The 49,662-nt window shown below is 51.8% G+C and carries 47 protein-coding genes and 1 pseudogene (1 of these 48 cut by a window edge); 32 read left to right on the forward strand and 16 right to left on the reverse strand.

Annotated elements, in window-relative coordinates; translation table 11 throughout:
* The 4 genes from B2R29_RS16650 to dcm all read right to left on the reverse strand — a co-directional run.
* Nucleotides 1-1,001: the 5' portion of a nuclease-related domain-containing DEAD/DEAH box helicase gene (locus B2R29_RS16650; RefSeq protein ID WP_301182088.1), read on the reverse strand. It extends 724 nt beyond the left edge of the window; the window shows 1,001 of its 1,725 coding nt (coding positions 1-1,001); the start codon lies at nucleotides 999-1,001; the stop codon falls past the left edge of the window.
* Nucleotides 992-2,599, reverse strand: a complete 1,608-nt coding sequence (locus B2R29_RS16655) for a hypothetical protein (RefSeq protein ID WP_301182089.1) — start codon at nucleotides 2,597-2,599, stop codon at nucleotides 992-994. Before B2R29_RS16655 ends, B2R29_RS16650 begins: the two co-directional genes overlap by 10 nt.
* Nucleotides 2,596-3,591 carry a hypothetical protein gene (locus B2R29_RS16660; RefSeq protein WP_301182090.1) on the reverse strand — a complete coding sequence of 332 codons (996 nt, stop codon included), beginning with the start codon at nucleotides 3,589-3,591 and terminating at the stop codon, nucleotides 2,596-2,598. The genes B2R29_RS16655 and B2R29_RS16660 overlap by 4 nt, the downstream gene beginning before the upstream one ends.
* A 76-nt stretch (nucleotides 3,592-3,667) precedes the next feature.
* Nucleotides 3,668-5,020 (reverse strand): DNA (cytosine-5-)-methyltransferase, encoded by a 1,353-nt coding sequence (gene dcm, locus B2R29_RS16665; protein ID WP_301182091.1) that lies wholly within the window; start codon nucleotides 5,018-5,020, stop codon nucleotides 3,668-3,670.
* Between the two features lie 60 nt (nucleotides 5,021-5,080).
* On the opposite strand from dcm, the gene B2R29_RS16670 reads away from it, so the two are divergent.
* Nucleotides 5,081-5,536, forward strand: a complete 456-nt coding sequence (locus B2R29_RS16670; RefSeq protein WP_301182092.1) for a very short patch repair endonuclease — start codon at nucleotides 5,081-5,083, stop codon at nucleotides 5,534-5,536.
* On the opposite strand, the gene B2R29_RS16675 is transcribed toward B2R29_RS16670, so the two are convergent.
* The 7 genes from B2R29_RS16675 to B2R29_RS16705 all read right to left on the reverse strand — a co-directional run bounded on the left by B2R29_RS16675 (nucleotide 5,514) and on the right by B2R29_RS16705 (nucleotide 11,419).
* Nucleotides 5,514-5,885, reverse strand: coding sequence for a hypothetical protein (locus tag B2R29_RS16675; protein ID WP_301182093.1), 372 nt, complete (start codon nucleotides 5,883-5,885; stop codon nucleotides 5,514-5,516). The genes B2R29_RS16670 and B2R29_RS16675 overlap by 23 nt on opposite strands.
* Before the next feature lie 652 nt (nucleotides 5,886-6,537).
* Nucleotides 6,538-6,780 carry a hypothetical protein gene (locus B2R29_RS16680; protein ID WP_301182094.1) on the reverse strand — a complete coding sequence of 81 codons (243 nt, stop codon included), beginning with the start codon at nucleotides 6,778-6,780 and terminating at the stop codon, nucleotides 6,538-6,540.
* Between the two features lie 9 nt (nucleotides 6,781-6,789).
* Nucleotides 6,790-7,245: a hypothetical protein gene (locus B2R29_RS16685; protein WP_301182095.1), complete on the reverse strand. Its 456-nt coding sequence runs from the start codon at nucleotides 7,243-7,245 to the stop codon at nucleotides 6,790-6,792.
* Nucleotides 7,242-8,888, reverse strand: a complete 1,647-nt coding sequence (locus B2R29_RS16690) for a hypothetical protein (RefSeq protein WP_301182096.1) — start codon at nucleotides 8,886-8,888, stop codon at nucleotides 7,242-7,244. Before B2R29_RS16690 ends, B2R29_RS16685 begins: the two co-directional genes overlap by 4 nt.
* 133 nt (nucleotides 8,889-9,021) lie before the next feature.
* Nucleotides 9,022-9,873: a metal-dependent hydrolase gene (locus B2R29_RS16695; RefSeq protein ID WP_301182097.1), complete on the reverse strand. Its 852-nt coding sequence runs from the start codon at nucleotides 9,871-9,873 to the stop codon at nucleotides 9,022-9,024.
* 4 nt (nucleotides 9,874-9,877) lie between these two features.
* Nucleotides 9,878-10,720, reverse strand: a complete 843-nt coding sequence (locus B2R29_RS16700) for a metal-dependent hydrolase (protein ID WP_301182098.1) — start codon at nucleotides 10,718-10,720, stop codon at nucleotides 9,878-9,880.
* Between the two features lie 150 nt (nucleotides 10,721-10,870).
* Nucleotides 10,871-11,419 carry a TetR/AcrR family transcriptional regulator gene (locus B2R29_RS16705; RefSeq protein ID WP_301182099.1) on the reverse strand — a complete coding sequence of 183 codons (549 nt, stop codon included), beginning with the start codon at nucleotides 11,417-11,419 and terminating at the stop codon, nucleotides 10,871-10,873.
* Between the two features lie 85 nt (nucleotides 11,420-11,504).
* Between B2R29_RS16705 and B2R29_RS16710 the strand changes: the two genes are divergently transcribed.
* From B2R29_RS16710 to B2R29_RS16725, 4 genes are all read left to right on the forward strand, one after another.
* The gene (locus tag B2R29_RS16710; RefSeq protein WP_301182100.1) at nucleotides 11,505-12,353 is read left to right on the forward strand and encodes a hypothetical protein; all 849 of its coding nucleotides are present in this window, start codon (nucleotides 11,505-11,507) and stop codon (nucleotides 12,351-12,353) included.
* A 332-nt stretch (nucleotides 12,354-12,685) separates the two neighbouring features.
* Complete coding sequence (gene mnmG / locus B2R29_RS16715; protein WP_301182101.1) at nucleotides 12,686-14,584, forward strand: tRNA uridine-5-carboxymethylaminomethyl(34) synthesis enzyme MnmG; 1,899 nt, start codon at nucleotides 12,686-12,688, stop codon at nucleotides 14,582-14,584.
* A 62-nt stretch (nucleotides 14,585-14,646) separates the two neighbouring features.
* Nucleotides 14,647-14,949: a type II toxin-antitoxin system RelE/ParE family toxin gene (locus tag B2R29_RS16720; RefSeq protein WP_297533651.1), complete on the forward strand. Its 303-nt coding sequence runs from the start codon at nucleotides 14,647-14,649 to the stop codon at nucleotides 14,947-14,949.
* Nucleotides 14,950-14,951: 2 nt separating this feature from the next.
* Nucleotides 14,952-15,257, forward strand: a complete 306-nt coding sequence (locus B2R29_RS16725; RefSeq protein ID WP_301182102.1) for a HigA family addiction module antitoxin — start codon at nucleotides 14,952-14,954, stop codon at nucleotides 15,255-15,257.
* Between the two features lie 40 nt (nucleotides 15,258-15,297).
* Here the strand turns inward: B2R29_RS16725 and B2R29_RS16730 are convergent, their stop codons facing one another.
* Nucleotides 15,298-16,170 (reverse strand): LysR family transcriptional regulator, encoded by an 873-nt coding sequence (locus B2R29_RS16730; protein WP_301182103.1) that lies wholly within the window; start codon nucleotides 16,168-16,170, stop codon nucleotides 15,298-15,300.
* A gap of 142 nt (nucleotides 16,171-16,312) precedes the next feature.
* Between B2R29_RS16730 and B2R29_RS16735 the strand changes: the two genes are divergently transcribed.
* The 6 genes and pseudogenes from B2R29_RS16735 (at nucleotide 16,313) to B2R29_RS16760 (ending at nucleotide 22,951) form a co-directional block, all read left to right on the forward strand.
* A complete protein-coding gene (locus B2R29_RS16735; RefSeq protein WP_301182104.1) occupies nucleotides 16,313-17,911 on the forward strand; it encodes an NADH-quinone oxidoreductase subunit L in 1,599 nt (532 codons plus the stop codon).
* Complete coding sequence (locus tag B2R29_RS16740) at nucleotides 17,908-20,340, forward strand: YbcC family protein (protein WP_301182105.1); 2,433 nt, start codon at nucleotides 17,908-17,910, stop codon at nucleotides 20,338-20,340. The genes B2R29_RS16735 and B2R29_RS16740 overlap by 4 nt, the downstream gene beginning before the upstream one ends.
* Nucleotide 20,341: 1 nt before the next feature.
* Nucleotides 20,342-20,836: pseudogene (gene cysD / locus B2R29_RS16745) on the forward strand (sulfate adenylyltransferase subunit CysD); the annotation flags it as partial.
* A 32-nt stretch (nucleotides 20,837-20,868) separates the two neighbouring features.
* Nucleotides 20,869-21,084 carry a hypothetical protein gene (locus tag B2R29_RS16750; RefSeq protein ID WP_301182106.1) on the forward strand — a complete coding sequence of 72 codons (216 nt, stop codon included), beginning with the start codon at nucleotides 20,869-20,871 and terminating at the stop codon, nucleotides 21,082-21,084.
* 189 nt (nucleotides 21,085-21,273) lie between these two features.
* A complete protein-coding gene (locus B2R29_RS16755; RefSeq protein ID WP_301182107.1) occupies nucleotides 21,274-22,623 on the forward strand; it encodes a type II toxin-antitoxin system HipA family toxin in 1,350 nt (449 codons plus the stop codon).
* Nucleotides 22,624-22,648: 25 nt separating this feature from the next.
* Entirely contained in the window at nucleotides 22,649-22,951 is a 303-nt protein-coding gene (locus tag B2R29_RS16760; RefSeq protein WP_301182108.1) for a helix-turn-helix domain-containing protein, read from the forward strand.
* Here the strand turns inward: B2R29_RS16760 and B2R29_RS16765 are convergent.
* On the reverse strand, nucleotides 22,883-24,064 hold the full coding sequence (locus B2R29_RS16765) for a YbfB/YjiJ family MFS transporter (protein WP_301182109.1): 1,182 nt from the start codon (nucleotides 24,062-24,064) through the stop codon (nucleotides 22,883-22,885). The genes B2R29_RS16760 and B2R29_RS16765 overlap by 69 nt on opposite strands.
* Nucleotides 24,065-24,340: 276 nt before the next feature.
* Here B2R29_RS16765 and B2R29_RS16770 point away from each other — a divergent pair, with 276 nt between their 5' ends.
* From B2R29_RS16770 to B2R29_RS16860, 19 genes are all read left to right on the forward strand, one after another.
* Entirely contained in the window at nucleotides 24,341-26,620 is a 2,280-nt protein-coding gene (locus B2R29_RS16770; RefSeq protein ID WP_301182110.1) for a c-type cytochrome, read from the forward strand.
* A 10-nt stretch (nucleotides 26,621-26,630) separates the two neighbouring features.
* On the forward strand, nucleotides 26,631-27,983 hold the full coding sequence (locus tag B2R29_RS16775) for a DUF1501 domain-containing protein (protein WP_301182111.1): 1,353 nt from the start codon (nucleotides 26,631-26,633) through the stop codon (nucleotides 27,981-27,983).
* Nucleotides 27,980-28,198 (forward strand): DUF4266 domain-containing protein, encoded by a 219-nt coding sequence (locus tag B2R29_RS16780; RefSeq protein WP_301182112.1) that lies wholly within the window; start codon nucleotides 27,980-27,982, stop codon nucleotides 28,196-28,198. Before B2R29_RS16775 ends, B2R29_RS16780 begins: the two co-directional genes overlap by 4 nt.
* 11 nt (nucleotides 28,199-28,209) lie before the next feature.
* The gene (locus B2R29_RS16785; RefSeq protein WP_301182113.1) at nucleotides 28,210-29,370 is read left to right on the forward strand and encodes a DUF3570 domain-containing protein; all 1,161 of its coding nucleotides are present in this window, start codon (nucleotides 28,210-28,212) and stop codon (nucleotides 29,368-29,370) included.
* The gene (locus tag B2R29_RS16790) at nucleotides 29,351-30,256 is read left to right on the forward strand and encodes an FAD:protein FMN transferase (RefSeq protein ID WP_301182114.1); all 906 of its coding nucleotides are present in this window, start codon (nucleotides 29,351-29,353) and stop codon (nucleotides 30,254-30,256) included. The genes B2R29_RS16785 and B2R29_RS16790 overlap by 20 nt, the downstream gene beginning before the upstream one ends.
* Before the next feature lie 46 nt (nucleotides 30,257-30,302).
* Nucleotides 30,303-30,938 (forward strand): 16S rRNA (guanine(527)-N(7))-methyltransferase RsmG, encoded by a 636-nt coding sequence (rsmG, locus tag B2R29_RS16795; protein ID WP_301182115.1) that lies wholly within the window; start codon nucleotides 30,303-30,305, stop codon nucleotides 30,936-30,938.
* A 12-nt stretch (nucleotides 30,939-30,950) separates the two neighbouring features.
* On the forward strand, nucleotides 30,951-31,724 hold the full coding sequence (locus B2R29_RS16800; protein WP_301182116.1) for a ParA family protein: 774 nt from the start codon (nucleotides 30,951-30,953) through the stop codon (nucleotides 31,722-31,724).
* 31 nt (nucleotides 31,725-31,755) lie between these two features.
* Entirely contained in the window at nucleotides 31,756-32,694 is a 939-nt protein-coding gene (locus tag B2R29_RS16805; RefSeq protein ID WP_301182117.1) for a ParB/RepB/Spo0J family partition protein, read from the forward strand.
* Nucleotides 32,695-32,792: 98 nt separating this feature from the next.
* Nucleotides 32,793-33,080: a hypothetical protein gene (locus tag B2R29_RS16810; RefSeq protein ID WP_301182118.1), complete on the forward strand. Its 288-nt coding sequence runs from the start codon at nucleotides 32,793-32,795 to the stop codon at nucleotides 33,078-33,080.
* Between the two features lie 196 nt (nucleotides 33,081-33,276).
* Nucleotides 33,277-33,645: a F0F1 ATP synthase subunit I gene (locus tag B2R29_RS16815; protein WP_273092219.1), complete on the forward strand. Its 369-nt coding sequence runs from the start codon at nucleotides 33,277-33,279 to the stop codon at nucleotides 33,643-33,645.
* A gap of 23 nt (nucleotides 33,646-33,668) precedes the next feature.
* Complete coding sequence (gene atpB / locus B2R29_RS16820; RefSeq protein WP_068435191.1) at nucleotides 33,669-34,568, forward strand: F0F1 ATP synthase subunit A; 900 nt, start codon at nucleotides 33,669-33,671, stop codon at nucleotides 34,566-34,568.
* Between the two features lie 52 nt (nucleotides 34,569-34,620).
* Nucleotides 34,621-34,848: a F0F1 ATP synthase subunit C gene (atpE, locus tag B2R29_RS16825; protein WP_015488783.1), complete on the forward strand. Its 228-nt coding sequence runs from the start codon at nucleotides 34,621-34,623 to the stop codon at nucleotides 34,846-34,848.
* Between the two features lie 51 nt (nucleotides 34,849-34,899).
* Entirely contained in the window at nucleotides 34,900-35,370 is a 471-nt protein-coding gene (locus B2R29_RS16830) for a F0F1 ATP synthase subunit B (protein WP_076514342.1), read from the forward strand.
* A gap of 12 nt (nucleotides 35,371-35,382) precedes the next feature.
* Nucleotides 35,383-35,919 carry a F0F1 ATP synthase subunit delta gene (locus B2R29_RS16835; protein WP_076514341.1) on the forward strand — a complete coding sequence of 179 codons (537 nt, stop codon included), beginning with the start codon at nucleotides 35,383-35,385 and terminating at the stop codon, nucleotides 35,917-35,919.
* A gap of 15 nt (nucleotides 35,920-35,934) precedes the next feature.
* Nucleotides 35,935-37,473, forward strand: a complete 1,539-nt coding sequence (atpA, locus tag B2R29_RS16840) for a F0F1 ATP synthase subunit alpha (RefSeq protein ID WP_076514340.1) — start codon at nucleotides 35,935-35,937, stop codon at nucleotides 37,471-37,473.
* Between the two features lie 70 nt (nucleotides 37,474-37,543).
* Nucleotides 37,544-38,404 (forward strand): F0F1 ATP synthase subunit gamma, encoded by an 861-nt coding sequence (gene atpG / locus B2R29_RS16845; protein WP_301182119.1) that lies wholly within the window; start codon nucleotides 37,544-37,546, stop codon nucleotides 38,402-38,404.
* 40 nt (nucleotides 38,405-38,444) lie between these two features.
* On the forward strand, nucleotides 38,445-39,839 hold the full coding sequence (atpD, locus tag B2R29_RS16850) for a F0F1 ATP synthase subunit beta (protein ID WP_301182120.1): 1,395 nt from the start codon (nucleotides 38,445-38,447) through the stop codon (nucleotides 39,837-39,839).
* Between the two features lie 60 nt (nucleotides 39,840-39,899).
* Nucleotides 39,900-40,328, forward strand: a complete 429-nt coding sequence (locus B2R29_RS16855) for a F0F1 ATP synthase subunit epsilon (RefSeq protein WP_076514338.1) — start codon at nucleotides 39,900-39,902, stop codon at nucleotides 40,326-40,328.
* A 261-nt stretch (nucleotides 40,329-40,589) separates the two neighbouring features.
* Nucleotides 40,590-41,168, forward strand: coding sequence for a porin family protein (locus B2R29_RS16860; protein WP_301182121.1), 579 nt, complete (start codon nucleotides 40,590-40,592; stop codon nucleotides 41,166-41,168).
* 41 nt (nucleotides 41,169-41,209) lie between these two features.
* Here B2R29_RS16860 and B2R29_RS16865 read toward each other — a convergent pair whose 3' ends face one another.
* From B2R29_RS16865 to B2R29_RS16875, 3 genes are all read right to left on the reverse strand, one after another.
* A complete protein-coding gene (locus B2R29_RS16865) occupies nucleotides 41,210-42,022 on the reverse strand; it encodes a hypothetical protein (protein WP_301182122.1) in 813 nt (270 codons plus the stop codon).
* A 75-nt stretch (nucleotides 42,023-42,097) separates the two neighbouring features.
* Entirely contained in the window at nucleotides 42,098-45,556 is a 3,459-nt protein-coding gene (locus B2R29_RS16870) for an ATP-binding protein (RefSeq protein ID WP_076514337.1), read from the reverse strand.
* A gap of 126 nt (nucleotides 45,557-45,682) precedes the next feature.
* Entirely contained in the window at nucleotides 45,683-47,308 is a 1,626-nt protein-coding gene (locus tag B2R29_RS16875; RefSeq protein ID WP_301182123.1) for an ABC transporter permease, read from the reverse strand.
* Nucleotides 47,309-47,391: 83 nt separating this feature from the next.
* On the opposite strand from B2R29_RS16875, the gene B2R29_RS16880 reads away from it, so the two are divergent.
* Both B2R29_RS16880 and B2R29_RS16885 read left to right on the forward strand, forming a co-directional pair.
* Entirely contained in the window at nucleotides 47,392-48,438 is a 1,047-nt protein-coding gene (locus B2R29_RS16880; RefSeq protein WP_068436752.1) for an ABC transporter ATP-binding protein, read from the forward strand.
* 13 nt (nucleotides 48,439-48,451) lie between these two features.
* Nucleotides 48,452-49,468, forward strand: coding sequence for a Fe(3+) ABC transporter substrate-binding protein (locus B2R29_RS16885; protein WP_068436754.1), 1,017 nt, complete (start codon nucleotides 48,452-48,454; stop codon nucleotides 49,466-49,468).
* The last annotated feature ends 194 nt before the right edge of the window (nucleotides 49,469-49,662 follow it).

Raw genomic sequence — 49,662 nt, forward strand, 5'->3', positions numbered from 1 at the left:
AACATTGCTTCCTGTTGCCGTTCAGGGTTGGTGAGTGCATCCTGGACTTCTGAAAGCATGTCATCCCAGAACGAAGTCGGCGCTTGTGCAGGGATATCAATATCGAACAGATTGAGCAGAACTGAGTTTACAGGCCCAGCGATTAGCAAAGGGTGATTACCTTGTGACACCTCGGATTGTGCCCATTTACCTACAAGATTATTGAAAGTCAGAAATGCAGTGCGTAACCCTTGCTCTGCTTTTCTGCGAGCTACCTCAAGCCCAATAAGGGTTTTACCAGTTCCGGCACCACCTTCAATGATAATTCTTGAGTTCCACTCGCTAAGCTTGAGCACCGGAGTCTGTTGTACCCGTAACTTCGCTTCCAGTTCATGGGACCGGGCTGCCAGTTCTTCTTCTTTCTCTGGCCGTCGCTTTCGGATAGGAAAGCAGTATTCAATAAACTGCTCGATCATTACAGCTGATAGAGGTGTGTCTAAGGGTTTTACCTGGGGATCTGTATCGATAAGTTTCTGGGCCATATTTTTCAACCCAGCGCAGAATTCGTCTGGGTGCTGCAGACTCCGGAAGCGAGTTCTGTCCATTACTTCGAAAGGTTGAATAGAGAGGTTTCTTGGAACAGTAAAAGGAGCGTTAGGGAATATGCAGCAATGAAGAACCGGAACATCTTTCCACATGGCAAGACCTGCGGAGATACGTCGTTGCAGGGCGTAACGACCATCCATTGCCTGCTGGAATGGAGACTTCTTCACCCTTTCCGGATACCAGGATTGTCCGTCGAAGCCTATCTCTCGGTGTGATTTAACTTCAACGCACAGAAGACCAACATCTGGAATGATAATCAGAAAGTCAATTTCGGTACGCTTCATCCGGTTAAAGGGAGCGAGATCCAGCGAATGAATCACCGTCCAGTCAGTGGTTGCTTGCTGTATTTTTTCATAGATAAGAACTTCGCCAGGTGGACTTTTATCCTGATCTATAAAGGCCGGGATTATACGCATGTCGCCTTATATTCCTTGTTCTGTATTGCTCTGTATTGTTCGGTCTGTTCCTTATCAATAAGCTTTGAGAGCATCTCTTCTGGTGCATAGAATCCTCTATCGATATTACTTACTCTTCGAAATACAACATGTCCTGTCAAACCGGTATCTTCTGGCATTGTGAATTCGTAAAAGTCTGTATTAGCGGATAATATATCGATATATGAATCCATGCATTTTCTCAGCTCATTATAAAGTTGATCTGCGACAATCCTATGGCTTAGTTGACCGTTTTCAATGCTACGGCTTTTATAATTACTCAATTCAGCCCAGGCGTTTTCTGCAATTGATAGACGAGGATCTTTTAAATCATATCCGTACCATATATCCTGCCGAAGAACCGATTCAATAAGGGCTATGAAATGTGATTTTCTTTGAGGGGCATTGATTCTATATTTATCAAAAGTAGACCAGCTTTCAGCGGCTTTATAACGATCCTGAAGTGCTATGCCTGCGAGTACCATCTTTAATGTAACAGCACCTGGTAGACGACGAAGTTGCCGATGAAGATCTGATTTCCATATCTTTGCCATAGGATAATCTTCAGGGTTGATCTCCTCTTTTCCAAGATCGACCTCGATACTTTGATCAATCCAGAAATCACCACTCCTTATTTCCTTTGCAGTTAATTGTAGAATTTCAAGACCGCAGGAATGGTTACGGAATACAAGTTCACGATGCCCCTTCCGGAATAGTGCAGCTTTGTTCTCTGAAAGTAATATACGTATGCAATTTATATCCGAACTTGCCTTAGTAGAGTAATTCTCTGCGTCGTTTAAGAATTCGTCATCAAGTGAGGAAGTGTCAGTATCACTATATTCTTCGGCGTGAGTACTATCCGAAACAGTTCTCGTTGTGAGTGGCATCAGCTGCAAATAATTAATATCTGAATTTATTGGATCCTGTGCCAACTCGATTTCATCTGAAGTACGGTCCCAACAGAAACGGATTAGTTTTCTGTATTTTGGAGCATTAAGTATCGGAGGCGCTATTTTTTGCATTCCCTCCATACGAAATGATCCGATTCGGAACAGTACATCGAATGGCTGAGCCACGCGATATTCTTTTAATCCTGTAATAAATTGGGTATCGGTCAGTTCTACATCATCATTAAGAAGTTTCTGAAAGTTGGCTATTTCTCGGCTTCGACATGCAATTCTTATACGGTCTACTCCAAACTCTGAAATTGTATTGATGACCTGTCTTCTAAATTCATCAATGAGAATCGAATTTCCTGACCGCCAATTAGTATGTAGTTCTTCGACTCGGTTTAATAACTTTCTGGTTTCTTCTCCGTATAACCGACCAACTTTTTCTTTATCTGATAGTAGAGGATGTGAAAATAGCTGAGAATCGCCATGCCACGGTGTATATCTTAGGCGAGCATACTCTATTCTTAGTTTGATTGCCGCTTCACTACCTTGGCCGTCTTCTTCTGGATCATCAAGATCGAAAGACACCTGTTTGAGTAATTTACATAAGTACGAGAATAGCTCTGATTTACATAACCATAATTCCTGACTGACATATTCTTCAGGTAGTTTTCTCATATCCGTCATATTCTCTCCATTGATCTGATCTGGATATATGGAGACTGGAAACATACTGGTGGGGGAATCTCATGATAGTAGCGCTGTCTATCCTGAAGGAAGGCCTCGAACTCCTCCAGAGCCGCACGAGAGCCGGATCTGTTAATGACTCCTACAATACTTGCGCCTGAAATATCGGAAAATATGTTCCAAGCACTAACAGTCTCTTTCGTGCCTTGTGCAATTATTACCGAAGGATCTTGATAAAAGGCATGCTCTTCAAGTTGCCGTTCTCCTATCAGGGTGACACGGCTAATGGTTGATTTACTATCGTCTCCCAGCATTAACAGGTCAGCCATTGAGATGTAGCTGCCATCAAAAGTAAAACAAGATTTTCTTAGTAGATCCATATAGTTTGAATTGTCACCTGCTGAAGCGGAGACAAGAATATGCTCAAGAAAGGAGGAGGTCAGGTTCTCTTTTTTGATTAATTTTAACCCGACTGGTAGTGATTCCATTACTCCGACTAGGGAAGGATCAGGTTGCAATGAACTTTGAGGAACCGGTAGTCCATTTATTTGCCAGTCAGATGCATAGGCAGACATTATCCATGATTTTAGCGATTCATTTTTCTTCTTGCCTCTGGACCTTTTCTGTCCAGTAACAATAATACCGGTACTATCTACCTCCTCTGAAAAATAATATTGCTTTTCTGGATCGGTATGCTTCCGGACATGCCATGCCTCTAGCGAGCTATTCCGGGAAGTAAGTACTTTCTCTCGAGCTGATAGCAAAAAGGAGAAATAGTTATTACACAGATTGTCATCTGCTCGTTCGAGAGAAGCTCGCAGTGCTCCTAAAGCTATAAGAGGCGCGATAGAGGATTCAAAAGGTGATGAAATCAGATGGATCTTCTTTGAAGAGACCTTTTTATCATTTACCAAGGTGTAACCAAGGCGTATAGATTTTACCACCCAGTCGGGCAGGTCCTCAAATAAACATCCTTGTTCGTAATATTTCATATTTCCTACCGGGCTAAAGCACTACTTATCCATTTGACTTTACCTGGTGCATTACTTCAAGTACCTGTATCAGCATTTACTCTATAAGGCGCTTGGTTACGAGTTTGGCTACTGCTCGGAATACAGGAACCACGACAGAGTTACCAAACTGTTTGTATGCCTGCGTATCTGATACAGGGATGACAAAGTCATCCTGATCGGGGCGACTGAACCCCATCAGCTTTGCACACTCATAGGGAGTAAGCCGTCTGGGGCGATTCTCCAGGTTCTTTCTGTTATCAAAGCCCTTTTTGAAGTCCCAGCCTCGATCAACGAGTATCTCTGATCCGTCTTTGTAATAACGTGCAGACAAGGTACGCGCGACATCATTGGGGCCGACAAGGCCGAAACCGAAGCCATTACCCTTTTCCTTATGCTTTATCGCATAATTGTGGAGGTACTCCCAAAGCTTTGGAGTCAGTGTGTATTTAGCGTCTACATCCTGATCAAAGATGTCACCAAGGGTGATCTTCTTTTTAGGGTAGTATTTGCGAATATCTTTCAGTGTGAAGCCTTCATGGATGTTCAGGTCTTTGCGGAATCCCACAAGAACAATCCGCTCACGGTGCTGAGGAACCCAGTTTTTTGCATCAATCACTTTAGGGTCTTTGGGACCTTCGTGATCTGCATCAGCAACCCAGTAGCCAAGCTCATCAAGGGTTTGCATGATGATCTTGAAGGTTTTGCCTTTATCGTGGCTCTTAAGATTTTTTACGTTCTCAAGAATGAACGCCTTCGGTTGCTTTGCCTTAATGATACGTGCGACGTCGAAGAAAAGGGTGCCTTGTGTATTGCACTCAAAGCCATGAGCACGCCCGAGAGAATTTTTCTTTGAAACTCCAGCGATAGAAAATGGCTGACATGGGAACCCGGCTAACAGAATGTCGTGGTCTGGAATCATTCTGTCGATATTCTGATAGGCCTCTTCTTCGGAGACGGTCTCGTCAGAGGACAGCGTTACGTCTCTGATGTCCTCATTGAAGGTATGGTAGTCGCCATGACTGTAATAATTTGCCTTGTAGGTGCGCGCAGCAAACTTATTCCATTCGCTGGTGAATACGCAAAGACCATTCTCATCTTCAAATCCTTTACGGATTCCACCAATACCCGCAAACAGGTCGATGAACCTGAAACTCTCTTTCCCGGGGATAACTTTTTCTTTCGGAAGAAGGCCTTTAAGAGCTTTGAATTCCTTAGCGCTGAGGCGAGGTTCGGATTTACCTTTGCTCCATCTATTGATGGTTTCTCTGCACCAGTGCCCAGGAGTCACAGAGTTGAGAAAGTCTGCGATTGCTTTCTGGTCATAAATTTCGAGAAGTTGACCCAAAAGAGTGGTATCAGATATGTCATCATAGCCTTCTGTGATGAATGCGAGTTGTTCAGTGGCCATTTTTATCTCCAGGTCAATTGTGTGACATCATATCACTGATTCATTCCATTCGGGAGCAATATGTCAGACGTCCACTCCCCAGCTACCCGCAGTCGCAATATGTCGGCTATCCGGGGTAAAGATACAAAGCCGGAAATGCTGATCCGGCGGGCCTTGCATGCTCGTGGCTTCCGGTTCCGTCTGCATAACCGGGCACTGCCGGGGTCGCCAGATCTGGTGCTACCTAAGTACCGTGCTGCAGTCTTTGTTCATGGCTGCTTCTGGCATCGTCATAACTGTCCTATGTTTCACTGGCCATCATCCCGCGAAGAGTTCTGGCGGGAAAAGCTGAATGCCAACTACGAGCGCGATGAGCGTAATATCAACTTACTACTGAATGCAGGCTGGCGCGTTGCTGTGGTGTGGGAGTGCAGTCTTCGCGGTAGACAAAAGAAAAAACTGAATACTGTAATCAATCAACTCTCCACATGGCTCAGGTCTGACCAGCACTATTTCAGTATGTCGGGTGATTCCTGACGTAATACCGGGTTTCGAGCCAGTCGTTGATGATATTCATCACTCGTATAAATTGGTCGCACACTCCCTGTACGTCCAATTCTTCCCAATCGTAGAAATTACCTGCTTTCGGTATCGGATGGTCTTCATCAAGTAGGTATATGTTGGCATCTACAACGTCGTGTAGCTCAGAAAAAGTTTTAACATTTTCTGGCTGTACGCCTCTACGCAGATCTTCTTTGATCCATTCGATAGCAATAGCGGCGCGGTAGCGGATTACGCTTTCCAGTGTGAGTTCACCTCTGAGGCCGATGCCGTGGTGGAATGTGCGGGTTTCTTCAAGAACGGAAATTGCCTGGTTCGTTTCCATGATTTCAGGTCTCTTTCAAATACTGGTTAAATAAACAGTATATGCAGGTTGCAGATAAGTAAAGTTTTTTCTGTTTATTTATACATGTGACTCATAGTCCGTGGAGTCTCCGGTGTTCAACTGACACACTTAAACTCTTCAAAAGGAGGGTTTTTCAATGCGCTATTTCTATTTGGTTGTAGACGGTTTTGGCCCAATCGCTGGCCATATGGAGGAGGTCGCTAAGGGGCTGCTTTGCGACTACATATATGATCAGGGTTATGAGGTATCCGATTGTTTTATCGCGTTCGAGGCAGGTACTAATGAGACAGCTGCGAAGATATACCTTGAGGCTTTTCGGCACATGAGAACATGTCTTTACGGCGAGTTTCAGGACAGTGAGTACTTTGATGTCGTAAGAGTAGTCAGTTCTATTACCGTACTTAACCTTAAAGTTTCCTTTAAGGATAGGTCATTTCATCTACCAGGCCCTAGGTAAGCTAAATGATCTTATTCACCGAATTTAAGTTGCTAAAGGGAAGAGTTATTCCTAACGGTATTGCGCAGATACTTTTGAAGTCCATCGGCGGAAGATTGTACGGAAGCATAGAGAGCCTGGTGATGCTTTGAAGTCATAGAAATTTACTACATAAGATGCAGAAAGCTAATTTCATTAGGATTGTGGGGGGAAGTATTGCCCGCCTTTTTCCGTGACTAAGAGGATGCCAATGCTTTCAGGCGTCATTTTCCTAAGTTCACTAAAACCTATTTTAAAAATATGGAAATTTTTAAAACTTACTCTACCGGGTTCAGTAGAAGCAGTGATACAGAATTCTTTCTTCCCTTCCGCTTTGGTTAGAACCGGAGAAAATTCATGTTCATCTTGATTCACTACGTATACGATATTTTGGGTCATACCTTTTCCCTACAATTTTATTTGTTCTGATAATTTTAAACATCCGATCTCTATAATTCTATCTTTATAAATATTCAAGTCATCGATTTCTGGTTGAGAAAGGTTGAGGGAACTAAAATATCGTTCTATTGAGGAATAGAGTATTGACACTGATGATTTATTTAGTGATGAAAAATAAATAGGATTTCTAGAAAATAGTACGGCTAAAGCAAGTATATTTTCGATTACAGATTCAATGTTTTCTTGCGATTCTTCTGTTCCTAAGAACTCACTAAGTTTATTAATAAAAACCGTTAAATTTTTATCAGGGTCCTCTTCAATGTATTTCTTGACCCATCCTTTCGTTTGTGCAAAGTAAGCGTGTTCGTGGGTTTCTCGGTTACGAGAAAAATACTCGTCTTTACCTAGAAAAAACTTAACGGTTTCATTATTTTGAACTGCAGTTTTAAATAAATTATTACTCACTGTAATTTTTCCACATAAATATTATCGACTTTGGACAAATTATCGATATTGTTATTGTGTACAATATGTTCACCACCTGACATAGTGGCTTCAGATGTGCCGGCTTTTGTGTACCCTCCAGGTATCCACTCGCCTTCGTAAGCTCCGCCTTCATTGCCTGTTGGAATTTTGTATTCGAAACGAGGATCCTTTGGCATAGTTTTTACGTAAGCGATCCTGGAATCTTCGAGCGTTACGTTTTCACCAAGGTTTAATCCATCTCTGAGTACTTTCCAATCGCCTCCACTGGCTTTATATTTCTCAATCAGTAAATCCATTTCGGAGCCTAGGCCAACGAACTTGCCGTCAGGAGAAAGAGTTTTATATTTAGGGTTGTTTATCCAATCTTCAATGACAATAATTCCAGCCCCTTCATTCTCAAATTTTGCGAGATGTTCTGATATGTACTCTTCTGGTAGATATTCAGCTGGATTATCAGGTCTATTACCTTGTTCTAGGTTTATGATCTCATCAAATTTTTCTTGAGTCATTGGGACGTTTTCAGGCACTACAGCATTTGCCGTGTTTTTCGGCTTACTCACCTCCCCCGTCTCCGCCCCATGCGCATCGGTTTTCTTAACCGAACCATCGACGGATTCCAGCTTGCCTGGGCCGGTGTTCTTTCCATTGAACGCTTTTTTACGGTTCTTAATGCGTTTGGTTGCTTTCGCAAAGTCAGCTAACAGGTCACCGACTTTGTTGAATTTACGCACCAGGTGCATTTTGCTGCCTACGGCGGCCACCACGCCTGCACCACCAGTGACGGCGGCGACGATGATGGTGAGTATCAGCTCAAAGGCACCTGAGCCTGCGACTTCGGTCACTTCGATGCTGTGTTGCGCCTCGGCGTAGTCTTTCACGAAGCGGTATAGAATGTCGCGCAGGGTCTCGTCATTGAGCACCAGATCGGTCATGGCGATGGCTTCGTCGATCTGTTTCTGGGTGATCTGGCTAGGATCGAAGCCGATGGCTTCAACGAGTTCGCGTTTTTCGCCGCTCAGGTAGGTTTCGGCGTAGGTATCTGCGAAGTTATCCGACTCCCATGCGTCACGAAGTGCTTTGGCATGGTGCTGCATTTTTACGAATGGGTTGATGACGTCGCTGAGCTCTTTTACCTGCACTGCGAGGCCCCAAGCGGATGAGCCGATGCCAGTCATGAAGGCGCCTGTGTAGATCAGGCCTTTCATCACGGTGGACTCTTTGTCGATCTGGCGTTGGTGCATGGCGGCTTCGCGCCGTTCGCCTTCTACGATCTGACGCAGGGCGTTTTCAATCTGTACGCGCAGGAATGGGCGATCATCGGGGATTTCGTCGTCGACTGCACGAGCGGTATCGACCTTTTCGAGCGTCAGGTAGTTGGCCGCGATGGCTTTGGTCAGCGCTTGTCGCGGGCATGACGGTCGGTCATCCAGCTTTGACAGTACGTCGAAGTAGAAGTGGTTAAAGCTGTCGTCGATATTGCTTGTGCTGAAGTGGCCAAGCAGCAGTTCGGCATCAAAGTTGCCACCCGTGCAGAGGTTTTCTGGGTGGTACAGACCGGGGCCTGAGCCGCGTCGGAGTCGGTAACGGTTGCCCTGAAGGTCTTCTAGTTCAAAATCGGCCATGACGCTGGGATATCCATACTTCCGTGTGAGGTTCCGGGTTCTGGCCCGGTTGCAGCGAGTCTAAAACGGGTGTCTGTCAAAGGCAAATAAGGTAAGACATTGGCGGCCACATTGAGGTGGCCGCCGAATAGGTTTACACCGCTTTGTAGTTGTCGTGCTCGGCTTCCCAGCCTTCGAGCAGTTCGCGGTTGTCGTGCTCCCACGGATGGAAATCACGACGGTAGTAGTCTTTGTATTCTTTCCAGATGGTCGGGAGCAGCGCTGGCGATTTCCAGTAGAAGCGGAACGCGGATTTCCAGGTCGACCATTTGAAGAGCTGCTTATCTTTCCACAGGAAGTATGCCTGCACAGTGCTGAGGCGCATGATGAAGGTCATAGTGATGGTGGCCATGTGGAAAACCCGCTTCCAGTAGCCGCCGCCTGCCGCTTCATACACGTCAAAGCAAACGCCTTTGTGCTCGGTTTCTTCGACGGCGTGCCATTTCCACATTTCGCGGATGCGTGGGTCCATTTCATCGGTCAGCTCTTTGTTGGTGAGCATCTGGTGAGCAAGCATGGCGGTGAAGTGTTCAACCGCACAGGTGATGGCCAGGCGATCTTTGGCTGGCATGTGCTTTTTGATGAACAGGCGCACGGCACGCTCTTGTGCCTCGACTTTGGTGGCTGGGTAACCGAGTGTGTCGAGATACTCACTGAGCATGTGGTGCTCGTTGCCGTGAATAGCTTCTTGTTTGATAAAGTTTTTCACCTGCGCTTTGAGGTGTTCATCTTTAACATGGTGTTCGTTGTCACGAACGGCATCAATAAACAGGCGCTCGCCCTCAAGGAACAGGCACGACAGTGCGTTCATCAGGGTACTTTTGAAGGCATCGTTGCCATACCAGTAGCGCGGCAGGTCTTCGAATTTAAATCCGAAGTCCATTTTACGGCCATGAAATTCAATGCCCGCGCTTACTTTGCGGGCGGTCGCTTGTTTATCAGTCATAGTTTTATACGGTCTTATAGTTATTGTGGTCTGCCTGCCATTCACTCAGCAGCTCACGGTTGTCGTGATCCCATGGGTGAAAGTCGCGGCGGTAGTAATCTTTGTAGTCGCTCCAGATGCTCGGGATCAGCCCGGGCTTCTTCCAGAAGAAGTTGAAGCCTGATTTCCAGGTGGATGGCTTGAACAGTTTGCCGTCTTTCCACAGGAAGATGCCTTGCACGATGGCTGTGCGCAGCAGGAACATCCAGGTGACATTGAACATGGCGAAGACGCGCAGTGCATAGCTGCCGCCTGTCTGCTCATATACGTCGTAGCATACGCCTTTGTGTTCGGTTTCTTCGATGGCGTGCCATGTCCACATTTCTTTGAAGCGTGGGTCCATGCCTTCGGTAGCCTCAGGGTTCGTCAGCACCTGATGGGCAAGAATCGCCGTGAAGTGCTCAACCGCGCAGGTAATGGCCAGACGGCGGCGCGCCGGCATGTATTTGCGCATGAGCTTTTTCTCTTTGCGCTCAAAGTCTTCCACTTTGGTCGCCGGATAGCCCATAGAATCCAGATATTCACTGAACTTATGATGTTCATGCCCGTGAATAGCCTCTTGTTTGATGAAGCTCTTCACTTGCGATAGCAATTTTTCGTCTTTGACCAGATGCTGGCTGTCGCGCACGGCATCGATGAACATACGTTCGCCTTCCAGGAACAGGCAGGAGAGTGCGTTCATGAAGTGGGTCTTGAATGCGTCGTTATCGTTCCAGTAACGAGGCAAGTCTTCAAAGTTGAAGCCAAAGTCCATTTTTCGGCCAGGAAACTCAATATCAGCGCTGATTTCGCGTGCTGTCTTGCTCATAAATTACCTGCCTTACTGCGGTTAGCTCAGTAGTTATCTGTGCATTTGATAACCACGATAGTCGCTGTATAAGTCTTGTGACAGGTGGAGTTCGGACAAAGTTGCTTAATTTGATGTGTCGTTTCAAGCCATGAAAAGTAATAAAAAGAGTCAGTAGCTGCTGAGAGAGGCAATCCAGCTACGCGCAGCGTGCAGGTGTCGCGGACTATCACTGAGGCGGTCGAAGAGTAGTGAGCCCTCGAGTGCTGAAACGATAACGCAGGCGAGCTCGTCTTTTGGGATGGGCAACAGGCTGGCTTTCTGCAGGGCGTCTTCGACCCAGCGCTCCATGTGCTCCAGGAAGGTATTCACAGCGCCAAGGCTGGCGTCGCTGAGCTCATGAGGTGACGCGGCGTAGGCCAGGCTCATGCATTGGCGACGGTGTTTATGATAGCTCTCGAATACATCAATCAATGCACCCAGCCGCTGCCGTGGCCGATGGGTGCCAGCAGTGGCCGCATCCAGTTCACTGAAGAATTTGAGGTCGTAGTCCTGAAGTAGCTCGGTAAGCAGTCTCTCGCGGCTCTGGAAGTGATAGTGCACAGAGCTGGATTTGATGCCTGCGGCTTTTCCCAGTTCACGAAAGCTGGCGGCCGCCAGATTCGCTTGTTGAATCTGGTCGATTGCAATGTGTTTCAGCTGGGCGCGCGTCTCGGACATGGTGCCTCCCTGTCTCCTGTTCTTTACCGGAAAAATCCAGCAGATGAACTAAGCTTTGATGAGATTGACTCGATCAGGACTGACCATGTTACGCGTGCTTATTTTCATACTGCTACCTCTGTTTGCGACTGGCTGCCTGGAGGAGGAGGAATCAGACGACATTGTTAACGATCAGGGAGATACCGTCTCCGATCCGACATTACGACTGAACGGTCTGTGGAATGGTCAGCTGGATCAGGCAGGGGCGCTGAGGATGTTGATGTATAACGGTAATGTGTTTGGCTTCGATGAAACCATTGCCTTCTACGGTACGGTCGCACTCGATAACGACAGTGCGACCGCCACGATGACCCTGAGCGGTTACACCTACTCGAACAGTGATACTGCTGCCAATCAGTTTGTTGCTGGCGGAGCACCGGAAGATTTTACCTTGTCGGGTTTGCTTTATCCCACTACTACGACTGATGACACTCTGGTTGGTGATTACGACAGCGATACTGCCCCCGGCGGCTTTGCTCTGAGTAATGACGGCACCTGGGATACGAATTCACGGCTGGCGACCTTGCGCGGCAAGTGGACGTCGACCGGCTATGAGCTTTACCTGACAGAGGTAGGCGATGAGCTTTCATTCCGTGAGGTCAGTGTCGCGACCCCAGCAACAGGTTGCACGACGCGAGGAACGATCCGGATTCTCAATGAAGAGGTTAACCTCTACACCGTTCAGCTGTCTGAGCGGAAGAACTGTCCCGGTTTTAATGTCACCAATGCCCCCGGTTATGCCACGGTGAACGCTAATGGTGAGCTTGAGCTGTTTATCCGGAAGGAAGAAGAGCTTTTGTATGCGCGTTACACCCCGGCAACGGCGACTACCGACACCACGACTGAGACGCCAACAGATGAAACAACCGACGAGACTGCCGAACCCACCGAATAGTTGTGAATAAGTCTGTAGAAAACCTGAATAAAATTTCAGGAAAAGATGTTTAATCTTCAGAATAACTAAAATATCTGATAAACCACTCAATAAATATCCACATTAATGTACAGGGTTATCCACATTGATAACCCTTGCTATTACTGGGTTTTATCAAATTATTCCTGATCTGTGGAAATCTTTATCCCGTTCTATACAGCGGTATTTTGTGCTGTGAATAAACTCCTTGGTTAAAATTCAAACAGTATCTATCGGCTGGTGTGTAGTGGTGTTACAATGCGCGCCCTTTTTCATCTGCCCGGCAGATGTGAACAACTGAATTGAGGTGTGTTGTGGATTATCCCGTTCGTTATGACGTGATTGTTGTTGGTGGTGGCCATGCAGGTACGGAGGCGGCGCTGGCGTCGGCGCGTACCGGCGCGAAGACACTGCTGCTGACCCACAACACCGACACCGTGGGCGTGATGTCATGTAATCCGGCGATTGGCGGCATCGGCAAAAGCCATCTGGTGAAAGAAATTGATGCCCTCGGCGGTGCCATGGCGCGCGCTACCGACAAAGCCGGTATTCAGTTCCGTACGCTTAACAGCCGTAAAGGTCCGGCCGTGCGTGCCACCCGTGCCCAGGCCGACCGCGCGCTGTACCGCAGTGCGATCCGCAATATTGTCGAAAACCAGCCGAATCTGGATATCTTTCAGGCCGCCTGTGATGACCTCATCATGCAGGGCGACGGCGTTGGCTCGACCGTGGCGGGCATCGTCACCAATACCAACATGCGTATTCACGCGACCAGCGTGGTGTTAACAGCCGGCACCTTCCTTGGCGGACTTATCCACATTGGTATGGAAAACCACTCAGGTGGTCGTGCCGGTGATCCGCCTGCGATTGCCCTGGCGCAGCGTCTGCGTGAAATGCCGTTTAACGTCGGCCGTCTGAAAACCGGTACGCCTGCGCGTATTGACCGCCGCTCTGTGGATTTTTCTGTGATGCAGGAGCAGCCGGGCGATACGCCGCTGCCGGTGATGTCTTTTATGGGTTCTGTGGATGAACACCCTGAGCAGGTCAGCTGCTACATCACGCACACCAACGAGCGCACCCACGACATTATTCGTAATAATCTCGATCGTTCGCCGATGTTTGCGGGCGTGATTGAAGGCGTCGGCCCGCGTTACTGCCCGTCGATTGAAGACAAAGTCACCCGCTTTGCGGATAAGACCAGCCACCAGATTTTTGTGGAGCCAGAAGGCCTGAACAGCAACGAGCTGTACCCGAACGGTATTTCGACCTCACTGCCTTTTGATGTGCAGCTGGATCTTATCCACAGCATGGCCGGCTTCGAAAACGCCCACATTACGCGCCCGGGTTACGCTATCGAATACGATTATTTCGACCCACAAGATCTCAAACACAGCCTTGAAACCAAGTTTGTGAATAACCTCTGGTTTGCTGGCCAGATCAACGGCACCACAGGTTATGAAGAAGCCGGTGCTCAGGGCCTGCTGGCCGGTGCCAATGCGGCGCTGCGCGCTCTGGAGAAAGACGCCTGGGTACCGCGTCGTGATCAGTCTTATATCGGCGTGCTGGTTGACGACCTGATCACGATGGGCACCAAAGAGCCGTATCGTATGTTTACTTCCCGAGCGGAGTACCGTCTGGTGCTGCGCGAAGATAACGCCGATTTGCGCTTAACCGAAGTTGGTCGCGAGCTGGGCCTGGTTGATGACGAGCGTTGGGCCGCGTTTACCGCTAAGCGGGAAGCCATCGAGACCGAAGCTCAGCGTTTAAAAACGACCTGGGTGCAGCCCAATACCGACGAGGCCAAAGCGCTCGAAGGCATGGGTGAAGCGGCGATCGCGCGTGAGTACAACCTGCACGACCTGCTGAAACGTCCGAAGCTGACGTATTCTCAGGTCGCGAATCTGAAAGGTGAACCCGTCAGCGATCAGCAGGTTGCCGAACAGGTTGAGATTCAGGCGAAGTACGATGGTTATATCGCCCGTCAGCTGGAAGAAATCGAACAGCTGCGCCGCTATGAAAACACCCTGCTGCCAGAAGACCTCGACTACGATGCGATCGGCGGCCTGTCGAACGAAGTGAAGCAGAAACTCAATACCGTACGCCCGGCCACTCTGGGTGTTGCGTCACGCATTTCCGGCCTGACTCCGGCAGCGATCAGTCAGATTCTGATTCATCTCAAGAAGCGCAATCTGGCAGGGAAGATGAGCGCCTGATTCCCGGTTGGGTTGAAAGTGTAACCAGACAGGTTACAATGCTGTGAGAATAAGGATATTCGATGGCAATCAAGAGTTTTAAGAGTAAAGCGCTCAAAAAGTTCTGGCAGGGCGATGTCAGCAAGGTGAAAGCCGACCATGTGGATAAGATCAAAGACATCTTGTCCGTCATGCATGCTTCGCATCATCCGCAGGATCTCAAAGCTGTGTTTCCTTCGTTTGAAGAAAAGAAAGGTTCCGGCGCGGGAGTTTTTTCTATTCAGGTGAATGGCAACTGGCGAGTGACGTTTCAGATCGAAACCGATGGTGCCATTCTTGTCGACTATCTTGATTACCACGGCAAAAATATCAGAGCGGTGAAGTAATTATGTCAATGAATGCAGAGCCTGTTGCAGGACCAGCTTTTCAGCCCTCCCATCCGGGCGAAATTTTTAAAAACCAGATTTTGAGTCGTTATGACTTATCCATTTCTGAAGCTGCCCGTCGCTTGGGGGTTTCTCGCAAACACCTGACGAACTTCTGCAACGCACACGTGCCTTGCTCAACCGACCTTGCCCAACGAATTGCGGCCGCGACGGACTCAGGCATTGCCATGTGGATAAACTTGCAGGCGGCTTACGACACATGGGCAGCTGAACATAGGGAAGTACCAGACGTTCAGTCATTTCTGTGAATCAGCGTTGGTTCTGGGTTTGAAGCGGTCAGAATCCCCTCTACTGCGACTCCAGCAGGTCGGTTAACACCGGCGGAATAAACTGCCGCTTCACGGTGACTGCGTAGAAATTTTCGAACACATTCGGCAGCGTCATATGCACCTTCAGAGTGCCTTGCTCAATCTCATCTTTTACAACAACCGTGGGCAGCACAGTCAGCGCGCCGGTGTCCCGCGCGAGCAGGCGCAACATGGCCATGTCGTCTGCTTCTGCGAGGATAGCCGGTTCGTACTGCCAGCGACTGCAGAAGCCATCAAAGGCCGCGCGCATTTCGGTATTGGGTGCCGGTAGCACCCAGCGCATGTTGCTGTAACCGTCGGGAAATTTCTTATTTTGCAGATCATCTGGGCCGACAATAGCGACCGGCTGTTGAGCTAGTAGCTGACTTTGCCAGAGGTCACTTTGCCCTTCGTTGACCACGTTGGCGTTGGTCAGAATCAGGTCGAGTTGATGGTTGCGCAGACCATTGAGCAGGTTCGCCATGCCTTGGGCGTGCAGACTGAAGCGCACATCCCGGCGCTCTATCAGGGGGGTAATAAAGCCCTCAATGAAGTTACGGGACATGGTGGATAACACACCAATACGGAGTTGTTGCACCTCTGGGGTAATGCCCCGCTTGATCAGGGCTTCAAGCTCTTCTCCACGACTGAATATATCACCGGCGTAAGTGAGTACACGCTGACCCGCATCAGTCAGAACCAGTCTGCGGCCCTGCCGCGCAAACAGTGGCGTGTTCATGCTCTCTTCCAGTGTGCGTATCTGTGCGGACAGCGCCGACTGCGATACGTGAAGCTGACGCGCCGCTTCAGTCAGGTTGCCCAGCGTGGCAACTCGCCAGAAGTAATACAGGTGGTGATAATTCAGACGGCTCATCGGGGGCAGTTCTCTGTTGGCGGTCAGTGGACTGGTTGTCTTCGTTCATAAAAAGAGAACGATGTGTGAGTTTATATCTATTTTACATGAATACCTTCGCGGCTGGATACTCTACGCACATCTGAACAGGAGGATGCGTACCATGAGTATTTCCCCTCTGCTGGTTTCTGTAATGGTAGTAGCGGCAATCCCGCTTCTATTGCTGGCAGGAGCCTCCCTCGCTAGTTTGCAGAGCCGGTCTGTAACAATCACTGAATCCATGCGCTGGCAGTGTGCCTGGCGTGCATCGCAGTTGGTGGCTGTATTTACTGCGTTACTGATCGCCGGCGTCGCCTGGTATGGCAGCCCGGAATTGCCTTTCTTCAGTATTGACCCCCTGAGACTGGCGCTGTTGACCTTACTGTCGGTGATGGCGTTGGTGGTCGTGAAATTTTCGCGTCGCTATCTGGCATCTGATCCCGGTTTTGGCCGCTATCTGCGCTGGTTGTTGCTGACGCTGGCGGCTGTCGCGCTGGTGTTCATCAGTGATCATCTGTTGTTGTTTGCCGCAGGCTGGACTGCGATCAGTCTGTCACTGCATCAGCTGTTGATGTTTTTCCCAGAGCGGCCGCGCGCGGCGCTCGCAGCGCATAAAAAATTCCTGCTTGCCCGCGTCGCGGAGGCCTCACTCATTGCGGCTTTTTACCTGCTGTATCAGCAGCACGGTACTGCCATCATCAGTGATATCGTCGCGACGTATCAGGTGCCGGTGACGCTCAGCTGGCAGGAGCAGCTTGCGGCAGTTCTGATTGCTGTGACGGCGTTGATTAAGTGTGCGCAGTTGCCGATGCATGGTTGGCTGATTCAGGTCGTTGAGGCGCCGACACCTGTGTCGGCGCTGCTGCATGCGGGGGTTATTAATCTAGGTGGCTTCCTGCTGATTCTGTTTGCGCCTTTGTTTCTGCAGGTGCCGGCGGCGCAATGGCTTGTGTTGATTGTAGCGGGTCTGACGACAGTACTGGCTGCGCTGATCATGACAACGCGCATCAGTATCAAGGTACGCCTGGCCTGGTCGACCAGTGCGCAGATGGGCCTGATGCTGGTTGAATGTGCACTGGGGTTGGTCGAACTGGCACTGCTGCATCTGCTGGCTCATTCAGCCTACAAGGCCCACGCGTTTCTCAGCACCGGCTCAGAGGTACAGGCGCATGTTCGTCAATCTATGGTGTCTGTGGTTCCGCCGACACTGCGTCATTGGGCGCTGGCTCTGGTCGCTGCCTCGGCAATGACGTTGGCTGCCTGGTGGGCGACTCTCTCCCTTCACGCTGTGTACCAGCCTGTGAGTGGCTGGTTGTTACTCGCACTGGCTCTGACGGTCTTAGTGGCTGTTCGCAGTGCGGCGACCGGTTGGCTGGGAAGCCTGGTGATCGCAACGGGCGTGACCAGCGCTTACACACTCCTGAAAACGGGCCTGCACTTTGTCTCTGAGCCACTGAGCTCCGACCTGTTACCTACGATGTTCAGTGCGCCGGACCTCTGGGCACTCGGACTGTTCGCGTTGCTCTTCGCTCTTTGGTGGGCATTACGCTGGCGTGCCTACTGGCGCTGGGTACAGAAGTTATCGACTGCGCTGTTCGCCGGTCTGTATCTGGATGAATGGTTTACCCGTACCACATTGATGATCTGGCCAGCGCGGTTACCGCAACGTGCCAATCCGAAGAAATCGATTCAGCTTAAAGAGTATGAGGAGAAGGTGTCATGACGGTACAGTCCAGTTCGTTTCATTTCGAAGCCATGTTCGCTGCAGTCGAGGCCGCCGGACAGAGTATCGCCCCGGTCTGGCCACTGGATCGCTCCATTGCTGTGAACCCGGTGTGGGAGCAACGCAGCGAGCATATTTCTGAAGTTGCCGCAGAGCTCGGCGCGCTGGGAGGCATCCGTTGCCTGATGCCGGGCGATTATTACCTCCGGCTATGGCAGCGCAGTGTCATAAAAAATCGCCACCTGGTCGCGGCGGCATCAGATCAGGGAGTCACGGCGACACCTGAGGATCTGCTTCAGGCATTGAAAGCACCGCTGGCCTCTGAGCACTGGCAGAACGTGTCTGACTGGCTTGATGAATCTCCTCAGCGGCAGAATAAGATGGCCTGGCGTGATGAGATTACACACCAGATCAGTCAGTTTATGGCGGACTATACCCAGTCAAAAGTGCAGACCGGTAATCAGCCGCACTCTCAGGTTAAGCCTCTGTATCAGGCATGGGTGAGCCAGGCCCGGGCTGACAAGGGCATTACCATCCTGATGGGCGAGCCTGGCCTGGCCCGCGCTTTTCAGGAGCTGCCAGATGATCCGGGCGCATTGATTCTTGCTGCTTTCTCAGAGCTGGGGGTCACGTCGGCGCATCAGGCAGAGCAGTATGCAAAGGCCTTACTACTGGATATCAATGGCTGGGCCTCGCGGCTGTCGTTTGAGCGTTGGGAAGCTCGCCTTAATGGGCAGGAAGAAGATGCCCTGCCACAGCTGGTCGCTATACGTCTGGGGTGGGAACTTGCCCTCTGGCGGCACTGGCAATGGCGTCATCCGCAAGCGGCCAAGCGTCTGCAGGCGGCGTGGTTCATGCAACTGCCTCAGATTGGTTTATTGAAAGAGCGTCATCGCTACAGTCAGCAGTTACTTTGGGTATGGCAGCGTGCTGCAGAGCGGGCGCGTCAGGAAGAAGAGCAGCGTTTACTGCGCTCGCCGGCTTTAAAAGCGGCGCCGCAGACCAGCCTGCAGGCCGTTTTTTGCATCGATGTTCGCTCGGAGATCATCCGGCGCGCACTGGAGTCGCAGAGCCCGACGATTACTACCCATGGTTTTGCAGGCTTCTTTGGCTTGTCAGCGGCCTACGCACCTGTCGGAACAGGCCTGAAGCGGCCACAGCTGCCGGGGCTTTTCAGCGCTGGTTTCAGTGTCACCGAAGGTGGCCATGAGGCTCAGGAACTCGGTCAGGTCCGGGCGGTTCGTCACCAGCAGCAGGCCGCATGGAATGATTTCAGTCGCGGTGCCAGCACGGCATTCAGTATGGTCGAAGCGTTAGGGCTGACCTACGCCGGTAAGTTGTTAAAGCGGACGTTTGGTTGGCAGCGCGATGATCATCCGGTGAATGACCTGGCGACGACGGGTCATTGGGACCTGTATCAGGGCGAGCGACCGCTGACGATTTCTGAGAAAGCCGATATCGCGGGCCAGGTGCTCAAGGGTCTCGGCCTGCGTCGCCTCGCGCGTTCGGTCATGTTGGTTGGCCACGGCAGTCATACGACGAACAACCCGCATGCGGCAGGTCTGGACTGTGGCGCCTGTGGCGGACAGACCGGGGCCATCAATGTGCAGGTCGTAGCACAACTGCTGAATAACCAGGCGGTCCGGAAGGCGCTGGCAGAGCGTGGGCAGCGGATTCCTGATGCCACCCACTTTTATGCGGCGTTGCACAATACCACCACAGACGACCTCGACTGTTTCGGTGAGCTGCCGGAGGACGTTGGCCAGTGGCTGAAAGATGCGACTCTGCTGGCGCAGCGTGAACGTGCCGGGAATCTGGGCCTGAAAGATCAGCCGGCTTTTAACAACCCGGATGCTCTTGACCGCGAAATCAGAAAGCGCGCCGCAGACTGGTCTGAGGTTCGTCCTGAGTGGGGATTGGCAGGCAACAGTGCGTTCATCGTGGCACCGCGCAGAATGACCCGTGGCGTGAACTTCGGTGGCCGGGCGTTTCTGCACGACTACGACGCCTCACTCGACAGCGACTTCTCGATACTGGAAGCCATCATGACAGCACCGATGGTCGTGACTCACTGGATCAACATGCAATACAACGCCTCGGTCACCGACCCGCTGAAATTTGGCAGCGGTAATAAGTTGCTGCACAACGTAGTTGGCGGTCACCTCGGCGTGTTTGAGGGCAACGGCGGGGATCTGCGGATTGGCCTGCCTTTCCAGTCGGTACACAACGGTCAGCGCTGGATGCATGAGCCACTGCGGCTGAGTGTCTACATTGCGGCACCTGAAGCCGCAATCAGCGATGTGATTGATCGTCATGAAACGGTGCGGGATCTGGTCCACAACGAGTGGATCAACCTGTTCGCGCTGCGCGATAACGGCTTAGTCAGCCGTTGTGCGCCGCACGGTTGGGAGGAGGTGATCAATGACTGAGATGGCAGAGAAGCGCCTTACCCACCTGCAGATGCTGGAGGCTGAGGCCATCCATATCATTCGCGAAGTCGCTGCGGGGTTCGATAACCCCTGTATGTTCTACTCGATTGGCAAAGACTCCACCGTCATGCTGCATCTGGCGCGGAAAGCGTTTTACCCCGGCAAGGTCCCCTTCCCGCTGCTGCATATTGATACCACGTGGGAATTTGCTGAAATGGCGCAGTTCCGCGACCGCCTCGCAGAAGAGCTTGATCTGAATGTGCTGGTGCATATTAACGAGGAAGCGCTTGAGCTTGGGGTACACCCGATTGAATCCGGCTCGGTGAAATACAACGACCAGATGAAAACGGTGGCGCTAAAGCAGGCGTTAGATAAATACGGCTTTGATGCCGCCCTGGGGGGTGCCCGCCGCGACGAAGAAAAGTCGCGGGCCAAAGAACAGGTATTCTCGGTGCGCACGCCGACGCATGGATGGGACCCGAAAGCTCAGCGGCCAAGGTAGTTGATGCGACGGCATTGGAAACCCTGTTGGAACGCTACCCGGCTCAGGGCTGGATGGTGCACTCGGAAGCGGGTGTTCACAAAGGCCTGATGGATCGTGAACAGGTTCTGGCGCTCTGCTCTGAGTGGCACGCTGCCAGTGCGGATATGGAAGGCCACTGGGAGTTGTGTATTGAATGCCCTCCGCAAACAGAGCGTTGGCAGGCCGTTAATGATCGTCTGCGCCGGGCAGCCGCGCGGTAGAGTACTGCTGATCTGTTGTGTCGTGGGCTCCAAGAACTTAAAAAAAGGATGTGTGGCAACCGACAATCGGATTGCGCAGTAAAGTGCTCATTTTGTGATATTTCTGGATGTAATGATCAATATATTGCACATTAACTCTTAGTATCGTATAAATAGTGCAACTTAGTGCGCATTCATTATGGGCAGAATATGTCACGACTAACGCTTCAGACCTATCTTGGTGGTGCCTGGCAGGACGCCTGTGAACTGTATTTCAGTGACCCTGATGCTGGTCGTCATGGTGCTGTTACGCTGGAATACGACGCCGGGTATGTTGCACGCTTTCAGGGAAATCCTGCGGCGCGGGTCAGCGCCCGCTATCCGCTCGACTTTTTCCCGCATGAAACGCCTCACTGGCCCGCATTTCTTTTGGACATCGTACCCATGGGCGCCGCTCGTCGTTATTGGGGACAGCAGCTTAATTTGCCGGACATCGAGCAGCCAAAGTATGACTTCCAGTTGCTGGCTGAATGTACCCGAGCTCCTATTGGCAATCTGCGTATCAAAGAAAGCGTGACAGAAAGTTCAGAGCTTCCGATGATTGGTTTCCAAATGTCTGACGTGCTCGAACAGGCGACAGAGTTTCTTGACTATGCCCGCGCACAAGGTGCGGCTGTAGGGGGGGCAACCGGTGCTGGCGGTGATGCGCCTAAGTACCTGCTGACTCGCGGTGCCGATGGGCTTTGTTATCCGGATGGCTCGCTGCCAGACAGTCAGGCGGAGGAGTACTTTCTGGTTAAATTTCCTCGCCGCAGCTCCCGCCAGGGGCGCTCTCTGGCCAGCGACAGCCTGATTCTTGAAACCGAACACGCGTATTACAAAGTGGCTCAGCGGCTAGGTTTCGATACGATTTCGTCAACCATACACATTGAATCAGGCCAGCCAGGAAGAGAAATAGCCAGCTTGTGGATGCCCAGGTTTGATCGGGTTACAGCTCATGGAGCAACAGAGCGATTGGCGGTCGAATCCCTGTATTCTTTGTCAGGTGTGATTGTTCCGGGCGCGACAATTCATCATACGACGTATCTTAAGGCGCTTACCCATCTCTGGAATGAATATGCCCAGAGCGATGACATAGAGAATATGGTGCAGGAGTACCTGCGCAGAGATCTGTTAAACGTGGTTTCAGGCAATAGCGATAATCATGGGCGAAATACATCCGTAATGCGCCTTAACTCCGGAATCTGCCTTGCCCCGGTCTACGACCTTGCCCCGATGGTGCTGGATGAAGCGGGCATTACCCGTACCAGCCGTTGGAGCAATGACAACGAAATTGGAGGCAATTTCCGCTGGCGGGAAATCTGCGACGAAGCGGCAGCGGCAACACATCTTGATGGTCAGCGCCTATGGTCGGGGTTGCGCGATTTTGCCTTAACACTCTTCGATTTACCTGAGTATGCGAGTGAATTCGGAGTGCCTGAACAGGTGATGGATTACGAGCTCCATGCACTCAATCTGAAAAGAGTACCTGATCGTCTGAAACAGTGGGGGCTGCTTTGAGAGTTGACCTGAGAGCACATTTGTCATGACAAAGAATCTCCCTGATTTTAAAGCGATGACGCGTACAGAAGTGCTGACCTGGGTTGAACGCTCTGTCTCAACGGGCGAATTATCTCTGGGCGGTGCCATACGGGTGCTTCGCCGTCATATCGCACGTCAGAATCAGGCTGACTTTGCAAAGCTCTGTGGCCTTTCCCGCCGGACACTGGTAGCGATCGAATCCGACGAAGGTAACCCGACGATTCAGACGGTTAACCAATTATTGAAACTGTTTGGACTGCAGCTTGGTTTGGCGAGGCTTTACCGGAACTCTGAGCATGAGCAATAAAGCCCACACGCAGGCGCCCAGCCCCCAGACAAAGGTGGACGCCAGTGTGGCGCCCATGTGAATGCCCGCTTCTGCGACAATGGGGCCGAGCAGTTGTGCGACACCATACAGTGCGATCAGGGCGGCACTCAGGCGTGGTCCCTGATGAGGATGAATGGAGCGCGCCAGCCGTTGCGTCAGGAACACGGCGCCTAAAAAGCTTCCACCTATCATCGCGGCACAGATCCACAGCCCGCTGACCTGAAATGGCAGTACCAGTATCGCCGCGATGGATATCGCCTGAACGGCGTAGTTGAGAATCAGGGCGTTGCGGTCGCCAAGCCGGTTGCCCAGAGAATTCCAGACGAAAATTGAGGGAACAGAGGCAATAGCGGCGATCAGCCAGGGACTGGGGCTGACGTCGATGCTCCACTCCTGTGCAACTGCAGGCAGAAAGGTCATCGGCAGAATGTAGCCAAGGCCGGCGCCAAAATACGACAGAAACAGCGGCGTGCTCTGTTTGTCCCAGAGGGCTGAGTGGTCATCCCGGCTGACAGGTGCATCGCCTGAGCTGAGGCGGAACAGGTAAACACCGGACCAGAGAGCCAGGGGAATGCTGATGATGGCCGCAGGTATCCAGCGGTCGTTGCCCTGTAACCAGATCGCAGTGCTTTCAACGATCTGGTTGCTTAACAGCAGACCAGCTCCCACACCCAGATACATCAGGCCGCTTAACGTCGCTTTGTTGCGGGCGGCGAGCCACTCCAGCACCAGCGCCGGAGCAAGCACAAAGACCACCCCATTGGTAATGCCGTTGCCTAAACGCAGACCTGCCATGTACGGAAAGTAATCGCCACCCACTTGCAGCAGCGTGATGACTGCGTTGCCGAGCACGCCGGTAAGCAGGGCACTCCGTCCCCAGCCATTCTGATACGCTAACAGCGCAATCATGGCGCCTGCGAGATAACCGACGTAATTCCATGTAGCCAGCTGTGCTGCTTGCTGAAGCGTGAGTAAACCATCACTTACTAGCAGTGGAATCAAAGGGGTATAAATAAAACGACCAAACCCATGAACGACGATCAGGGTGGTGGCGGCGGCGACAAGAGGCCAGAAGGGGCTACGGGCTGACATGATGGTCCTCGTTACTGAGGCCGACAGTATATAGATGCGGCTCAGGCTGGGCATCCCGACTTTGGATGAACACTCTGTTCTTTATCCAACTCGACGACGGCGTAATTCGTCTCAGGATAACGGCATATCGAACCGAGTGGCGCATTTGTGTCATCGGAGAGTAAGTATCCCTGTGCTAAACAGGGTTTTTCGTAGCGGGTCACATTTTTTCGTCAGGGCCACTGCTATAACATCGGGCGATTACAGGAACTGAGCGGACACAGCGCGGGACAGGGTATGAATCTCCTAAAATTGCTGGCAGTCGGAATGGCCATATTCTGGCTGGCCGGGTGTGATAAAAACTACAGCGGCGAGCTTGCCGATGACGGCTATAACGCCGCCGGGCATGCACATTATCAGCAGATGTGTGCGTCCTGCCACGGCCTTGATGGCAACGGTACCTCTGTCGGCCCCTCTCTCGTCGGTTGTGCGACCTGCTCTTCTTTTTCGGTGTTAGCAGATGAAATCAGCCGCACGATGCCCATTGGTGATGTCGAAGCGTGCGTCGATGATTGTGCCTCTGACACCGCCGAATATATTCTTTATGCGTTTAACGGGCAGAACCTGGCGGATGCGCTGGCCACTATTCAGGGTGTGGAAAACCAGTCGGCTGCGCTGACGTTGCGCAAAGCATCACTTCAGTTAGTGGGCCGCTTACCTACCGGAACTGAGTTAGCTCAGGTTGCGGAAAGTGCGGATACCGGGCTCAGTACCTCGTTGGACGCTATGCAGCTGGAGCCGGGTTTTTACGACAACCTGATGGGCTTTTTTAACGAACAGCTTCTCACCGATAAGTACCTTTCAAGCAACCTGAATGAAGGCGGCATCAACCTGCTCGACAGCGACGATTACCCGAATCGCAAATGGTACAACGATGTGTATGCCGCTGATGAGCAAAGCAGCATTCGCCGCTGCGTCCGTGATGTCACGAACGACTCAGTCGCCCGTGAACCGCTGGAGCTTATCCGTTACGCGGCGATAAATGATCTGCCCCATACCTTATACATGACCGCCGACTTTATGATGGTGAACTGGTACAGCCAGCAGGTGTACGAAGCGGAGCTGATTCAGTCTGACGAATTCAGGCAGCTGGCCGAACCGGTATGCGATGAAAATGGCGTGCAGATTTACTACGACCCGAGTGACTTCCGCCCTGCCCGCGTCACCAAACAGCTTGAGTATGAGCTGGGCGGTATTCCCCATGCCGGTGTTCTGACTTCGCCGATGTTTCTGAATCGCTACCCGACGACCCGAACGAACAGAAACCGTCACCGTGCGCGTATCGTGTTCGATTACTTCCTCGATACTGACATTCTGGCCATCGAGGGGGATCGCCCTGAAGACGGTATTGGTTCTGGTGTCAGCAATCCTACTCTCCTCGACCCGGCGTGTTACGCCTGCCATCAGGTCATGGACCCGGTGTCTTCTTCATTCCAGCATTGGACAGACCGTGGTCGATACATCGTAACGGGCAGCTCTTCGGTGAATGATTGGGATGGTTCGGATATTGAGCCACCGGGGCTGGGTGGTAAGCAGGCACCCCTGTCAGGGTCAGAAGGCCAGTTCCGTACTTTATTGCAATGGCTCGGTAGCGAGATTGCAGCCGATCCAAGATTTGCCCGTGCCACGGTACGCACGCTCTATGAGGGTATGATCGGCCAGGAGGTACTGCCAGCGCCGGCTGCCGATGCGTCAGACGATGAGAAGCTCGCGTATAACAGTCAGCGCGCCATTCTCAACAGTGTGGCCGACGCCATGGTTGCAGATGGTTGGGATATCAAAGCTGCCGTCAAAGCCCTGGTCATGAGCCCCTACTACCGTGCGGCGAGCGTGGATGCGGAAGAGCTGGCGGTGAACGATCATATCGGTGCCAGTCAATTCATCAGCCCGGAACAGATGCAGACTAAGTTACAGGCGATTTTTGGTTTTGGCTGGGATGAGCTGCGCTGGGAAGACAACCGCATTATGTATGGTGGGATGGACTCGGACAGTGTGACAGAGCGAATTCGTGAGCCGGGCGGCTTAGTTATTGCGATCCAGAATCGTATGGCGACCGAGATGGCATGCCGTTCAACGGCGTATGATTTCCTTAATTCGCCCTCGCAACGTCGTCTCTTTCCGCACGTAGAGGTCGAGACGCTACCTTTCGACCTTGAGGGAGTGGCCAACCCCTCAGCCGTTGATCGCATCAAAGAAAACATCCGCTACCTGCATTGGGTACTGCTGGGTGAGGACATCTCTGCGGGAAGTGTTGAAGAGCAGGCGACGTATGATTTGTTCCTGGCGGTACTAAGTGAAGGCCAGACCATGCTGGCCAACCGCGAGCAGTATGATCCTCAACCGAGTGACTGGCTTGAGTGGGAGTGCCGGGCACGTTGGATGCGTCAGGCGGACGGACGCACAGATGGCGACCTGCCATCAGAAGAACGCATTGAGCAGGACGAGTACTACAGCATCCGTGCCTGGATGGCGGTGCTGACTTATCTCATGTCTGACTACCGTTTCGTGTACGAATAAGGAGGCCGCAATGAAACGTCGTAATTTTCTGCAGATGATGGCGGCCGCAGGCCTGACTGCACAAGCACCCTTATGGGCGCCAAAAGTACAGGCAGCGCCACCCGACCGCTTTTTGATTGTGGTGAATGCCAGTGGTGGCTGGGACCCGACATCGATATGCGACCCTAAGGGGCTTAATCAAGCCTACCAGGATCGATCAGACCGCTACGAAGGTTCTACCAATTCGGTTGACCTCGACAGCAATAAAACCTTCGGTAATATTCAGTGGAGTGCGATTCCTGAAGGGGTCTCTAACGACGAACTGGTGCGCCAGCGTATTAACGACCAGTTTGATGGCTTCTTTACGACCTACGGTAATCGCCTGACGGTGATCAATGGCATCGATACTGGCACTAACAATCATGACACTGGCAATCGCTTTGTCTGGTCTGGTAACGATGAGACCGGCTACCCCAGTCTGGCTGCGTATTTTGCGGCATCTGTCGCGCCAACCTTGCCCATGGCGTATATCAGTAACGGTGGGTATGACTTTACCGACTCTCTGGTCGCCCGAGCGCGTGCCAGCAGCGCCGGGTTTGTCAGTGAAGTCGCTGACCCGAATAGCTATTACGATGATCGTGGTTTTCACTTTCGCACGGCTAACCGTGGAGTGGATCAGTATTCTCACATTGAGACGGCGCAGCGAGCACGGATTCAGCGTCAGCTGGACAGCGAACAGCTGCCATTAAGACGGAAACAGCTCCAGCAGTTGTTTGGTATCCGCAATACCGACAGTAACCTTGGCGAGCTGACGGTGCGCCTGGATGATCTGCAGGCCAACGTACTGCGTGATGATCACTGGAATACCAACCGTGCCAACAGTCTTAAGAGTCAGGCCGAGGTGGTGGTTGCATCAATGGCTGCAGGCCTGACCGCCAGTGCGAACCTGAATGTAGGTGGGTTCGACACCCACGGGAATCACGACGCCAATGCTTACCCTGATCTGGGCGATCTGCTGGAAGGTGTTCACTTTTTGATGGTTGCGATTGAATATGCCGGTATCGCTGATCGTACAACCGTCGTAATGGGCTCTGACTTCGGCCGTACTCCCTATTACAACTCGGGCAATGGCAAAGATCATTGGCCCGTCACCAGTATGATGGTGCTCAAATCGGGGAGTACCGGAGGCCGCGTGTTTGGCGCATCGACAAATGAGTTTATGGCACAGCCGGTGAACCTTACAACTGGGCAGCCGGATGCCTCGGGCCAGACTCTGACGCCACAACATGTGAACCGGGCCATACGAAATCTGATGGGCGTAGGCAGTACCTCACTGGCTGACAATTACCCACTTAACGTACCTGACTTCAGGATATTTGGATGAAGCCGCTGCTGTTTACAGGTCTGCTGTCTGTGTTGTTACCTGTTCTTTCAGGCTGCTCTGCCGTTGAGCCCTGGGACCGCGGGCGACTCGCGCATGATGTGATGGCCTGGGATACCGACCCGTTGAAAGCCTCACTCGATAATCACATTCACCATTCTAAGGAAGGCTCGTCCGGCGGGGGCGCAGCGGCAGGAGGCGGCTGCGGCTGTAACTGATGAAGAAAACTATGAATTCTCTGGCAGCCCTGGCAGCGGCAGCGGCGCCACTTGCCGGACAAGCCGAGCCAGTACCCACCGAGCAGGCAGTAAGCTATCGGTTCAGCCAGTATCAGGAAGCCGATATACCTGAGTCGCGAACCTTTTCTGACGAAACGACGCGGTACAGTATTGATATTCACCAGCTCGGCTATCGCCGGCCATTAGCCGGTCAATGGTATCTGAATAGCGAACTGCAGTACGAGACGATGTCAGGCGCATCGCCTATGCAGACATACAAAAACTCAGAAGGCCAGAGTGCCGTGCTGATGAGCGGTGCCAGCATTGATGAGAGCAGGATTGACCTGAAGCTCGCTCCTACCCGCTACTTCGAGGATACTGTTGATGGCACCCTGGGCGGTCTGCTGGCGATCTCGACCGAGAATGATTATGACTCGGTGGCCGTCGGCGCTGAAGGTTCCCTCAACCTGATGAATAAACACACGACCCTGATGGGCTCGCTGACCTTGTCATATGACGTACTGGCACCGACGGATGAGTTTCTGTCAGAAGCCAGGCGCAGAGCTGACGGTCGGGTGAAACGTAGCGTTTCTCTCTACGAGGGCGTATCTCAGGTGATCAATAAGAATCTGGCTCTACAGGTCGGCGCTGGATTTACCCGGCTCTCCGGTTACCTGTCTGATCCTTATAAACTGGACGACCACCGCCCCGGAGAGCGCTCTCAGTATCTGATTGATGCGCGGGCGCGCCACTACTTTGCGGTGGGTGGCGGTGCTGCTTTGCACCTGGATTATCGCTTTTATACCGACAGCTGGGGCATTTATTCCAACACGCTGGAAACCCGTTGGGCGCAGGCACTGAATGCCGGGCGCTTCAGTTTTAAACTGACCCCTTCGTTACGCTACTACCGGCAAACGCAGGCCAGTTTTTATCGGCTGACGCCTGCTGAAGCCGGTGAGTACAGCAGTTCGGATTACCGATTGTCTTCCTACGGCGCGTTTAACGTCGGCCTTGCAGCGAGTGCGGGTTATGGGCGCTGGCAGATCAGTGGGGACATTCAGCAATATATGTCATCCGAAGATATGATGTTGCTGCAGACGCCGGACGACGAAGCTCCGGCGCTGGTGGACTATTCAATAGTGAGCCTTGGGATTGAGTACAAAACACTCTGACGCCAGAGCGACCTATCTGGCACATGAGTTTCGTGCCATGGCGTCGCCCTGCTGCTTCCATCTCCCGGCCGGCACACCAACTGATGTGATCCACGCCATGGAGGCAGAGGTCCGTCGTATCGAAGCTAAATACAGTCGCTATCGTGATGACAGCGTTCTTTCTGATATTAACCAGCGCGCAGGTCAGAAAGTGGGCCTGGATAACGAAACGCTCTGGTTGATTAACTATGCCTGTGCCTGCTTCGAGCAGAGTGATGGCCTGTTTGATATTTCTTCTGGGGTTCTGCGTCAGGCCTGGGATTTCCGCGCAGGGCAGTTACCTTCAGAGGCCACGCTGGCGCGGTTACTCCCGCGGATCGGACTAAGCCGCATTGAAATATCAGAGGCGCACCTGACGATGCCGCCTGATATGGAGCTGGATCTTGGCGGTATCGGTAAAGAGTACGCAGTCGATGCCGCCGCCAAGATCGCTCGCGAGGCAGGCATTAACCGCGGTGTGGTCGATCTGGGTGGCGATCTTTGCGTTCTCGGGCCGCATGCAGATGGCAGCCCCTGGCAGTTAGGCGTCCGTAATCCGCGTGACACGGAAAGTGCAATCGCATCATTGCCCGTATATCAGGGCGGAATGGCCAGTAGTGGGGACTATGAACGCTTCTTTGAAATCGACGGCAAGCGATACTGTCATCTTCTGAATGCCAGAACGGGATTACCGGTGGAATACTGGGCATCGGTGACCGTCATTGCTCCGTCGTGTCTTCTCGCTGGCACGCTCTCAAGCATCGCGATGCTAAAGCAAGAATCTGGAGAAGACTGGTTACGCTCGCAGGAGGTCAACGCTTTGCTTATTCGTCCGGATTTATCATTGCTGAGTCTGACTGATCGCTAACCTGTGATAAACTCGCGGCCTTTTCCTCTTCCTGAATAATCCGGCAATGAGTACATCTGAACAGCAGCTCCGCGCGGGCGCAGAGGCCCTTGGTATCAAGGTCTCCGACAATGAGTTTGCGGCCCTCCTCCACTATCTGGCGCTTCTGCAGAAGTGGAACAAAGCCTATAACCTGACGGCCATTCGTGATGAGTCCGGCATGGTCGCTTTGCACCTGCTCGACAGCCTTGCTGTCCATCCCGCTGTTCAGGATGCGGACAATATCATCGACGTTGGTACTGGACCTGGCCTTCCGGGCATCGTTCTGGCGATTATGAATCCGCAGAAACGATTTACGCTGCTCGACAGCAATGGAAAAAAGACTCGCTTCCTTTTTCAGGCAAAGACGTCTCTGTCACTTGAAAACGTTACTATCGTCAATGACAGAGTCGAGGCATATCATCCCCCTGAACCTTTCGATATGATTGTCAGCCGTGCCTTTGCTTCTTTGGCCGACATGACTGGCTGGTGTCAGCATCTGCGGGCAGAACATGGTTGTTTTCTGGCCATGAAAGGGCAATATCCACAGCAGGAAATAGATGATCTGAAAGGCCAGTTTGAGGTTACTCAGGTCACCGAACTTCGAATACCGGGCGTGGATGGCGAGCGTCATCTGCTACGCCTGCTACCGGTTGTCTCATAAGGATCAAACAGCGTGACTCACATTTTTGCTATTGCTAACCAGAAAGGTGGTGTTGGTAAAACGACGACGGCAGTCAATCTGGCGGCGTCGCTGGCAGCGACCAAGCGCCGGGTGTTGCTGATTGATCTCGACCCTCAGGGCAACGCCACCATGGGTTGTGGTGTGGATAAGTACGAAATCGAACGTTCTATGTACGACGTTCTGGTTTCTAACTGCAGTGCCGGGCAGGCATTAACCCCGGCGCCAGAAGCCAATTTCGATGTACTTCCTGCAAATGGCGATCTGACGGCAGCGGAAGTCGAGCTGATGGAAGTCAGTGGCCGTGAACAGAAGTTGAATAACGCGCTCAGGCCGCTGCTTCCAGAGTACGACTATATCCTGATCGACTGCCCGCCGTCGCTGAATATGCTGACACTGAATGCGCTTGTCGCCGCGCAGGGCATTCTGATTCCGATGCAGTGTGAGTATTACGCACTGGAAGGACTGAGCGCACTGATGCAGACCATCACCTCGATTCAGTCTGGTCCAAATCCGCAGCTCGAGATTACCGGTCTGATCCGCACCATGTACGATCCGCGCAACAGTTTGACCAAAGATGTATCTGATCAACTGACAGAGCACTTTGGCGACAAGCTGTTTACGTCAGTGATTCCTCGCAATGTACGACTGGCAGAAGCGCCGAGCCATGGCCTGCCGGTGTTGATGTACGATAAGGCATCAAAAGGCGCTTTGGCTTACCTGGCGTTGGCAGGCGAACTCAACCGGCGTATGACCGCGAGCAAATAATTACCGCCCTGTGGGCAGATGGAAACGATAGATGGCAACAAAGAAAAAACGTGGCTTAGGCCGTGGCCTTGATGCACTGCTGGCAAGCTCCAACAGTGCGGCAGTGCCTGTCAGTGAGTCTGTAGAAACAGACGAAAGCGTCAGCGCATCTGAAAGTAGTGAAGTGCACTCAGCGACAGCGAAGGAGAGTGAACTGCGTCACCTCCCGGTTGAGTGGATTCAGCCAGGCCGCTATCAACCACGCCGCGACATTCAACCAGAAGCTCTGGAAGAACTGGCCGCCTCTATTAAAGCTCAGGGGCTGATGCAGCCAATCGTGGTGCGTCCATTGCCAGAGCAGACTGATCGTTTCGAGATTATCGCCGGTGAGCGTCGTTGGCGTGCCAGTCAGCTGGCGCAGCTGGATCGGGTCCCCGCGCTGATCCGTGACGTACCCGACGAAGCCGCCATCGCTATGGCGCTGATTGAAAATATCCAGCGCGAAAACCTGAATCCGATGGAAGAAGCGATGGCACTTCATCGCCTGCAGCACGAGTTTGAACTGACTCAGATGGAAGTGGCCGAAGCCGTAGGCAAAAACCGCGCGACAGTCGCCAACCTCCTGCGTCTGATGAATCTGAATGACGACGTGAAGGTATTACTTGAGCACGGCGACATTGAAATGGGCCATGCCCGCGCCCTGCTGGGTTTGCCGGTTGAGCAGCAGAGTAGTGCTGCCGCTGATGTTGTGGCCCGGGCGCTTACCGTGCGTCAGACCGAAGCGCTGGTTCGTAACCTGCTGGATGGCAAAGACCAGAAAGCCGACAGCAAACAGCCGGTGAACCCGGATATTCAGCGCCTCGAACGCATGTTAGGCGAGCGCCTCGGGGCGAAGGTTGCTATTCAGCACTCTGCCAAGGGCAAAGGTAAGCTGGTGATTAACTACACCAGTCTTGATGAGCTCGACGGAATTCTCGATCACATTCAGTGAGTCGCACCGTCGGGCTGTCCTAAATGCCGTGCCTTAACTGACACATCGCTGCAGGCGAGCCTCTGATTACTAGACTGTTAGTAACAGAGGACTTGCCTATGAAAATTCTGATTTGCAGTACCCTGCTGCTGTCGGCAGCCGCGCTGGCGACACCGCGCCCCATGATGATGCTCGATGATTCATCCCTGAGTAATACGCGGGTTGATTACCTCACCGGGCTGGAGCAACAGCGCTCGAACGAAGAAACCGGCAAAGAAGAGTCGGAAATCGGTACAGCGCCGAAGCCTGATGTGCGCAGCGAGCTTCCTGTGGTGACTCCGGCATCTATTCCTACCTCAATACCCTTGCCAGCGAAAGGGGTTTCTGTGCAGATCACCCCGCGTTAAATACGGTTATAAGGGGTTGATTTCTGCAGTCAGCCCATCATCTACGGCCATGTCGGCCCTGTCTTACAAATATCTCATTGATTCGGCCTGCTTGCTGTTGATGCGCGGGGCCGTAGCCCCTATAATCCTCGCGCCCTGAAAATGGGTTGCTCAAACAGAGCGTTGCAAATTCAGCATCAAAGAAGTGGAGCACAGGTTGTCGTCGATACCGCGTCCACCGGTTTACAGGATCATTATTTTACAGCTGGTCCTGACCCTGATAGCTGCAGCTCTGGCCTGGATTCACAGCGATGTGGCCGCCAAATCGGCATTGCTCGGAGGACTGACATGCGCCCTCCCGAATGCCTACTTTATTTGGCGAGCGTTCCGCTACACCGGTGCAAGGGCAGCCACTCAGGTGGTGCAATCGTTTTACCAGGGTGAATCCTGGAAGTTTGTGCTCACAGCGTTGTGTTTTGGTGTCATCTTCCAACGCGTTGAGCCTCTGAATGTTCTGGCACTGTTTGCTGGTTTCATAACAGTGCAGCTGGGGCACATTGCCTCAGCAAGAATCGCCAATTTATAAACCTTAAAATCTGAGAGTGTACGATGGCTGGTAACTCCCAAGAGTATATTTCGCACCACCTTACGAACCTGACCTATGGCAAGCTGCCAGCGGGCTATGTTCGTGAAAACGAAGACGGCACAACCACTGAGCTGACTGAAGCAACCTGGACTTTCGCTCACGGCGGCGCTGAAGCGTCTGCAATGGGTTTCAACGCGGTTCATGTTGATTCACTGGGCTGGTCTTTTGGTCTGGGCGCCCTGATTATGTTCCTGTTCTGGCGCATGGCTAAGAAAGCGACCACAGGCGTGCCAAGCGGCTTCCTGAACTTCGTTGAAATGATTGTTGAGTTCATCGACAACACCGTAAAAGAATCTTTCCACGGCCGCAGCGCGCTCGTCGCACCGCTGGCTCTGACCATCTTTACCTGGGTATTCATGATGAACTTCATGGACCTTATCCCGGTTGACGTTCTGCCTACTCTGGCCATGGCCGTGGGTATCGATTACATGAAGGTCGTACCGTCTACTGACGTTAACGTCACACTGGGTATGGCAATCTTCGTATTCGCTCTGATGATCTTCTACTCGATCAAAATCAAGGGCATTGGCGGCTTCGTTGCTGAGCTGACGCTGCAGCCATTCAGCGCTAAAAATCCTGTCGTTCAGGCCATCTTCATCCCAGTGAACTTCTTCCTGGAGATCGTTGCCCTGATCGCTAAGCCTATCTCTCTGGGTCTGCGTCTGTTCGGAAACATGTACGCCGGCGAGATGATCTTTATTCTTATCGCACTGATGTTCTCTGCGGGTATTGCACTGGGTCTGATGGCTGGTGTTCTGCAGTGGGCGTGGGCGGTATTCCACATTTTGGTGATCACACTGCAAGCGTTCATTTTCATGATGTTGACCATCGTGTATCTGAGCATGGCGCACGAAGATCATTAATTTTTAAACCTTAAATTCACTTAACTAACTTAACTTCTATTTGGAGAAAATTATGGAACAAGGTCTGGTATTCCTGGCTGCGGCTCTGATGATTGGTCTGGGTGCTCTGGGTACAGCTATCGGTTTTGGTCTGCTGGGTGGTCGTCTGCTGGAAGGTACTGCTCGCCAGCCTGAACTGGGTCCAATGCTTCAGGGTAAAATGTTCCTGATCGCTGGTCTGCTTGACGCCGTGCCTATGATCGGCGTTGGTCTGGGCCTGTACCTGATGTTCGCAGCTTAAGGGTTCATTTCTTAACGAACTTCCTTAATCAACGAACATGAGGGCTCTGGCGTGAACTTAAATTTGACTCTGATCGGCCAGATCATCACTTTTGGCGTCTTCGTGTGGTTCTGCATGAAGTTTGTATGGCCTCACCTGCTGACGGCTATGCAAGAACGCGAAAAGAAAATTGCCGATGGTCTGGACGCAGCTAACCGCGCTGCACGTGATCTGGAACTGGCTCAGAAAGAAGCCGCGGACCAGCTGCGTGAAGCAAAAGAGAAAGCTGCTGAAATCATCGAACAGGCGAACAAACGTGCTAACCAGATCGTGGACGAAGCAAAAGATAATGCTCGTTCCGAAGGTGAGCGCATCGTAGCTGCTGCTCAAGCTGAAGTTGAGCAAGAGGCAAACCGCGCTAAAGAAGCTCTGCGTAAGCAGGTGTCTGAACTGGCAGTAGCCGGTGCAGCGAAAATCCTTGGCAAATCAGTAGATGCATCAGCTCACGATGAGCTGCTGGATACACTGGCCAAAGAGCTCTAAGCGAGGTTTTCCATGGCTGAATTAACAACTCTCGCTCGGCCATACGCAAAGGCAGTGTTTGCTGAAGCAAGTGAGAAGAGTGCACTCGATGCCTGGTCTGATGACCTGGCAGTCCTGTCGGCTTTCGCAGCCGACGCCGATCTGGCGAAGGTACTGGTGCATCCTTCCCTGACGTCTGAACAGCAGGCACAGGCACTTATTGACGTATGTGGCGACAAGCTGAACGAAGCAGCCAAAAACCTGGTGGCCGTATTGGCCGAAAACAAGCGTTTGGCATTACTGCCTGAAATCGCTGAACTCTATGAAGAACTGAAGGCAAAACTGCAGAATGCAGTGGATGTTGTCGTCACTTCAGCATACGAGCTGAGCGATGCCCAGGCAGAGAAACTGGCAGCTGCCTTAAAAGCCAAATTGCAATGTGACGTACGGGTAACCAGCGAAGTCGATGAGTCTCTCATCGGTGGCGCTATTATCCGTGCCGGGGACTTGGTTATAGACGGTAGCTTAACTGGCAAACTGTCAAAGTTAGCCGAAGCGATGAAATCCTAGTTTGAGGGACGATTCATGCAGCAACTGAATCCATCTGAGATCAGTGAAGTAATCAAGAAGCGTATTGAAAGCCTTGATGTTACTTCTCAAGCCCAGAACGAGGGCACCGTCGTATCTGTATCCGACGGTATCGTTCGAATCCACGGTCTTGCCGACGCTATGTACGGTGAGATGATTGAATTTGAAGGCGGCGTATTCGGCCTGGCAATGAACCTGGAGCGTGACTCTGTTGGTGCAGTTGTACTGGGTGACTACAAAGGTCTGGCTGAAGGTCAGACTGCGAAGTGTACTGGCCGTATTCTTGAAGTACCTACTGGCAAAGCATTGCTGGGTCGTGTGGTTGACGCACTGGGTAACCCAATCGATGGTAAAGGTCCTATTGAGACTGATACCACCGCTCCTGTTGAGCGCGTTGCACCAGGCGTAATTGCACGTCAGGGTGTTGATCAGCCTCTGCAGACTGGTTACAAAGCTGTTGACTCCATGGTTCCGGTTGGCCGTGGTCAGCGTGAGCTGATCATTGGTGACCGTCAGACTGGTAAAACGGCGATGGCGATCGATGCCATCATCAACCAGAAAGGTACTGGCGTTAAATGTATCTACGTTGCCGTAGGTCAGAAGCAGTCTTCTATCGCTAACGTTGTACGTAAGCTGGAAGAACACGGTGCCCTGGAGCACACCATTATCGTAGCCGCTGGCGCCGCTGATCCTGCAGCAATGCAGTTCCTGGCTCCATACGGTGGTTGTGCGATGGGTGAGTACTTCCTGGACAACGGTGAAGACGCTCTGATCGTATACGATGACCTGACGAAACAAGCCTGGGCTTACCGTCAGATCTCCCTGCTGCTGAAGCGCCCACCGGGCCGTGAAGCATACCCAGGTGACGTATTCTACCTGCACTCACGTCTGCTTGAGCGCGCATGTCGCGTAAACGCTGACTACGTTAAGCAGGTCAGCGGTGTTGAAGGTAAGACTGGCTCACTGACGGCTCTGCCGATCATTGAAACCCAGGGTGGTGACGTATCTGCGTTCGTACCTACGAACGTGATCTCCATTACCGATGGTCAGATCTTCCTGGAAACCAACCTGTTCAACTCCGGTATCCGTCCGGCGATGAACGCGGGTATCTCTGTATCCCGTGTAGGTGGTGCTGCACAGACCAAGATCATCAAGAAGCTCGGCGGTGGTATCCGTCTGGCGCTGGCTCAGTACCGTGAACTGGCGGCATTCGCACAGTTTGCATCTGACCTTGATGAAGCTACCCGTAAGCAGCTGGAGCACGGTAAAGCCGTTACTGAACTGATGAAACAGGGTCAGTACGCTCCAATGTCTACTGCGGACATGGGTCTGTCGATTTTCGCTGCTACTGAAGGCTTCCTTGAAGACGTTGAAGTGGCCAAGATCCAGGCATTCGAAGCTGCTCTGCTGAGCTACGCCAACAGCGAATACGCTGAACTGATGGCGAAGATCAACGTGAAGGGCGACTTCAATGATGAGATCGCGGCAGGTCTGAAAGAGTGTATCGAGAAGTTCAAGAGCACTCAGACCTGGTAAGTCCGGTGCTGGCGGCTTCCTGAAAAGGAATCACCGCCAGCTGGATTCACTCAGTTAAATAGGTTGCACTATGGCAGTCGGTAAAGAAATTAAAGAGCAGATTACGAGCGTAAAAAGCACGCAGAAAATTACTTCAGCAATGGAAAAAGTTGCCGTAAGTAAAATGCGTCGTGCTCAGCTGCGCATGCAACAGAGCCGTCCATACGCGGATAAAATCCGTGATGTGATCGGTCACCTGGCGAATGCGACATCTGAATACCGTCATCGTTATCTGCAGGACCGCGACGTCAAGCGTGTTGGCTATATCGTGGTGTCTTCCGACCGTGGCCTGTGCGGTGGCCTGAACAACAACATGTTCAAGCGCCTCGCCCAGCAAGCCGGAGAGTGGAAAGAAAAGGGTGTTGAAGTTGATTACTGTGCAATCGGCTCAAAAGCATCTCTGTTCTTTAACAGCTTCGGTGGCAATGTTGTCGCCTCCCAGTCTCACCTGGGTGACGCTCCAGAGCTGGCCAGCCTGATCGGCTCGGTGAAAGTGATGTTAGAAGCGTATGACGAAGGTCGTATCGATCGTCTGTACATCATTTATAACCGTTTCGTGAACACCATGACCCAATCGCCTGAAGCGGTGCAGTTATTGCCACTCAAGGCACAAAAGGACGAAGAACTGAAAGGTCACTGGGATTACATCTACGAACCAGACGCGAAAGAGATCCTCGAAGGTCTGCTGGTGCGTTACGTAGAATCTCAGGTCTATCAGGGTGTAGTAGAAAACAATGCCTGTGAGCAGGCTGCGCGTATGCTGGCGATGAAAAACGCCACCGATAACGCCGGCAACATGATCACCGAGCTGAACTTGCTGTATAACAAGGCTCGTCAGGCGGCTATCACCCAGGAAATTTCAGAAATCGTCAGCGGTGCCGCGGCTGTATAAGCCGGGCAGCGAACAGGTTTTAAGTTAAGAGGAACCGAAAATGAGCGGACGTATCGTACAGATCATCGGTGCCGTCATCGACGTGGAATACCCACGCGAAGATGTACCTAAGGTCTACGACGCCCTGACCGTAGATGGTACTGAGACAACTCTCGAAGTTCAGCAGCAGCTGGGCGACGGTATTGTTCGTACCATTGCGATGGGCTCAACTGAAGGTCTTAAGCGTGGCCTTCCAGTAACTAGCACTGGCGCACCTATCCGTGTACCAGTAGGTAATGCAACTCTGGGTCGTATCATGGACGTTCTCGGTCGCCCGATCGATGAATGTGGTGAGATCGGCGAAGAAGAGCGTTATGAAATTCACCGTGATGCGCCATCGTTCGATGAGCAGGCGAACAGCAATGATCTGCTGGAAACCGGCATCAAGGTTATTGACCTGATTTGCCCATTCGCTAAGGGTGGTAAAGTAGGTCTGTTCGGTGGTGCCGGTGTTGGTAAAACCGTAAACATGATGGAGCTGATCAACAACATTGCGAAGGCACACTCCGGTCTGTCTGTATTCGCAGGTGTTGGTGAGCGTACTCGTGAAGGTAACGACTTCTACTACGAGATGGCTGAGTCTGGCGTTGTAAACCTCGACGACAAAGCACAGTCTAAAGTAGCAATGGTATACGGCCAGATGAATGAGCCACCAGGCAACCGTCTGCGTGTAGCACTGACTGGTCTGACCATGGCAGAGAAGTTCCGTGACGAAGGCAAAGACGTACTGCTGTTCGTTGATAACATCTATCGTTACACCCTTGCTGGTACTGAGGTATCTGCACTGCTGGGTCGTATGCCATCTGCGGTAGGTTATCAGCCTACACTGGCAGAAGAGATGGGTGTTCTTCAGGAGCGTATTACTTCTACTAAGACTGGTTCGATCACCTCGATCCAGGCCGTATACGTACCTGCGGATGACTTGACTGACCCGTCTCCTGCGACCACCTTCGCGCACCTTGACTCTACTGTTGTACTGTCACGTGATATCGCGTCTAAAGGTATTTACCCAGCGATCGACCCACTGGATTCCACCTCTCGTCAGCTGGACCCACTGGTTATCGGTAACGAACACTACGACATCGCTCGTGGCGTTCAGGGTGTTCTGCAGCGCTACAAAGAGCTGAAAGACATCATCGCGATTCTGGGTATGGACGAACTGTCCGACGAAGATAAGCAGCTGGTTGCCCGTGCACGTAAGATCGAGCGTTTCCTGTCTCAGCCATTCCACGTGGCAGAGATCTTCACAGGCGCGCCTGGTAAGTACGTGTCTCTGAAAGAAACCATCCGTGGTTTCCAGGGCATTCTGAATGGTGACTACGATAACCTGCCAGAACAGGCGTTCTACATGGTAGGTACTATCGACGAAGCCATCGAGAAAGCCAACAACATGTAATGGGCGGGCAGGCGCTGTACTTGTGCAGCGCTCTGCCTCCTCTGAACAGAGGAATAGAACATGGCAATGACCGTCCACTGCGATATCGTCAGCGCTGAAGAGAACCTCTTCTCTGGTCTGGTCGAGCGAGTAATTGCTGCAGGTGCTCTGGGTGATCTGGGTGTTGAACCTGGTCACGCAGCCCTGCTGACTCCGCTCAAGCCGGGTCCTGTCCGCATTGTTAAGCAAGGCGGCGAAGAAGAGATTGTCTACGTCTCTGGCGGCTATCTCGAAGTACAGCCAAATTCAGTGTCTATCCTGGCCGACACCGCTGTTCGTGCAAACGACATCGATGAAGCCGCGGCACTGGAGGCGAAGAAACACGCTGAACAGGCGATGGAAAATCAGGGTGCAGACTTTGATTACTCCCGCGCAATGTCTCAGCTTGCTGAAGCGGCAGCGCAGCTGCGTACGATTCAGCAGATCCGCGAGAAGCTTGGTAAACACTGAGTTTTTGCGGTACAGAAAGCCTCGCCTCTTGCGAGGCTTTTTTTTGACTACTGAAACGCAGCTTAGCTGCGACCGGCGTACAGTGGTTATCAGATCCGTGAGAAGCTTGGTAAGCACAGAGTCATCCGGATCAGAAATAACCCGCTGAGGCGGGTTTTTTATAGCCGGACTTCCGAGGGCTGCTTGGTACAATTATTTTTATAGCCAAGGCTTACGGATTTACGACGTTTTACTCAGGGAAAATAAGGAAATAGAGCTACAATGAAAGAATATGCACTGGTGCCGGCTCTGGCGCTCTCACTTCTTTCTCCACAGCTTTTTGCTACTGAGGCAGACAAACAGTTCTATATCGGAGCCAACCTGGGCGTCGGCTCAGGTGAAGAGACTATCTCGATTGATGGTGATGAGGAGGACTACGATACGGATATTTCAACTATGAGGCTGGCAGTAGGCTTTATCGTTGATGAAAATATTCGTATCGAGGCTTCATACGGTGGCTATGATCTGGAATTTGATGACTTTGAAGATTCAGAAATCACAACGTTTGAGTTTGACGGCTACTTACTTTTTCCCGCCGATGGGGTAACACCTTACGTTACCGCTGGTTTGGGCCTCGCGACCTATGAAGATACGGGAGACGTGCTTGAAGGTGATGATCTGTCAGGTGTTTCTCTTCAGCTAGGTGCTGGCATTTCAATGCCCGTAAGTGAGGTAGTGGAGCTCGATGCCTCTTATCGTATCAAGGTAATCGGCTGGGAGACGGTCGAGGTCTTTGATACTGAAATTGAGACAAGCCATTCAATGGGGCTCTTCACCGTTGGCGGCAGAGTATTATTCTGATCGTTTCAAGAAGCCCCGCATACACGGGGCTTTTCACTGTATCAGGGGTACTGGCTAACCGTGTTTTCACTATTTTCCTGATACATACGCTCAAGTACGGAGTATGAGGGTTTTCGTTCGTCCCGGGTCCGGTAGCCGTGATCATTTTCTTCCCACCAGCTACTGAGAAAACGACGGCGGTCCATTTGCCAGCTACAGCTACGGTAGTTATCGAGTGGCATGACGACACTCTGACGTATCTGGTGTTTGTCAGTGTAACTTATTGGCAGGTAGGACATTAATGGTGCATCAGCCTCCGCATACATCACCACCCAGAAATTAAGGTCCCCTCCAGGAGGAACTTCAAAATCCCGCGCGAGAATGTGTGAGCTGTCCTCCAGTGATCTAGGGCCATAAGAGGCCTGATCTATTGCTTCGTCCGCTCGCGTCAAAAGGATTCCAGTTGCGAGCGCCGCTCCCGCACTCTTGCTAAGCTGAGAGTCCGAATTCAGCCCTATTGAGGCAATCTTCAGAGCGGAGGACGTCATCAGAACTTCATTAAGTATTTCTCTTCGTTTGCGGTTTATCGTCGCTTTAGCCCATGATTCCAGGCGGTCACCAGTCATAATCTCAAACTGAGTGGAGGCATAAGGAAGTCGTATAGCCGTCGATGAGACTGTCTGCCATTCCGAGCTGGGGTTAACGACGGCAATGCGCAGGTAACTGAAGTGATCATTGCAGAGGTCTCCCTCAAAGCGTGCAGACAGTTCCAGTTCCGCTGAGTCATGCACCTGGGTACCAGGCGTTCCGTAATGAGGCCCTCTCGCGCAAGCGACGAGACCAAGAATAAAAACGGCAGTAACGATTAAGCGCATATCATTCCCTGAAGGTTTGCTAAAGCTTTTTAATATGCCATCGTCATATGACTTATTTGTGAAAACTTAGCGTCTTCAGGCCTGATTGCGCTTGCTCAGAAACTCGCTGAAAGCCTCTTCCAGCTTGTCGTATTCATCCTCAAACATGTGCTTATATTTCTTCAGCGTATCCATGTGCCCCTCGCGGGCTTCGGCTTCCAGGGTTTTGCAGATATGTTGCAACCGCGTCGCCGCAACACTGGCCGACGAGCCTTGCAGGAACTTAGCGAGCGACACGACCTCTGCGGTATCAGTCCGCGCCAGCGCGCTCTTCAATTTAGCGACTTTTTCTTCACTGGCTTCATGAAATACATCAATTAATCTTCCTAGTCGCTCTTCCTGATTACTTACCAGCTTCATGACGGTTGGCTTATCCCACACGGGGTATATATCCAGGTCAGTGCTTTTTTCAACCACCAGCTGCTCTACAGGCTGATATTCGGCAGAGGTGACGGCTGACATCCATTGAGTCAGTGCTTTCCGCAGCTCTTCGTTATCAATCGGTTTGGCTAAATAATCGTCCATACCGGAGAGCAGGCATTTCTCACGATCTCCTGCCATAGCACTTGCAGTCATTGCGATGACAGGGATTCTGCAGGCACTATCGCCGGCATATCCCCCGCGAATCTGGCGAGTACACTCATAGCCGTCCATGGAAGGCATCTGACAATCCATAAGGATAAGATCAATCAGGTGGCCGGAGCGACGCAGCATATCGATGGCTTCTACGCCATTTCCGGCGGAAACGACTTCAGCGCCAAGGTGACGCACCATTCCCTCTATTACCGCCAGGTTAATCTGGTTGTCGTCAACCGCGAGAATTCTTCGCCCTGCCAGGGCGGCAGTTTTACCGCTGCTCTCCAGATTGGAACTTTTTTCGTCAGCAGATCCTGTTTTTAATCGGCGAACCGCATACTCCAGTTGCACCGGAGTAATGGGTTTCGATAAACGGAAGGCTCCATGCAAGTCGGGAAGTTCGATCTCTGTGCGCTTTACGTGAGGCACGGTGATGATGACTCCAGCGACGTTTTCATGAGGTACGAAGTTTTCGGCCAGAGTGGCATCAATGATTATGTAGCTACCTTTCCGGATATGCGCATCAGGCCGTGGGTGACGTGAGCTGATTGCTTGAGCACCCCAGCTTTTGAGAAGTTTTACCAGGTTTGCCGCTGAATCATCGGAGCGGTCAATGACATGGAAGTTGAGCCCGGAAAAATCGGGGTTTTGTTTTTCAGCTTCTGAACCTACTGCCAATTTCTGAACAAAAGTGGCTGTGAATTTAGTGCCTGATCCTTTTTCGCTCTGAACATCCAGTCTGCCACCCATTAACTTACAGAGTTTATTGGTAATAGTGAGTCCCAAGCCTGTACCACCAAATTCTCTTGTTACCGCCGCATCCTCCTGAACAAAGGCGTCGAAAATGGTTGGCAGTTTTTCTTTGCTTATACCGACACCGGTATCCTCTACTTCGATGCTCAATGTGGTGCTTTCTGCGTTTGTATTCTGCGTAGTCAGCCGTACAAGAATATGCCCTTTCAGCGTAAACTTGATCGCGTTATTAATCAGGTTGGTGAGTATTTGGCGGATACGGTTTGCATCACCGGAAAGCGAAGGTGACTGTACTTCTGAAACATCGAGAATGATCTCCAGACCTTTTTCTGACGCCGGGACTGACATGGATAGCACCAGATCTGAGATCAAGCGATTGAGGTCGTAGGGGATATTATCAATATCGAGTTTTCCTGCTTCGATCTTTGAAAAATCGAGGACATCATTAACGATCGCTGCCAATAATTGTGAGCTGGTATCTGCAAGATCAAGATACCGCTTTTCCTGAACTCTGAGTTCGCCGCGGCGAATCAACTGAAGCATACCAATAATGCCATTAAGAGGTGTCCGGATTTCATGGCTGACATTAGCAATAAACTGGCTCTTGGCGCGGCTTGCGGACAGTGCCATATTTCGTGCCTGCTCGAGTTCTTCGGTTCTCTGTTCGACGACGGCTTCGAGGTTAGTGTTTAAATCGCGGATTCGTTGTTCTGCTCGTTCCTGTTCGCTGATGTCCCGAATGATTGCAGAAACACCGATGGCCGCTCCCTTGGCCGTTTTGATGGGTGATACGCTGAGTTGGGTGGTCAGAGTGTGCTGATTTTTTGAGACAAGAGGTACGCGTAATGTCTCAGGTTGACCACCTTCAGCAACGCTGGCGATCACTTCTTTGACCCATTCCTGATGCTCGCCAGTGGCAAAGGTCTCGGTAAAGTCACTGTTTTCAATCTGGCGGCTGCTATAACCCAGGATGCTGGTTGCAGCGCTGTTCCAGCTTGTTATGGTTCCGTCCGTGCGCATCCCTATGATGGCATCCGTTGAGTCATCCACAATGGCACGGAAGCGTGCTTCGGTATCACTCAGATTTAAGGTTTTACGTACCTGCCGCTGGTAGAACAGGAACAGCACACTCAGTACGAAAGAAACAACTAAGGCGGCGGCGCTGAACCGCAACGTGTCTGAGATCGTTTGTTGCTGGATAAGCCGCGTTGGGGTCGCTATGGCAACCTTGATAAACCGATCACCATTGGAGCCGGGCATGTTCAGCTGGCGCTGCGTCAGGTAGTAGTGCGCTCCGTCGCTGTTTGCTGATACGAGTGCGGTACCGCGGTGAATAGAGTTTTGCTCTGCGCTGTACAGGTCGCTCCAGAGCGTGGCGTTTGCGAATTCAAAGCTGAAGGCCTCTCCCGATGTGGGTGACACAAGGATATGGCCATCGTGATCGTACAGGTACACTTTGCTTGTATTGGCTGCCAGGTTACTGAGACGAGACAGCAGGAAATAGGCGTCAAAGTTAAGAACCAGTGCGCCGAAAAGATGGCCATCTTGCGCATATATCGGCATGACGAGTCGGTAAACTGATTGATGTGGATAGGAAACGCGCCCGTATTCTTTATTCAGTTCAATATCGGATAGGTAGAAGTCGTTGGCTCGGATATAGGGCAGTATTTCAACGTAATCGCGGCCCCGCTTCTCCTGAAGTTCGGTACTGTTTGCAACCCGGGTGCTGCTGCCGGTGCGCTGCACACGAATAATTTCCGACCAGTTGCCGTCATTGATCAGATAGCGCGCCTGCAACGCGTGAGCGTTATTTTCAATGTAAGCTTGAAAGATGGTTTCCAGACGGGCTTTCCATTGTGCCTGCCGGGTATTGTCGAGCGGATCGATACCGCCGTTGCCTGAGGACCGCACTATGCCATGTATGGGTGGAGTCGCATAAAGGAAGCGTAGCTGGTGATAGTCCCTTTCGAACTGCTTGGCGAGTTCATCGATGATGGCGCTCTGCTGCTCGCCTGAAGCCTGCTGATACTGATCAAACACGCGCTGTTCAGACAAGTAGTATTGGCCGACTGTCACGAGTGTGAGCAAGAGAAGCAGGCCGAGTACCATGGTTTGTGGTCGTATATAGGCAGCTTGCTGCTGTTTGCTCGTGTGCCTCAGAAACATGGGGCTGCCTCTCGTGAACGTTGGCCTGTTCTCAAGGTTTAGTTCAAAGAGGCCAATATTCAACTCGATACTATGTGTGTCTCCTGACAATCAGGACGAGACTCGGCTATCAGAACGGCAGTCTCGTCAGCGCTTATCGGATAGCTTGTTGAGCAGCAGGACAGGCACGAGGCCGATAACGACAATGAGTAAAGATGCGGTGGAGGCCTCGGCGATGCGCTCATCGCTGGCCAGCTTATAGACGCGGGTCGCCAGCGTTTCAAAATCGAACGGGCGCAACAGCAAGGTAGCGGGTAGCTCGCGCATACTGTCGACGAAGACAAGGATGCCCGCTGCCAGTATTGAGCGGCTCATCAATGGCAGGTGGATACTTTTCAATACGCGCCATGGAGTCGCTCCCAGGCTGCGAGCGGCTTGATCGTATATCGGAGGAATAGCTTCCATGCCACTGTTGGTCGAGTTGAACGCCACGGTGAGAAAGCGCACGACATAAGCATATACAACGATGGCAACCGTACCGGTCAGTAGTAGCCCAGTCTGAATATCAAACTGCTCGTCAAAGAAGGTAGCGATGGCGCGATCGAATTGCGATACCGGGGCGAACAAGCCTACTGCCAGCAAGGCACCGGGTAGCGCATAACCCAGTGTTGATAGTTGGATAGAAAGGTTCACGGCTTTGCTGTCAGTCAGACGCTTAGCGTACGTCAGGACAAGCGCGATGATGACAGCGGCCAGTGTCGCTGACAAAGCCACTTGCAGGCTATTGCCGATAAACCCGGTAAAGCCATGTCCTAGCAGTGGATCACCTGTGGTCAGTGCGAAATACGCGAGGGTGCCACCAGGGATCAAGCTGCCCAATACGACAGGCAGAACGCACAGTAATGTCGCGCCTGCTGCTACTAGGCCTGTCAGCTGGGTGCGCTGAAGGTTACCGTCGCGGGCGATGGCTTGAGCCTGAGACGGGCGCCGGTTGTACTTTTCGATCACGATGAGCAGAACAACAAAGCTGAACATGACCGCCGCTAACTTCAGTGCCGCAGCCTTATCCCCCATTGAAAACCAGGTTCGGAATATGCCCGTCGAGAAGGTGGGTACGGCGAAGTAATCAACCGTGCCGTAATCCGCCAGCGTTTCCATCAAGACCAATGCTAGGCCACCCACTAAGGCGGGTCGGGCTGCTGGTAAGGCGATGCGCCAGAATGCAAAAAACGGACTGGCCCCCAAGGTGCGCGCTGCATCATAAAGTGTCGCCGAGCGTTGGATAAAGGCCACACGAACCAGTAGGTACACATAGGGGTACAGCACCAGACTGATAATGAAGGCCGCACCACTCAACGAGCGTATTTCAGGAAAGTAATACTCACCAGCATACAAGCCAGTCAGGCTTCTGATCAGGGTCTGCACCGGGCCACTGTAATCCAGCAGATCGGTATAAACATAGGCGACGATATAAGCAGGGGCGGCGAGTGGCAGCATTAACGCCCAGGTCAGAATTCGACGTCCGGGGAACTCGGTTGCAGCGGTGAGCCACGCCGTTCCCACGCCAATTACAGTGGTATAGAGCGCGACCTGAACCATCAGGAGCAGAGTGTTACCTACGTATCCGGGCAGAACGCTACTGCTGATATGTGACCATGTTGATGTCGTTGGAGCGAACAGGGAGGTCAGAATGACAATAACGGGAACAAGCGTAAAAACAGAAATAAGAAAACTGCTGATTAGCCAACGCCATTGCGTCTGTTGGTTTTGCATGCCGGCTCTAATATTACGCGTGAGGTTGGTGTAGTATAAAGAACCATTCGCATATGTGACACCTGTTATTCGAGCCCGCCTGTATGCCGTTAGTTTTTTCTCAGATAAGCCACAGTTACGGTGCTACTCCCGTACTTCACGAGCTGGATTTTGCCGTCGAGCCTGGTCAGATTACTTGTTTATTGGGGCCATCGGGCGGTGGCAAAAGCACCCTGCTCCGCCTTGCCGCTGGGTTGGAGAAAGTTCAGCGTGGTGAGATCCACGTGGATAATGAAGTGCTGGCGAATGATGGTCTGCACCCGCCCCCGGAAGCTCGCCCGGTGGGGCTGATGTTTCAGGAGAATGCACTGTTTCCGAATATGACAGTGGCAGAAAACATTGCCTTCGGTATTCGGGATCTGAGCCGACGCGAGCAGCAGGAAAAAGTGAAAGAGCTTCTCGAGCTGGTTGGCTTGGACGAATATGGACAGCGCTATCCGCATCAATTGTCTGGTGGACAGCAACAGCGAATTGCACTGGTGCGTTCATTGGCACCGGAACCAAAAATTCTGCTGATGGACGAACCCTACGCGAGTATCGACATCACGCTGCGCCGGACATTACGGGAAGCGGCTCGCCGTACTATCAAAGAAAAAGGTACGACGGCCATTCTGGTTACTCATGATCCTGACGAAGCAATGGAAATGGCAGACAGCATTGCCGTGCTCGATCAGGGTGTGATTGCGCAGGTCGGGACTCCGCAAGAAGTGTTTGAGTCACCCGCGACCGTGGCCGTGGCGACACTGTTCGGCGGGTCTCAACGACTGGCTATTACTGCAGCAGATGAACATGGGTTTGATACTGCGTTCGGCAGAATTCAGGCAGAGGCTGAGCGATTGAGTAGCTATCGCGACGCACACACCCTTGTGGTCAGGCCAAAAGGATTAAGTTTGAAAAAAAATGAAAAGTCGGACGTCGTTATTTCCGGTCTCAGATATATTGGCCACGATTGGCTGGCTTTTCTTACTAACAACAATACGCCATCTGCAACTGAGCCATTGAGAGTACTGATCGATGATGTGAGTCAGTATCAGCTGGGGGATCGCGTGGATTTGATCGCGAACCAGACCGGCGTCTTTCTATTTAAATAAATCTGGAGAACGTATGATTTCTTTTAGCAGAAAACTGCTAGCCAGCACGATGGCTGTAGCACTGAGCCTACCTGTGTTTGCTGCTGACGTGGTGAATATTTACAGCGCGCGTCACTACGACACAGACATCGCTTTGTATGAAAACTTCGAAAAGCGCACAGGCGTGAAGGTCAATCTGATCGAAGCACCAAGTGATACTCTGATTGAACGAATCGTTAACGAAGGCAAATACTCTCCAGCCGATATTCTGGTAACGGTCGATGCGGGGCGCCTATTTCGCGCGGAGCAGCGTGGCATTTTCAGTCCGGTAGAATCAGACGTGCTGGATGCTCGTATTCCCGCTCACCTCCGTCATCCGGATGGCTTGTGGTACGGCTTGTCGAAGCGTGCGCGAATTATTATTTACAACAAAGAGCGCGGTCTGCCTGAAGGCCTGAATTCCTATGAAGATATGGCTGACCCAAAGTTCAGCAAGCAGATCTGCGTTCGTTCATCATCTAACATTTACAATATTTCATTGCTGGCATCATTGGTTGAACACGATGGTGAAGAAGCCGCAGAGGCGTGGGCACAAGGGGTGATGGATAACCTGCTGAAGAAACCACAAGGCAATGACGTTTCTAATATTCGTGCAGTGGCGTCGGGTGAGTGTCGGATCAGTATCGTAAATACCTATTATGTTGCGCGTTTGCAGGCTGAAGGCGATGAAAGCGTGAAAGCGGTGGGTGTATTGTTCCCGAATCAGGAAGAAGGCGGATACGGAGCACACGTTAACATCAGTGGTGCGGGTGTATTAAAGCATGCACCTAACCGTGCTAATGCAATTGCATTTCTAGAGTACCTGACGGAGCCTGAGGCACAGAAGTATTTTGTCGAAGCAAACCACGAATATTCTGTGGTTGAGGGCGCGGAAACAGACTCCGTACTTGAGGCGATGGGAGACTTCAAAGAAGACACCATTAATGCAAGCGCCTTGGGCGAGCATCAGGTGACGGCAGTTAAAATCTTTGACCGCGTGGGTTGGAACTGACCACCGGCACAGGAAAACTGATCGCAAGATCAGCCAGTCAAAGGGCGCTCAATGAGCGCCCTTTTTCGTTGTGACTGTTATTGCTGTCTTTGCTTTATTGGGTATACGGATTTAATGGTCGATGGGGCACCTTCACCCCATCAATCTGATACCACCCTCAGATGGTTGATAGATCGACTCCGTAGTTGAGTTCC

It is taken from the genome of Thalassolituus sp. UBA3500 (assembly GCF_002377545.1).
Taxonomy (GTDB): domain Bacteria; phylum Pseudomonadota; class Gammaproteobacteria; order Pseudomonadales; family Oceanobacteraceae; genus Thalassolituus.

What these genes read in the sequence shown, in the direction of transcription:
- B2R29_RS16855 (WP_076514338.1), top strand. Translation starts at nt 39,900, where the DNA reads ATGGCAATGACCGTCCACTGCGATATCGTCAGCGCTGAAGAGAACCTC.
- B2R29_RS16775 (WP_301182111.1), top strand. Translation starts at nt 26,631, where the DNA reads ATGAAACGTCGTAATTTTCTGCAGATGATGGCGGCCGCAGGCCTGACT.
- B2R29_RS16680 (WP_301182094.1), bottom strand. Translation starts at nt 6,780, where the DNA reads ATGACCCAAAATATCGTATACGTAGTGAATCAAGATGAACATGAATTT.
- atpE (WP_015488783.1), top strand. Translation starts at nt 34,621, where the DNA reads ATGGAACAAGGTCTGGTATTCCTGGCTGCGGCTCTGATGATTGGTCTG.
- B2R29_RS16770 (WP_301182110.1), top strand. Translation starts at nt 24,341, where the DNA reads ATGAATCTCCTAAAATTGCTGGCAGTCGGAATGGCCATATTCTGGCTG.
- atpA (WP_076514340.1), top strand. Translation starts at nt 35,935, where the DNA reads ATGCAGCAACTGAATCCATCTGAGATCAGTGAAGTAATCAAGAAGCGT.
- B2R29_RS16885 (WP_068436754.1), top strand. Translation starts at nt 48,452, where the DNA reads ATGATTTCTTTTAGCAGAAAACTGCTAGCCAGCACGATGGCTGTAGCA.
- B2R29_RS16735 (WP_301182104.1), top strand. Translation starts at nt 16,313, where the DNA reads ATGAGTATTTCCCCTCTGCTGGTTTCTGTAATGGTAGTAGCGGCAATC.
- B2R29_RS16755 (WP_301182107.1), top strand. Translation starts at nt 21,274, where the DNA reads ATGTCACGACTAACGCTTCAGACCTATCTTGGTGGTGCCTGGCAGGAC.
- B2R29_RS16860 (WP_301182121.1), top strand. Translation starts at nt 40,590, where the DNA reads ATGAAAGAATATGCACTGGTGCCGGCTCTGGCGCTCTCACTTCTTTCT.
- B2R29_RS16730 (WP_301182103.1), bottom strand. Translation starts at nt 16,170, where the DNA reads ATGAGCCGTCTGAATTATCACCACCTGTATTACTTCTGGCGAGTTGCC.
- B2R29_RS16670 (WP_301182092.1), top strand. Translation starts at nt 5,081, where the DNA reads ATGTCAGACGTCCACTCCCCAGCTACCCGCAGTCGCAATATGTCGGCT.
- B2R29_RS16675 (WP_301182093.1), bottom strand. Translation starts at nt 5,885, where the DNA reads ATGGAAACGAACCAGGCAATTTCCGTTCTTGAAGAAACCCGCACATTC.
- B2R29_RS16725 (WP_301182102.1), top strand. Translation starts at nt 14,952, where the DNA reads ATGTCAATGAATGCAGAGCCTGTTGCAGGACCAGCTTTTCAGCCCTCC.
- B2R29_RS16695 (WP_301182097.1), bottom strand. Translation starts at nt 9,873, where the DNA reads ATGACTGATAAACAAGCGACCGCCCGCAAAGTAAGCGCGGGCATTGAA.
- B2R29_RS16690 (WP_301182096.1), bottom strand. Translation starts at nt 8,888, where the DNA reads ATGGCCGATTTTGAACTAGAAGACCTTCAGGGCAACCGTTACCGACTC.
- B2R29_RS16785 (WP_301182113.1), top strand. Translation starts at nt 28,210, where the DNA reads ATGAATTCTCTGGCAGCCCTGGCAGCGGCAGCGGCGCCACTTGCCGGA.
- atpG (WP_301182119.1), top strand. Translation starts at nt 37,544, where the DNA reads ATGGCAGTCGGTAAAGAAATTAAAGAGCAGATTACGAGCGTAAAAAGC.
- B2R29_RS16705 (WP_301182099.1), bottom strand. Translation starts at nt 11,419, where the DNA reads ATGTCCGAGACGCGCGCCCAGCTGAAACACATTGCAATCGACCAGATT.
- B2R29_RS16655 (WP_301182089.1), bottom strand. Translation starts at nt 2,599, where the DNA reads ATGACGGATATGAGAAAACTACCTGAAGAATATGTCAGTCAGGAATTA.
- B2R29_RS16865 (WP_301182122.1), bottom strand. Translation starts at nt 42,022, where the DNA reads ATGCGCTTAATCGTTACTGCCGTTTTTATTCTTGGTCTCGTCGCTTGC.
- B2R29_RS16780 (WP_301182112.1), top strand. Translation starts at nt 27,980, where the DNA reads ATGAAGCCGCTGCTGTTTACAGGTCTGCTGTCTGTGTTGTTACCTGTT.
- atpD (WP_301182120.1), top strand. Translation starts at nt 38,445, where the DNA reads ATGAGCGGACGTATCGTACAGATCATCGGTGCCGTCATCGACGTGGAA.
- B2R29_RS16805 (WP_301182117.1), top strand. Translation starts at nt 31,756, where the DNA reads ATGGCAACAAAGAAAAAACGTGGCTTAGGCCGTGGCCTTGATGCACTG.
- rsmG (WP_301182115.1), top strand. Translation starts at nt 30,303, where the DNA reads ATGAGTACATCTGAACAGCAGCTCCGCGCGGGCGCAGAGGCCCTTGGT.
- B2R29_RS16710 (WP_301182100.1), top strand. Translation starts at nt 11,505, where the DNA reads ATGTTACGCGTGCTTATTTTCATACTGCTACCTCTGTTTGCGACTGGC.
- B2R29_RS16810 (WP_301182118.1), top strand. Translation starts at nt 32,793, where the DNA reads ATGAAAATTCTGATTTGCAGTACCCTGCTGCTGTCGGCAGCCGCGCTG.
- B2R29_RS16765 (WP_301182109.1), bottom strand. Translation starts at nt 24,064, where the DNA reads ATGTCAGCCCGTAGCCCCTTCTGGCCTCTTGTCGCCGCCGCCACCACC.
- dcm (WP_301182091.1), bottom strand. Translation starts at nt 5,020, where the DNA reads ATGGCCACTGAACAACTCGCATTCATCACAGAAGGCTATGATGACATA.
- B2R29_RS16660 (WP_301182090.1), bottom strand. Translation starts at nt 3,591, where the DNA reads ATGAAATATTACGAACAAGGATGTTTATTTGAGGACCTGCCCGACTGG.
- B2R29_RS16740 (WP_301182105.1), top strand. Translation starts at nt 17,908, where the DNA reads ATGACGGTACAGTCCAGTTCGTTTCATTTCGAAGCCATGTTCGCTGCA.
- B2R29_RS16870 (WP_076514337.1), bottom strand. Translation starts at nt 45,556, where the DNA reads ATGTTTCTGAGGCACACGAGCAAACAGCAGCAAGCTGCCTATATACGA.
- B2R29_RS16760 (WP_301182108.1), top strand. Translation starts at nt 22,649, where the DNA reads ATGACAAAGAATCTCCCTGATTTTAAAGCGATGACGCGTACAGAAGTG.
- B2R29_RS16720 (WP_297533651.1), top strand. Translation starts at nt 14,647, where the DNA reads ATGGCAATCAAGAGTTTTAAGAGTAAAGCGCTCAAAAAGTTCTGGCAG.
- B2R29_RS16700 (WP_301182098.1), bottom strand. Translation starts at nt 10,720, where the DNA reads ATGAGCAAGACAGCACGCGAAATCAGCGCTGATATTGAGTTTCCTGGC.
- atpB (WP_068435191.1), top strand. Translation starts at nt 33,669, where the DNA reads ATGGCTGGTAACTCCCAAGAGTATATTTCGCACCACCTTACGAACCTG.
- B2R29_RS16875 (WP_301182123.1), bottom strand. Translation starts at nt 47,308, where the DNA reads ATGCAAAACCAACAGACGCAATGGCGTTGGCTAATCAGCAGTTTTCTT.
- B2R29_RS16880 (WP_068436752.1), top strand. Translation starts at nt 47,392, where the DNA reads ATGCCGTTAGTTTTTTCTCAGATAAGCCACAGTTACGGTGCTACTCCC.
- B2R29_RS16835 (WP_076514341.1), top strand. Translation starts at nt 35,383, where the DNA reads ATGGCTGAATTAACAACTCTCGCTCGGCCATACGCAAAGGCAGTGTTT.